This is a genomic window from Thermosynechococcus sp. HY213 (genome assembly GCF_031460975.1).
Taxonomy (GTDB): Bacteria; Cyanobacteriota; Cyanobacteriia; order Thermosynechococcales; family Thermosynechococcaceae; genus Thermosynechococcus.
Window position 1 is genome coordinate 337,066 of record NZ_JAVKVB010000016.1, and the last position, 57,671, is coordinate 394,736.

Annotated in this window: 52 protein-coding genes, 2 pseudogenes and 1 riboswitch (2 of these 55 only partly in view); of the genes and pseudogenes, 25 read left to right on the top strand and 29 right to left on the bottom strand. The window is 53.4% G+C overall.

From position 1 onward, the window contains the following. Positions 1 to 849: the 5' portion of a tRNA (adenosine(37)-N6)-threonylcarbamoyltransferase complex transferase subunit TsaD gene (tsaD, locus tag RHK62_RS11260; protein WP_302678173.1), read on the bottom strand. It extends 213 nt beyond the left edge of the window; only the first 849 of its 1,062 coding nucleotides appear in the window; the start codon lies at positions 847 to 849; its stop codon lies beyond the left edge, outside the window. Positions 850 to 1,064: 215 nt separating this feature from the next. Between tsaD and RHK62_RS11265 the strand changes: the two genes are divergently transcribed. Further along, positions 1,065 to 1,502: an Rrf2 family transcriptional regulator gene (locus RHK62_RS11265; RefSeq protein WP_149818936.1), complete on the top strand. Its 438-nt coding sequence runs from the start codon at positions 1,065 to 1,067 to the stop codon at positions 1,500 to 1,502. Positions 1,503 to 1,565: 63 nt separating this feature from the next. Then, a complete protein-coding gene (cysK, locus tag RHK62_RS11270) occupies positions 1,566 to 2,531 on the top strand; it encodes a cysteine synthase A (protein ID WP_302677758.1) in 966 nt (321 codons plus the stop codon). A gap of 85 nt (positions 2,532 to 2,616) precedes the next feature. On the opposite strand, the pseudogene RHK62_RS11275 reads toward cysK, so the two are convergent. The 3 genes and pseudogenes from RHK62_RS11275 to RHK62_RS11285 form a co-directional block, all read right to left on the bottom strand. Next, positions 2,617 to 2,892, bottom strand: a pseudogene (locus tag RHK62_RS11275) (transposase); the annotation flags it as partial. Positions 2,893 to 2,975: 83 nt separating this feature from the next. Further along, positions 2,976 to 3,281: a hypothetical protein gene (locus RHK62_RS11280; RefSeq protein ID WP_149818940.1), complete on the bottom strand. Its 306-nt coding sequence runs from the start codon at positions 3,279 to 3,281 to the stop codon at positions 2,976 to 2,978. Between the two features lie 91 nt (positions 3,282 to 3,372). Beyond that, positions 3,373 to 4,764 carry a ParA family protein gene (locus RHK62_RS11285; protein WP_310453734.1) on the bottom strand — a complete coding sequence of 464 codons (1,392 nt, stop codon included), beginning with the start codon at positions 4,762 to 4,764 and terminating at the stop codon, positions 3,373 to 3,375. Positions 4,765 to 4,982: 218 nt separating this feature from the next. Between RHK62_RS11285 and rpsB the strand changes: the two genes are divergently transcribed. Further along, the gene (gene rpsB, locus RHK62_RS11290) at positions 4,983 to 5,774 is read left to right on the top strand and encodes a 30S ribosomal protein S2 (protein WP_149818942.1); all 792 of its coding nucleotides are present in this window, start codon (positions 4,983 to 4,985) and stop codon (positions 5,772 to 5,774) included. 17 nt (positions 5,775 to 5,791) lie between these two features. Continuing rightward, entirely contained in the window at positions 5,792 to 6,718 is a 927-nt protein-coding gene (gene tsf / locus RHK62_RS11295) for a translation elongation factor Ts (RefSeq protein WP_206199982.1), read from the top strand. A 5-nt stretch (positions 6,719 to 6,723) separates the two neighbouring features. Here the strand turns inward: tsf and RHK62_RS11300 are convergent, their stop codons facing one another. From RHK62_RS11300 to RHK62_RS11320, 5 genes are read right to left on the bottom strand one after another with little or no spacing between them, the layout of a single operon-like run. Beyond that, on the bottom strand, positions 6,724 to 7,374 hold the full coding sequence (locus tag RHK62_RS11300) for a riboflavin synthase (protein WP_310453735.1): 651 nt from the start codon (positions 7,372 to 7,374) through the stop codon (positions 6,724 to 6,726). 7 nt (positions 7,375 to 7,381) lie between these two features. After that, positions 7,382 to 9,232, bottom strand: coding sequence for a S9 family peptidase (locus tag RHK62_RS11305; RefSeq protein ID WP_310453736.1), 1,851 nt, complete (start codon positions 9,230 to 9,232; stop codon positions 7,382 to 7,384). Next, the gene (gene purF / locus RHK62_RS11310) at positions 9,229 to 10,677 is read right to left on the bottom strand and encodes an amidophosphoribosyltransferase (protein ID WP_206199985.1); all 1,449 of its coding nucleotides are present in this window, start codon (positions 10,675 to 10,677) and stop codon (positions 9,229 to 9,231) included. Before purF ends, RHK62_RS11305 begins: the two co-directional genes overlap by 4 nt. Next, a complete protein-coding gene (gene purL / locus RHK62_RS11315) occupies positions 10,678 to 12,963 on the bottom strand; it encodes a phosphoribosylformylglycinamidine synthase subunit PurL (protein WP_206199986.1) in 2,286 nt (761 codons plus the stop codon). Positions 12,964 to 13,002: 39 nt separating this feature from the next. Next, positions 13,003 to 13,527, bottom strand: a complete 525-nt coding sequence (locus RHK62_RS11320; RefSeq protein ID WP_302677753.1) for a GNAT family N-acetyltransferase — start codon at positions 13,525 to 13,527, stop codon at positions 13,003 to 13,005. A 71-nt stretch (positions 13,528 to 13,598) separates the two neighbouring features. Between RHK62_RS11320 and RHK62_RS11325 the strand changes: the two genes are divergently transcribed. Continuing rightward, positions 13,599 to 14,321: a hypothetical protein gene (locus tag RHK62_RS11325; protein ID WP_302677752.1), complete on the top strand. Its 723-nt coding sequence runs from the start codon at positions 13,599 to 13,601 to the stop codon at positions 14,319 to 14,321. 40 nt (positions 14,322 to 14,361) lie between these two features. Next, positions 14,362 to 16,020 carry a Ppx/GppA phosphatase family protein gene (locus RHK62_RS11330; protein ID WP_302677750.1) on the top strand — a complete coding sequence of 553 codons (1,659 nt, stop codon included), beginning with the start codon at positions 14,362 to 14,364 and terminating at the stop codon, positions 16,018 to 16,020. A 10-nt stretch (positions 16,021 to 16,030) separates the two neighbouring features. Here RHK62_RS11330 and RHK62_RS11335 read toward each other — a convergent pair whose 3' ends face one another. From RHK62_RS11335 to RHK62_RS11360, 6 genes are all read right to left on the bottom strand, one after another. After that, positions 16,031 to 16,966, bottom strand: coding sequence for a branched-chain amino acid ABC transporter permease (locus RHK62_RS11335; RefSeq protein WP_302678176.1), 936 nt, complete (start codon positions 16,964 to 16,966; stop codon positions 16,031 to 16,033). Next, positions 16,967 to 17,350, bottom strand: a complete 384-nt coding sequence (gene gcvH / locus RHK62_RS11340) for a glycine cleavage system protein GcvH (RefSeq protein WP_206199991.1) — start codon at positions 17,348 to 17,350, stop codon at positions 16,967 to 16,969. A 16-nt stretch (positions 17,351 to 17,366) separates the two neighbouring features. Next, positions 17,367 to 17,564, bottom strand: coding sequence for a hypothetical protein (locus tag RHK62_RS11345; protein WP_206199992.1), 198 nt, complete (start codon positions 17,562 to 17,564; stop codon positions 17,367 to 17,369). A gap of 18 nt (positions 17,565 to 17,582) precedes the next feature. Next, positions 17,583 to 18,149: a peptide deformylase gene (gene def, locus RHK62_RS11350; RefSeq protein ID WP_149818965.1), complete on the bottom strand. Its 567-nt coding sequence runs from the start codon at positions 18,147 to 18,149 to the stop codon at positions 17,583 to 17,585. A 72-nt stretch (positions 18,150 to 18,221) separates the two neighbouring features. After that, positions 18,222 to 18,563, bottom strand: coding sequence for a LapA family protein (locus RHK62_RS11355; RefSeq protein WP_149818967.1), 342 nt, complete (start codon positions 18,561 to 18,563; stop codon positions 18,222 to 18,224). A gap of 95 nt (positions 18,564 to 18,658) precedes the next feature. Then, positions 18,659 to 19,024: a hypothetical protein gene (locus RHK62_RS11360; RefSeq protein ID WP_206199993.1), complete on the bottom strand. Its 366-nt coding sequence runs from the start codon at positions 19,022 to 19,024 to the stop codon at positions 18,659 to 18,661. A 78-nt stretch (positions 19,025 to 19,102) separates the two neighbouring features. On the opposite strand from RHK62_RS11360, the gene RHK62_RS11365 reads away from it, so the two are divergent. The 4 genes from RHK62_RS11365 (at position 19,103) to RHK62_RS11380 (ending at position 22,974) form a co-directional block, all read left to right on the top strand. After that, entirely contained in the window at positions 19,103 to 19,930 is an 828-nt protein-coding gene (locus tag RHK62_RS11365) for an aldose epimerase (protein WP_310453737.1), read from the top strand. A 33-nt stretch (positions 19,931 to 19,963) separates the two neighbouring features. Then, positions 19,964 to 21,484 (top strand): anthranilate synthase component I, encoded by a 1,521-nt coding sequence (trpE, locus tag RHK62_RS11370; protein ID WP_302677743.1) that lies wholly within the window; start codon positions 19,964 to 19,966, stop codon positions 21,482 to 21,484. A gap of 166 nt (positions 21,485 to 21,650) precedes the next feature. Further along, the gene (locus tag RHK62_RS11375; RefSeq protein ID WP_206199996.1) at positions 21,651 to 22,268 is read left to right on the top strand and encodes a Crp/Fnr family transcriptional regulator; all 618 of its coding nucleotides are present in this window, start codon (positions 21,651 to 21,653) and stop codon (positions 22,266 to 22,268) included. A 124-nt stretch (positions 22,269 to 22,392) separates the two neighbouring features. Then, a riboswitch (Glutamine riboswitch) is annotated at positions 22,393 to 22,477 on the top strand. Between the two features lie 44 nt (positions 22,478 to 22,521). Then, complete coding sequence (locus tag RHK62_RS11380) at positions 22,522 to 22,974, top strand: DUF4278 domain-containing protein (RefSeq protein WP_206199997.1); 453 nt, start codon at positions 22,522 to 22,524, stop codon at positions 22,972 to 22,974. A gap of 117 nt (positions 22,975 to 23,091) precedes the next feature. On the opposite strand, the gene RHK62_RS11385 is transcribed toward RHK62_RS11380, so the two are convergent. The 3 genes and pseudogenes from RHK62_RS11385 to RHK62_RS11395 form a co-directional block, all read right to left on the bottom strand. Further along, positions 23,092 to 23,640 (bottom strand): hypothetical protein, encoded by a 549-nt coding sequence (locus tag RHK62_RS11385; RefSeq protein WP_302677741.1) that lies wholly within the window; start codon positions 23,638 to 23,640, stop codon positions 23,092 to 23,094. Between the two features lie 551 nt (positions 23,641 to 24,191). Further along, entirely contained in the window at positions 24,192 to 24,326 is a 135-nt protein-coding gene (locus RHK62_RS11390) for an FmdB family zinc ribbon protein (RefSeq protein WP_225901716.1), read from the bottom strand. Between the two features lie 5 nt (positions 24,327 to 24,331). After that, positions 24,332 to 24,448, bottom strand: a pseudogene (locus tag RHK62_RS11395) (acetamidase/formamidase family protein); the annotation flags it as partial. A gap of 130 nt (positions 24,449 to 24,578) precedes the next feature. Here RHK62_RS11395 and RHK62_RS11400 point away from each other — a divergent pair. Beyond that, positions 24,579 to 25,778, top strand: a complete 1,200-nt coding sequence (locus RHK62_RS11400; protein WP_310453738.1) for a DNA double-strand break repair nuclease NurA — start codon at positions 24,579 to 24,581, stop codon at positions 25,776 to 25,778. After that, positions 25,729 to 27,249, top strand: coding sequence for an apolipoprotein N-acyltransferase (gene lnt, locus RHK62_RS11405; RefSeq protein WP_310453739.1), 1,521 nt, complete (start codon positions 25,729 to 25,731; stop codon positions 27,247 to 27,249). The genes RHK62_RS11400 and lnt overlap by 50 nt, the downstream gene beginning before the upstream one ends. On the opposite strand, the gene RHK62_RS11410 is transcribed toward lnt, so the two are convergent. After that, positions 27,212 to 28,039, bottom strand: a complete 828-nt coding sequence (locus tag RHK62_RS11410) for a DUF3598 family protein (RefSeq protein WP_310453740.1) — start codon at positions 28,037 to 28,039, stop codon at positions 27,212 to 27,214. The two genes, lnt and RHK62_RS11410, sit on opposite strands and share 38 nt — an antisense overlap. A gap of 174 nt (positions 28,040 to 28,213) precedes the next feature. Between RHK62_RS11410 and RHK62_RS11415 the strand changes: the two genes are divergently transcribed. The 3 genes from RHK62_RS11415 to RHK62_RS11425 are packed head-to-tail and all read left to right on the top strand — an operon-like array spanning position 28,214 to position 31,670. Continuing rightward, positions 28,214 to 29,080: a response regulator gene (locus tag RHK62_RS11415; RefSeq protein WP_302678181.1), complete on the top strand. Its 867-nt coding sequence runs from the start codon at positions 28,214 to 28,216 to the stop codon at positions 29,078 to 29,080. Continuing rightward, positions 29,077 to 30,324: an FAD-binding oxidoreductase gene (locus RHK62_RS11420; RefSeq protein WP_310453741.1), complete on the top strand. Its 1,248-nt coding sequence runs from the start codon at positions 29,077 to 29,079 to the stop codon at positions 30,322 to 30,324. Before RHK62_RS11415 ends, RHK62_RS11420 begins: the two co-directional genes overlap by 4 nt. Positions 30,325 to 30,344: 20 nt before the next feature. Continuing rightward, on the top strand, positions 30,345 to 31,670 hold the full coding sequence (locus RHK62_RS11425) for a heterodisulfide reductase-related iron-sulfur binding cluster (protein ID WP_310453742.1): 1,326 nt from the start codon (positions 30,345 to 30,347) through the stop codon (positions 31,668 to 31,670). Here RHK62_RS11425 and RHK62_RS11430 read toward each other — a convergent pair. The 3 genes from RHK62_RS11430 to RHK62_RS11440 are packed head-to-tail and all read right to left on the bottom strand — an operon-like array spanning position 31,667 to position 34,264. Then, the gene (locus tag RHK62_RS11430; protein ID WP_206200005.1) at positions 31,667 to 32,101 is read right to left on the bottom strand and encodes a hypothetical protein; all 435 of its coding nucleotides are present in this window, start codon (positions 32,099 to 32,101) and stop codon (positions 31,667 to 31,669) included. The two genes, RHK62_RS11425 and RHK62_RS11430, sit on opposite strands and share 4 nt — an antisense overlap. A gap of 27 nt (positions 32,102 to 32,128) precedes the next feature. Further along, on the bottom strand, positions 32,129 to 32,500 hold the full coding sequence (locus RHK62_RS11435) for a hypothetical protein (RefSeq protein WP_149818994.1): 372 nt from the start codon (positions 32,498 to 32,500) through the stop codon (positions 32,129 to 32,131). A gap of 54 nt (positions 32,501 to 32,554) precedes the next feature. Then, positions 32,555 to 34,264, bottom strand: a complete 1,710-nt coding sequence (locus tag RHK62_RS11440) for an AarF/ABC1/UbiB kinase family protein (RefSeq protein WP_206200006.1) — start codon at positions 34,262 to 34,264, stop codon at positions 32,555 to 32,557. A 357-nt stretch (positions 34,265 to 34,621) separates the two neighbouring features. Here RHK62_RS11440 and RHK62_RS11445 point away from each other — a divergent pair, with 357 nt between their 5' ends. Beyond that, positions 34,622 to 36,547: a DICT sensory domain-containing protein gene (locus RHK62_RS11445; protein ID WP_302678183.1), complete on the top strand. Its 1,926-nt coding sequence runs from the start codon at positions 34,622 to 34,624 to the stop codon at positions 36,545 to 36,547. 48 nt (positions 36,548 to 36,595) lie between these two features. Continuing rightward, positions 36,596 to 37,321 carry a segregation/condensation protein A gene (locus RHK62_RS11450; RefSeq protein WP_302678184.1) on the top strand — a complete coding sequence of 242 codons (726 nt, stop codon included), beginning with the start codon at positions 36,596 to 36,598 and terminating at the stop codon, positions 37,319 to 37,321. Here the strand turns inward: RHK62_RS11450 and RHK62_RS11455 are convergent. After that, positions 37,318 to 38,169 (bottom strand): inositol monophosphatase family protein, encoded by an 852-nt coding sequence (locus RHK62_RS11455; RefSeq protein WP_302677729.1) that lies wholly within the window; start codon positions 38,167 to 38,169, stop codon positions 37,318 to 37,320. The two genes, RHK62_RS11450 and RHK62_RS11455, sit on opposite strands and share 4 nt — an antisense overlap. Before the next feature lie 6 nt (positions 38,170 to 38,175). Next, positions 38,176 to 38,568: a 2Fe-2S iron-sulfur cluster binding domain-containing protein gene (locus RHK62_RS11460; RefSeq protein ID WP_225901556.1), complete on the bottom strand. Its 393-nt coding sequence runs from the start codon at positions 38,566 to 38,568 to the stop codon at positions 38,176 to 38,178. Positions 38,569 to 38,709: 141 nt separating this feature from the next. On the opposite strand from RHK62_RS11460, the gene RHK62_RS11465 reads away from it, so the two are divergent. Together RHK62_RS11465 and RHK62_RS11470 are read left to right on the top strand one after the other, a co-directional pair. After that, positions 38,710 to 39,258: a DUF1269 domain-containing protein gene (locus RHK62_RS11465; protein ID WP_206200010.1), complete on the top strand. Its 549-nt coding sequence runs from the start codon at positions 38,710 to 38,712 to the stop codon at positions 39,256 to 39,258. A gap of 231 nt (positions 39,259 to 39,489) precedes the next feature. Continuing rightward, positions 39,490 to 41,262 carry a hypothetical protein gene (locus RHK62_RS11470; RefSeq protein ID WP_310453743.1) on the top strand — a complete coding sequence of 591 codons (1,773 nt, stop codon included), beginning with the start codon at positions 39,490 to 39,492 and terminating at the stop codon, positions 41,260 to 41,262. A 6-nt stretch (positions 41,263 to 41,268) separates the two neighbouring features. On the opposite strand, the gene RHK62_RS11475 is transcribed toward RHK62_RS11470, so the two are convergent. After that, positions 41,269 to 42,102 (bottom strand): acyl-CoA desaturase, encoded by an 834-nt coding sequence (locus tag RHK62_RS11475; RefSeq protein WP_310453744.1) that lies wholly within the window; start codon positions 42,100 to 42,102, stop codon positions 41,269 to 41,271. Positions 42,103 to 42,803: 701 nt separating this feature from the next. Between RHK62_RS11475 and RHK62_RS11480 the strand changes: the two genes are divergently transcribed. The 4 genes from RHK62_RS11480 to ntcA all read left to right on the top strand — a co-directional run bounded on the left by RHK62_RS11480 (position 42,804) and on the right by ntcA (position 48,057). Next, positions 42,804 to 45,530, top strand: a complete 2,727-nt coding sequence (locus RHK62_RS11480; protein ID WP_310438127.1) for an MGH1-like glycoside hydrolase domain-containing protein — start codon at positions 42,804 to 42,806, stop codon at positions 45,528 to 45,530. A gap of 373 nt (positions 45,531 to 45,903) precedes the next feature. Continuing rightward, positions 45,904 to 46,566: a hypothetical protein gene (locus RHK62_RS11485; protein WP_310453745.1), complete on the top strand. Its 663-nt coding sequence runs from the start codon at positions 45,904 to 45,906 to the stop codon at positions 46,564 to 46,566. Positions 46,567 to 46,572: 6 nt separating this feature from the next. Beyond that, positions 46,573 to 47,217, top strand: coding sequence for a DUF2834 domain-containing protein (locus RHK62_RS11490; protein WP_206200015.1), 645 nt, complete (start codon positions 46,573 to 46,575; stop codon positions 47,215 to 47,217). Between the two features lie 174 nt (positions 47,218 to 47,391). Beyond that, complete coding sequence (gene ntcA / locus RHK62_RS11495; protein WP_190278317.1) at positions 47,392 to 48,057, top strand: global nitrogen regulator NtcA; 666 nt, start codon at positions 47,392 to 47,394, stop codon at positions 48,055 to 48,057. Here ntcA and RHK62_RS11500 read toward each other — a convergent pair. Together RHK62_RS11500 and psb35 are read right to left on the bottom strand one after the other, a co-directional pair. Next, positions 48,054 to 49,670 carry a cyclic peptide export ABC transporter gene (locus RHK62_RS11500; protein ID WP_302678191.1) on the bottom strand — a complete coding sequence of 539 codons (1,617 nt, stop codon included), beginning with the start codon at positions 49,668 to 49,670 and terminating at the stop codon, positions 48,054 to 48,056. The genes ntcA and RHK62_RS11500 overlap by 4 nt on opposite strands. Then, on the bottom strand, positions 49,667 to 49,897 hold the full coding sequence (gene psb35, locus RHK62_RS11505; protein ID WP_315862966.1) for a photosystem II assembly protein Psb35: 231 nt from the start codon (positions 49,895 to 49,897) through the stop codon (positions 49,667 to 49,669). Before psb35 ends, RHK62_RS11500 begins: the two co-directional genes overlap by 4 nt. A 159-nt stretch (positions 49,898 to 50,056) precedes the next feature. Here psb35 and RHK62_RS11510 point away from each other — a divergent pair, with 159 nt between their 5' ends. Both RHK62_RS11510 and hemC read left to right on the top strand, forming a co-directional pair. Beyond that, positions 50,057 to 51,400 carry a TIGR03279 family radical SAM protein gene (locus RHK62_RS11510; RefSeq protein WP_310453746.1) on the top strand — a complete coding sequence of 448 codons (1,344 nt, stop codon included), beginning with the start codon at positions 50,057 to 50,059 and terminating at the stop codon, positions 51,398 to 51,400. Positions 51,401 to 51,464: 64 nt separating this feature from the next. Further along, the gene (gene hemC / locus RHK62_RS11515) at positions 51,465 to 52,427 is read left to right on the top strand and encodes a hydroxymethylbilane synthase (protein ID WP_302678193.1); all 963 of its coding nucleotides are present in this window, start codon (positions 51,465 to 51,467) and stop codon (positions 52,425 to 52,427) included. A 7-nt stretch (positions 52,428 to 52,434) separates the two neighbouring features. Here the strand turns inward: hemC and RHK62_RS11520 are convergent, their stop codons facing one another. Further along, positions 52,435 to 56,646: a CHAT domain-containing protein gene (locus RHK62_RS11520; RefSeq protein WP_310453747.1), complete on the bottom strand. Its 4,212-nt coding sequence runs from the start codon at positions 56,644 to 56,646 to the stop codon at positions 52,435 to 52,437. A gap of 167 nt (positions 56,647 to 56,813) precedes the next feature. Further along, positions 56,814 to 57,671 carry the final stretch of a serine/threonine phosphatase gene (locus RHK62_RS11525; RefSeq protein ID WP_310453748.1) on the bottom strand. Its footprint extends 1,002 nt past the window's final position, so 858 of the gene's 1,860 nt are visible here — the last part of the coding sequence; the start codon falls outside the window, past its right edge; it ends in the stop codon at positions 56,814 to 56,816.

A 57,671-nucleotide genomic window follows, 5' to 3' on the forward strand; every position in this document is an offset into this window, starting at 1 on the left:
TCGCAGTCCAGAATTTGCCGCTACGCCTCCCCCAATGGCGAGGGTTTTGAATCCATGATCCACTGCTGCCGCGATCGCCCGCTTGGTCAAGGCCTGTGCCACCGCCTTCTGAAAACTGGCCGCAAGGTCAGCCACCGGCAATTCATCATGGGTTTGACGCAGCTCCTCCACGAGTCGTGCCACTGCGGTTTTCAGCCCACTAAAACTGGAATCGTAGGGATGCACCTTGCCATCGGGGAGGCGGATATTTCCCTCTGGTAGATCAAAGGCCTCTGGATTGCCCTGCTGCGCCAAGCGATCGAGCACTGGCCCCCCTGGATAGCCCAAGCCCAGTAGGCGTGCTACCTTATCGTAGGCTTCCCCCGCCGCATCATCCCGCGTTTGGCCAAAGAGTTGGTACTCGCCACAGCCATAAACGCCAATGAGACTGGTATGCCCGCCAGACACTAAGAGGCAGAGAAACGGTGGTTCAAGGGTCGGTTCCGCTAAGTAGGAGGCATAGAGGTGGCCTTCAAGGTGGTGAATTCCCAAGAACGGTTTTTGCTGCACAAGGGCAAGGGTTTTTGCCGCCGTAACCCCAATGAGCAGCGACCCCACCAATCCGGGAGCACAGGTGACAGCAATGGCATCAATGGCAGACCAATCACAACCGGCCTCACTCATCGCTGCTGTGATCACGCCGTTAATGTTTTCCAAGTGGGCACGGGAGGCGACTTCCGGTACGACACCGCCAAAGGGTTGATGGGCACGTACTTGGGAGGCAATCACATGACTTTCAATGGCGCGATCGCACACTACGGCTGCTGCCGTTTCATCACAACTGGTTTCAATGGCCAGAATTCTTACCATCGGGCAGACGTGGGCATGAAGCTAGAGCCTCTTTTCAGTCTAGCCGGTTTTTCGAGTGAAGTTGCTGAAGGGCGTTTGCGCAATGCCGTGAATTCTCGAGGTTGCAACCAGCGCTACGGTGAAGATTCTTAAGAATCTCCTAAATCCCGATCAAGAAGTAGGATATACTATGGGTTGGGCAATCTGCTCAATGTCGTGCGTGTGCCAAACGTCTTGTGGAACTGTCTGCCAAAAGTGAGTACGCCCTCTTGGCGCTCTTGGAAATGTCAGCGGCCTATGAACAGGCGGAGCCGCTACAAATTCGCCAAATTGCTGCCCTGCACAACATTCCCGATCGCTATCTGGAGCAACTGATGGCGACCCTACGCCGCAAGGGGCTGATTCGCAGTCAGCGGGGCGCCCGGGGTGGCTACTTGCTGGCAAAAGCACCTTGGCAAATCTCAATTTTGGACGTGCTCAACTGTATCGAGGGGATTGAGTCCAAGCTCGCCCAAAAGCCGCCTGAAAAGGGCGATCTGGAGCGTAGTCTGATCCGTTCAGTGTGGCTAGAGGCCTGCGCAGCAGCCAATGATGTTTTGAAAAAGCATACCCTTCAGGATTTGTGCGATCGGCGGCAGGCTTACCAGCAAGTGGATGTCATGTACTACATCTAGGCTGGGGTTGACATTCATCTAATTTTTCTAAGGTTTTTGTCTTGAATTGGAGATTGATATCCCATGAACATTGCCCCCGATATTACTGCCCTCATTGGTCGGACGCCCCTTGTACGCCTGAACCGCATTCCCCAAGCGGAAGGCTGTGTGGCAGAAATTGTCGTCAAACTAGAGAGCATGAATCCTGCGGCCTCGGTTAAGGATCGCATTGGCCTGAGTATGATTCAGGAGGCAGAAGCAGCGGGTCTCATTACCCCCGGTAAGACGGTTTTGGTGGAACCCACATCGGGCAATACCGGGATTGCCTTAGCAATGGTGGCGGCGGCAAAGGGCTATCGCCTGATTCTCACTATGCCAGAGACCATGAGTGCAGAGCGGCGAGCTATGCTGCGTGCCTATGGAGCAGAGCTGGATTTGACCCCCGGCACAGAGGGGATGAGTGGTGCCATTCGTCGCGCCGAAGAAATTGCTGCCTCCCTTGAAGATGCTTTCATGCTGCAACAATTCAAAAATCCCGCCAATCCCAAGATTCATCGTGAAACCACTGCCCTCGAAATTTGGCAAGATACGGACGGTCAAGTGGATATTTTGGTGGCTGGAGTGGGTACTGGAGGTACGATTACGGGAGTGGCAGAAGTGATCAAAGCCAAGAAGCCCAGCTTTCAGGCGATCGCTGTCGAACCTAGCAATAGTCCTGTCCTTTCAGGAGGCAAACCAGGGCCGCACAAAATTCAAGGTATTGGCGCCGGCTTTGTGCCCCCCGTTCTCAAACGGGAACTTATTGATGAAGTGATTACTGTTTCTGATGATCAAGCGATTTATTTTGGTCGCCGCCTAGCCCGTGAAGAAGGCCTTCTTTCAGGCATTTCCAGTGGGGCTGCCCTTTGCGCTGCCATTCAGGTGGCTCAACGACCCGAAAATGCGGGCAAGTTAATTGTCATGGTGCAGCCGAGCTTTGGTGAACGCTACTTAACCACACCCCTGTTTCAGGATGCACTGCCCTTGGTACCCAGTTACTTGCAACATTAGCCACAAGTGGAGTTCAGTGTCAGGGGTTGTTTTGTGCCAACTAAAACTTGGTTTGTAGGTTGCGGCGATCGCCTAGGGTGGGTCATCAGTTAAGCCAGATAACAGCGGCAGCGAGATATATCGCACCTAAAAAGTTTCGCGCTGTCTTATCGTAACGTGTGGCAATCCCTTGATACGGCTTGAGCCTAGCAAAAAAATTCTCAATCAAGTGCCGAGCTTTGTACAGTTCTTTGTCATAACCACGACGCTGTTTACGACAAGACTTGGGCGGAATGACAGCCGCGCACCCTTTCTCCGCTAGTCGTCTTAGCACCTGCTGCTCATCTGCATCATAGGCTTTGTCCGCCAGTAATGCCTCAGCAAAACACTGCCTCGATGGTCAATCGATCTGATGATACGCCCTAGAACTTCGGCCAATTGGGACTGAGTCACAGCAATTTTCCTCTAAACTCTGTCAAACAGTGTAATTTTGGCCAAGAGTCCTGCCACCATCAAAAACAGTGCCACCAGTAATGCCCACAGGCGATTGTCCGTTGAACTTTGGCGTTTCCCTAGCTCCACTAACTGTTCGCGATTGTTCTGTACTTCTAGGCGAACGGCCTCGATTTTGGCCTCCATGGTGTTGAACTTTTCACGGATTTCTGCTTGCCCCACCTTCACTTCAAGGGTGAGTTCTGTCAACTGCGACTGGATTGCCTTGACGGTTTCCAGAACTTCGGCTAGTTGGGATTGGGTGACAGGCTCGGTCATGACGGCTGCTCAGGGAGGGGTAATTTCATTTTAGGGGAACAAGCAATTTCTGTTTTCAGATTTTTATAAATCTTGTTAGGAAGGTTGTTGGTTAGGGGAGGTCATTGACAGCAGCTAAGGGGCGAAGATAGGTCTGCACCAATGTTTGATAAAAGCCTAAGACGCGCTTATCTTTGAAGACAGCAGGAACACGGGCAAAGGCGGCACGGGAAATAATGGCATATTCAGGAATGGCAAATACGCTTGTGTCATTGGCTTGATACTGTGGCCAAAAGTAGGGAGTGAGGTGGGGAAGTTTCTGGAGAATCCGTTCAATTTCTGCTTGGGCAACAGCCATCGCCTTGTCGGTTGTGGGAGCACCATTAAAGAAAATAGGCAAAGGAAGGGGGCCGCCTTCACGGCGCAAGGTGTGAATTTCATTAAAGAGAAATTGGTGAATCACCTGAGCGGCATTGTTGAGGGAGGAGAGATCGGTGTGGCGGGTGGGAATCAAAACGGCGTCACTGGCATACACGGCGCTCTTACTTAAAAAGAGCCAAGCACTGGGGCAGTCAATGAGGATGTAGTCGTAGCGATCGCGCAAGGGGGCGAGGAGTTCCCGCAGGCGAGTAATGGGTGGATGTTGGGTTTGCATCGCCTGAATAAGAATGCTTTGCAGTTGCGGCGCAGCGGGAATGACATCAAAAATATGGGCAGACTTGATACTGCTGCTGGTGCGGATGCGCAGGTCAAAAGGGCGAATCGTAGCCGTAATCGGCTCATCAGGGTTTTGCAGACAAGCCGCAAGGGTCGTACTGGTGGGGGTTAGCTCAAGGGCGCGGCTGAGATCCCCCTGAGGGTCGCAATCAATAAGCAAGACAGCGGCATCTGCCACAGCAAGGGTGGCGCCCAAGTTAATCGTGGTGGTGGTTTTGCCCACTCCCCCCTTATGGTTATAGAGACAGAGGGTGGTGGCACGGGGGCGCGATCGCAAGCAGGTTTTGAGGTCTTCGATAATGCCCTCAAGGCGATCGCCCGTCAGTTCATAGTTGGGCGTCACTGGATAGACCAAGTGACCATGGCGTTGAAAAAGCTGTAGATGGCGGGCATTCGTGATCAACCCCCAAGCGGTTCCTTGGCAATGGCAACCCCTGAGAAGTTGGCGGAGTTGTTGCAGAGCACGGCTATGATGGGTAGACCCATTCTCAAGGCTCAAGACCACAGTTTGACTGGGGGTATTGCGGGAGCGACGGGCAGGGGGTTTAATCTCCACAATTAAATCGGGGTCAACTTGAGTCTGACAAAAAGGAGGCTGATGTTCGCGGGGAAAACGGGCTGCCACATCGGCAATGCCCATACCTGTGTCAAAAGAGGAGACGCGATCGCGATCGCCAAAGCCCAACACACTCAGGAGCGGTTGCACAAAGTGCTGCTCAATAACGGCTTCAGAGGTTTCGTCACCGTGAATTTGTTGCCATTGCGATCGCAAGCGGGAAATATCCAACGTTCAGCACCATCCAGCCGTCTTGAATCTTTACAGAATAGGTTGGCCACCCCTGAGCGTCAAGATCACGAGGCTACCAAATCACTGTGGATTGAGCTTTCCAACAGCCTTGATCATTGGCTATGATAGTAAATCTGCAAATCTTTCACATTCGTCCCCTTGGGTGTCCTCACCGGATGATGGACGGATGGTTGTTTAACCCATAGGAGTACAACTCAATGGCAGTTCTTAGCCTTGCCCAAATGCTGGAGGCAGGGGTTCACTTTGGCCACCAAGCCCGCCGCTGGAACCCCCGGATGGCACCCTACATCTTCACGGTTCGCAATGGGGTGCACATCATTGACCTCGTGCAAACCGCCCAACTGGTGGATGAAGCCTACAACTACATCCGCAACGCCGCTGAAAAAGGCAAACGCTTTTTGTTTATTGGTACCAAGCGCCAAGCCGCCGGCATTGTCGAACAGGAAGCGCTCCGCTGCGGCAGTTACTACGTCAACCAGCGCTGGCTGGGGGGGATGCTCACCAACTGGAATACCATCAAAACCCGTGTCGATCGCCTCAAAGAATTAGAAAGCATGGAGGAAAATGGCCTCATTGATCTGCGGCCAAAACAGGAGGCTTCAGCCCTGCGGCGAGAACTGGCACGTTTGCAAAAATACCTTGGCGGGATTAAACAGATGCGGCGGCTTCCTGATGTCGCGATTATTGTTGATGTCAAGCGGGAATACAACGCCGTTGCCGAGTGCCACAAATTGGGGATTCCGATCGTGGCGCTGCTGGATACCAACTGCGACCCCAATCAAGTGGATATTCCCATTCCCGCTAACGATGATGCCATCCGTTCGATTAAGCTGATTGTGGGTAAACTAGCCGATGCCATTTACGAAGGCCGCCATGGTCAGTTGGACGAACCAGAAGCGGATCTCGGTGATGAGGACGACGATGGGATGACCGCCAGCGACGATGGTGATGCTGACGCCCTAGATATTCCAGATGATTCTGACGCTTAATCCTTGAGGAACAGATCATGGCAGAGATTTCAGCCAAACTAGTCAAAGAACTGCGGGACAAAACCGGTGCCGGCATGATGGACTGCAAGAAAGCCTTGCAGGAGTCCAACGGCGATATGGAAGCCGCCATTGCTTGGTTGCGGCAAAAGGGTCTAGCCTCTGCGGGCAAAAAAGCCGGGCGCGTCACCAGTGAAGGTCTCGTGGATAGCTACATTCACACTGGCGGGCGCATTGGCGTGCTGGTGGAGGTGAACTGTGAGACCGACTTTGTGGCTCGCAACGAGAAATTCAAAGCCCTTGTCCAAGACATTGCCAAGCAAATTGCCGCTTGCCCCAATGTGGAATTTGTCTCAGTGAATGATATTCCCGCTGAGTACAAGGAAAAAGAACGCCAGATTGCCCTTGGCTCCGATGCTCTCAAGGGGAAACCTCCGGAAGTCAAGGAGAAAATCGTTGCTGGCAAACTAGAGAAAACCCTCAAAGAGCTGTGCCTGCTCAACCAGCCCTTTATCCGCGATCAGTCCAAGACCGTTGAAGAGTTGGTCAAAGAGCACATTGCCGAACTGGGGGAAAATATCCAGATTCGCCGCTTCCAACGCTTTGTCCTCGGTGAGGGGATTGAGAAGCAAGAAACCAACCTTGCTGAAGAGGTGGCTGCCCAAACCCAAGCCATGAGTGCTGCCGCAAAAACGGCCAAAGCACCCCCAGAAGTGGCCGAAACTGCCCCACCTGAAGTGAGTGCCCCTGAACCAGCAGCGGAAACAACACCTGACGAGCCAGCCCCAGAACCTGTCACAGTTTCTGAGCAGACAGTGGAACCAGTGGCTGAGCCTGCTGCCAAAAACCCTGAACCAGTCGCTGAACCTACGGCTGAAAGTAAGGGATTTGGTGCTGCTGCCAAAAAATCTGGTGGCAAGTCTCGGACTGCCAAGAAGAAAAAATAATGATCCTAGGCGTAGCCATGGGCTTGGAGAAAGGCGAGGTCAATTTCGACTGCGGTTGAGGCGTCTTGAGGCTGGAGAAATTTGCGGGTATATTTGCCCAACAGATCCGCCTCTAGGTTCACACCATCGCCAACCCTAAGAAATTGCAACGTCGTTTCTGCGTAGGTATGGGGGATAACAGCAATGCTGAATTCATCCCCTTTTTCATTGCAATGGGCAACGGTGAGGCTAATGCCATTGATGGCAATGCTGCCCTTGGGGATGATGTACGTCGCTACCACTGCAGGGGCAGAGAAGGTGAATTCCCAACTCGTGCCTGTGGGCGCGATCGCTAGCACGCTACCCACACCATCCACATGACCGGTCACAAAATGCCCTCCCACCCTATCCCCAACGCGCAGGGCAGGTTCTAGGTTCACCATTGCGCCTGCTGCCGCTTTGGCCGCCAATGTGGTGCGTTGCAGCGTTTCCGGGGAGACACTGACCGTAAACCCCGTGGCATCAACTGTTTCCACTGTGAGGCAGACCCCATCCACAGCAATACTATCGCCAATGGCCACCTCAGCAAGGAAAGGGGCATCGGTAGCGTTAATTGCCAACTGGGACTCGGAGCGTTGCTGGAGGACACCGATCGCCTGAATAATGCCAGTAAACATTGTTCTTCTAGCCGTTGAGTAAATGCCTTTGATAAAACTTTAATTCTGCCTCAAGGGCGGTGGCGATCGTGCTGCTTTGGCGGAAGCCGTGTCCCTCTTCGGCAAAGGTGTAATATTCTACGGGAATGCTCTTGGCCTGAAGGGCGGCTACCATCTGTTCCGCTTGGCTGGGGGGAACAACGACATCCTTTAGCCCCTGAAAGAAAATCACCGGACAGGTGAGGCGATCCGCATGGTAGAGGGGCGATCGCTGGCGGTAGAGGTCTGCCCCTGCGGGATAGGGGGCAATCAGTTGATCAAAATAATGGGCTTCAAAAGCATGGGTTTCCTTGAGCAGGCTAAGGAGATCACCAATGCCGTAGTAACTTGCTCCCACATGGAAGGTTGTCGTAAACGTCAGGGCACACAGAGTGGTATAGCCCCCAGCACTGCTGCCGCGAATGGCTAAGCGATCGCCATCCACCTTTCCTTGGCGAACTAAATACTCTGCCCCAGCGCTACAGTCCGCCACATCCACCACGCCCCACTGTCCCCGCAGGGCATTGCGATAGGCACGACCATAACCCGTACTGCCACGATAGTTGACATCCAACACCGCAAAGCCGCGACTGGTCCAAAACTGGATGCGCAAATCGAGACCTGTGCCACTGGCTGCCGTTGGCCCGCCATGACTTCTCACGATTAAGGGGGGGCGTGAGTCTGCCGGGGGTTGTACTTGGGGATTTTGGGGCGGGTAGAAAAAGCCGTAGGCGGTTGCGCTGTCACTCGTCGGAAATTCCATCACCTCGGGCTGGGAAATCCACTCCCGTGGCAGAGGAGAAGCAATGGGTTGCAGCGGTGTGGTGGTGCCGTCATCCAGATTGAACTCAACAATATGGGGGGGCAACAGGGGCGAACTGCCAATCAAGGCAACGGCGCGATCGCTCAGGCGAACGAGAGAATGAATCTCAGTGTAGTCCGTCGGGACAGTTTGCCACTCACCCGTGGCTAGGGAGACGACTGCCAGCCGCCATAGGCCGCGATCGCTATAGGTTAACACCACCGTTTCCGGGTTCACCAAAGCATAGGTGGATTGACCAAAGACCCACAGGGGCACACCGGCATCATAACTGGCCTGCCAAACGGGTTCATGGCGGCCATCACGGTAACGATAGAGATTCCACCAGCCAGAGCGATCGCTGATGTAGTAGAGGGTCTCTCCCTGCCATTGGGGTTGCTGCACCGATTCATCGCTGCTGCCAGCAATACGGTAGGGGGTACCAAGGGAGCCGTCGTCATTGAGGGTTGCCCCCCAGAGTTCACAGCCATCCCAAGGCATCTGCGGTGCTGACCATTGCAACCAAACCAAGGTGTTGCCCCCTGGACTCAAGCGTGGCGCCGCATAGAAGCCCGCTCCTTGAACCAGCACTGTCCGTTTTCCCGACAGGTGAATGGCAACAATGGACTGTTGGCTGGAGCCATCGGCAAAATGCGCCTCTTCGACACACAACAGGCGATCGCGCCAAGGATCGACGCAACCATCGGCAAAGCGCGTATTCGCCGCTTGATAGATTAACTGAGGGCTGGGTTCCCCAAGGGCATAGATTCCCTGATCGGCATCATTGACAAAGTAAATCTGATCACCGTGGTACCAGTAGGCACCGCCGCCATACTCATTCACGCGCGATCGCGCACTCCAAGGGGCAGCCAAAAGTTCTTGCCCTTGACGCACCAGCACTACTCGCCCCTTTTCTTGGGGACGCCGCTCTAACCCCACCAAACCTAGGGGAGTGGCGCGCAATTCACTGAGACTGGTGGCCGCAGCACTGACTTCGGCGGCAGAGAGGATCGAAGGCCAGTGACCGTAGTCCAAACTCATTGGGGAATTTGCTCAAGCACCAACTTTTGCCGTTTCACTGGCTCTGGGATGCTAATCGGGTACTTGCCCGTAAAGCAGGCGGAACAAAAGCGATCGCCCGTATCATAAGTGGCGGCAATCATTCCCTGCCAACTGAGATAGCTCAGGGAATCGACACCAATCTGAGCGGCAATCTCAGCCACGGACTTGGTGGCTGCAATCAGTTGATCTTGGGTATCGGTGTCAATGCCATAGAAGCACGGGTGAGTGACCGGCGGCGAGGAAATCCGCATATGTACTTCCACTGCACCGGCATCCCGCAGCGCTTTGACAATTTTGCGGCTAGTGGTGCCCCGCACAATCGAGTCATCCACAATCACCACCCGCTGTCCCATCAGCACATCCCGCAGCGGATTCAGCTTCATGCGAATTCCCGACTCTCGCATCGACTGGGTGGGCTGAATAAACGTCCGCCCCACATAGCGATTTTTAATCAGGCCTTCGGCGTAGGGCACCCCCGTCGCTTGGGAAAAGCCAATGGCAGCAGGGATACCGGAATCCGGTACAGGAATGACGATGTCCGCCTCAGCGGGAGCTTCGCAACCCAACTGCTGTCCCAACCGCTGCCGGTAGCTATAGAGGCTCTCCCCCTGCATCACACTGTCAGGGCGGGCAAAGTAAATCATCTCAAAGATACACAGCTTGCGTTGCGACTCTGCCCATTGCACACTGCCAATCCCGTCGGCACTAATGTGGACGAGTTCCCCAGGCTCCACCTCCCGCACATAGTCCGCACCAATAATATCGAGGGCACAGGTTTCAGAAGCTAGCACGTAATGGGGCGTGGTCTCACCCATGAGGCGGCCAATCATTAAGGGACGAATGCCATGGGCATCTCGCAGGCCAAACAATCCTGCTGGTGTCCCCATCACTAGACTAAAAGCCCCTTGGCACTGTTGAGCAGCGGTAATGATCCCCTCTGACCAAGATTGACCGGTGGCCACGGCTTGGGCGATCGCCCAAGCAATGAGTTCCGAATCTGTGGTACTGGCTAACACCGCCGTAGGGGCATCACAGGCTAGGACTTGTTCGCGCAGAGCGTAGGTATTCACTAAGTTACCGTTGTGGGCTAAGGCCAAAGGCCCAAGGCGAGTGTCCACCACAACGGGTTGCGCATTGACAATGCGACTAGAACCGGTGGTCGAGTAGCGGTTGTGGCCGACAGCCAAATCTCCCACCAGCCCTCCAAGAATCTCTTCGTCAAAGACTTGGGAGACCAAGCCCATATCCTTGTAACAGTGGACGGTGTCACCCGCAAATGTGGCAATTCCCGCCGATTCCTGACCTCGATGTTGCAGGGCATAGAGACCAAAGTAGGCGAGGCGAGCCACATCCGCCCCCGGGGCATAGACCCCAAAGACACCACAGGCTTCTTCCGGCTTATCAGCAAATTGTTGTTCTGTCATTTAGTCCAAATACTTCGGCAGGGGCGATCGCCACGCAAGAGCTAACTCTTCCATCGTAACCTTGATAAGTGGAGAATTGTCACAGGTGTCAATACACAGTTCTGTATGTTCACCATTAACAACCCCTAGGCGTGTCCAAGCATTGGGCAGTTGCGCCTGCACATAGGCTTCCCACACCGTCTGTGCCGCTGGCGGCACCGAAACCAGAATGCGCGCCCCCCCTTCAGCAAACAGCAGCACATCCCACCGCGGATAGGTGCCCGCTGGCAATTGAATCGTTGCCCCCCGTTGGCTGCTGAGACAGCTTTCCGCCAAGGCCACGGCCAAGCCCCCCTCGCTGAGATCGTGGGCACTGGCAACCCACCCCTGCTGAATGCCATAGCGACACACCGCCTGCACTCGCTGCTCTAGGTCTAAATCAATCTGAGGTGGACGCCCCGCCACAAGGCCATGGATCTGGGCAAGGTATTCCGACCCACCGAGGCTCAGGCGCGGATCACTCAAGGGCGTGGTCAGAGGCAACCCCAATAGGTAAATGGCATCTCCGGGCGATCGCCAGCCCTGACCGACAACCCGCTGCAAATCGGGAATCAACCCCACCATCCCCACCACGGGGGTCGGATAAATCGGCTGTGGTTGGCCATTGCGATCAATTGTTTCGTTGTAGAGGGAGACATTGCCACCCGTGACTGGCGTTTGTAGAGCCCGGCAGGCCTCCGCAAGACCGCGGCAGGCATGGGCCAACTGCCAGTAACCTACGGGCGTTTCGGGACTGCCAAAGTTGAGGTTATCGGTGACGGCCAGAGGCTCTGCCCCCACACAACTCAGATTACGAGCGGCTTCGGCCACAGCTGCTTTGCCGCCTTCGTAGGGATCCAGATACACATAGCGGCTGGGGCAATCGACCGTCGCCGCAATCCCTTTGGAGGTGCCCCGCAGGCGAATGACCGCTGCATCAGCATCACCGGGGAAGACGAGGGTGTTGTTTTGCACCTCGTGATCGTACTGACGATAGACCCATGCTTTAGAGGCAATACTGGGGGTGGCGAGAAGAGTGAGCAAAATCTCCGCGGGCGATCGCGCCGGTAGCGCCAATTGATCCACCGACCATTGCCGCGCCTGTTGGACATAGACAGGTGGCTCACTGGGACACTGTCGCTCATAGAGGGGGGTATCTTCGGCAAGGGCACGGGCAGGCACCTCTGCGGCCACCTCGCCCCGGTAAAGCACCCGCACCAGCGGTTCAGCAATGACGCGACCCACAACCACCGCCTGCAAGCCCCAACGATGGAAAATCTCAATCAGTTCGGCTTCCCGCCCTTGCGCCGCCACAAAGAGCATCCGTTCTTGGGATTCCGAAAGGAGAAACTCGTAGGGCACCATCCCCTGTTCCCGTACGGGCACTTTGTCCAAGTCCAGTTCAATACCAACACCGCCTTTGGCAGCCATTTCCGCAGTCGAGCAGGTCAAGCCCGCTGCCCCCATATCTTGGGCGGCCACCACTGCCCCCGTTTGAAAGGCTTCCAGACAGGCTTCAATGAGGCATTTTTCCATGAAGGGATCCCCCACTTGGACGGCGGGGCGATCGCTCATTGATTCATCAGTGAGTTCAGCGCTGGCAAAACTTGCCCCCCCCATGCCATCACGACCCGTTGTAGATCCCACATACAGCACCGGATTGCCAATGCCACTCGCTCCCGATTTAACAATTTCTGGGGTTTCCATGAGGCCTAAGGCCATGGCATTCACCAAGGGATTACCGGCATAGCAAGGGTCAAAATAGACCTCGCCCCCCACCGTGGGCACACCGACACAGTTGCCATAGTGGGCAATACCCGCCACGACTCCTTTCACCAATTGTTGGGTTTTGGCTTCCTTAAGATCGCCAAAGCGCAGGGCGTTCAGCAGGGCAATGGGACGCGCCCCCATCGTAAAAATATCCCGCAGAATCCCCCCCACGCCGGTCGCTGCCCCCTGAAAGGGTTCAATGGCCGAGGGATGATTGTGGGACTCAATCTTAAAAGCAAGGCGCAAGCCATCCCCTAAGTCCACGACGCCGGCATTCTCACCGGGACCGACCAGTACCCGTGCCCCTTGGGTGGGAAACTGCTTGAGCAGGGGACGGGAGTTTTTGTAGCAGCAATGCTCTGACCACATCACCCCAAACATGCCCAATTCCGCGCGGTTGGGATGGCGGCCAAGGCGGCGGACAATTTCGGTGTACTCTTGGGGCTTGAGGCCTTCAGCAGCAATCTCAGCCTCAGTGACGAGGGGGATTTGGCTCATGGCAAAGGATGATTTCGGCTACGTTATTGATTATCGAGCCTAGCGGGAATTGGGGTACCAAAACATCCCCTTAATCCCCTCGGGATCCGGACGAAAACCCAACTGACGGTAAAAGTCGACCACATGGGGATCCGCAAAGAGGGTAATGTTGCTGATGTCCTCGCTGCGCAGTTCTTTGATCATCTGCCGCATTAATTCTTTGCCCAGCCCCCGTCCCTGAAACTCTGGATGCACGACCACATCCCAAATCGTGGCATTAAAGGCGTGATCCGAGGTCGCACGCGAAAAACCAATGAGGCGACGATAGGCACCCCGCTGCTCCCACATCGAGATCACTAAAAAGCTATGCTGAATTGCTTTTTTCACCTTGCGAATGGGGCGGCGCGACCAGCCCACGGCATCACAAAGTTCCTCGAGTTCATAGACATCAATATCTTTTTCTTTGCTGAAAATAATTTGGCTTTCGCTGCCATTGTCCCGCTCTACCTGAGAACCTACACTAGGGGACGTCGTGGTGGCGCTGGCAGTCGGTTGCGAATTGAACAGCGATTTCCAGAAGCTCATGCAAGTATGCTGGAGATGGGGAAACGACCAAGTGTAACCCGGCCTAGGCTATAGTATAGCGACTCTCACCCATGGTTTCCGATTTTCAACTGCGTAACCTTGATGTCCTGAAGCGATTCAACCGCTCCTTTCCGGACTTTTATGAGCAATTTGTTGGTCGGGATGTGCAACTGCAAAACCTGAAACTGGGGTTTCAAATTCATAAGACCAATCAGGCGGTGATTCAGATTGTCCCTGAGGGCGATCGCTCTGTTCTCCACTTTGCCCACCGCAATCACTCTTACCTGCTCAGTGATCTCTTTGGGGTGATGGCCGCCTACAAGCTGACAATTCACAATGTCTCGCTCTATGGCCATGTGCGACCACCGATGCTGGTGTTTGTCAAACTGGTGCTCTCAGAGCAGGGCAAACCCCTGACGAAAAAGCGTAGTGAAAGCGTGCGCCGTGCCCTCCAACAGACCCTCAGTGGTGAATTTGCCGTTGAGGAAATGCTGGCCATGGAGTTTAACCTCAACGAAGGCCTGCCGCAAATTACCACCAGCTTTTATCAGGATCAGGTCTTTCATCTGCCGGCACTGTTGGTGGAGTCCGCGAATCATCCGGCGCTGCTTTACAAGGTAATGCATGCCATTTGGCAAGAGGAATTGCTGGTGGTGAATATCAACTTTATGCTTTGGCAGGGACGGGTGCGACTGTTACTCTATCTGCTGGGACCCAATGGCAGTGTGATTCCCGATTATTTAGGCTCGCGTATTGCTGCCAAGATTAAGGATCATCTAACGGGAAACACTTAGGGTAGGATAGGGGGTGTTTGTCTCCTTTATTACAAGTCCAATGACGGCTGAACAACATCTCCACCTGTGGCGAGCAGTGAATCTCAGCGATCGCATTCTAGCGGCCATTGATGTTGGGACAAACTCAATTCACATGGTGGTGGTGCAAATTCAGCCCAGTTTACCCAGTTTCAAAATCATTGCTGCTGAAAAAGATATGGTGCGGCTGGGGGAACGTTGCCAAATTACGGGGCAACTGACAGAGGAAGCGATGAAGCGGGCGATCGCCACCCTGCGCCGCTGTCGTGAACTGGCCACAGGTCTGAAGGCCGAAGAAATTATTGGCGTGGCCACCAGTGCGGTGCGCGAAGCCCCCAATGGTCGCGAGTTTTTAGAGCGGGTCAAGGAAGAGACCGGCCTGACCATTGATCTGATTTCCGGCGAAGAGGAAGCGCGGCGCATCTACTTGGGCGTGCTCTCGGGGCTAGAGTTCAACGGCAAGCCCCACATCATCATTGACATTGGCGGTGGCTCCACAGAGTTAATCTTGGGGGATGGTCATGAACCCCGCTACCTCAGCAGTACCAAAGTGGGGGCAGTACGCCTGACGGACTTATTTGTCAAAAGCGATCCCATTAGCGATCAGGACTACGCGGCCCTGCGCGCCTATGTACGGGGAATGTTGGATCGTGCCGTTGAAGACCTGCGGCAGCAGCTTGGCCCCCATGAAAAACCGCAATTGGTGGGTACCTCAGGCACGATTGAAAGCCTGATGATGATTCACACCTGCGATCGCCTTGGTGCTTGTCCCCCCTCCCTACGCGGCTATGAACTGACGCTAGGGGACTTAAAGGCACTTGTGGCCAAATTGCGGCGACTCAACTTTAACCAGCGCTGTCAACTCTTGGGGATGTCGGAGCGGCGCGCTGAAATTATTGTTGCAGGGGCAGTGATTCTCGCTGAGGCCATGGAGATGCTTGGTCAAACCAGCCTGATCACCTGCGATCGCGCCCTGCGGGAAGGCATCATTGTGGACTGGATGCTTACCCACGGCCTGATTGAAGACCGCCTCCGCTATCAAAGCTCGGTGCGTCAGCGCAGTACCTACAGTTTGGCGCAAAAGTTCCATGTCAATCTTGCCAGCAGTGAACGGGTGGCCGATTTCGCCCTGACGCTCTTTGATCGCACCCAAGGGATTCTCCACAACTGGACAGAAGCAGAGCGAGAACTCCTCTGGGCAGCAGCGATTCTCCACAATGCCGGTCACTACGTCAGCCATTCTGCCCACCACAAACATTCCTACTACCTTGTGCGCCATGGGGGTCTGCTCGGCTACACCGATACGGAAATCGAGATCATTGCCAACCTCTGTCGCTATCACCGCAAGAGTCCCCCCAAGAAAAAGCATGAAAACTTCCGCCAACTGGTGGGACGGCGAGAACGGCAAATTGTCGAGCAACTGAGTGCGATTCTACGGCTGGCTTCGGCCTTGGATCGGCGACAAATTGGGGCAGTGGATCACATGACCTGTGAGTGGCGCGCTGTACAACGGGAGTTTTGTGTGCAGGTACATCCCGCTGATCCGAGCGATCGCTGTGAACTGGAAATTTGGAGTGTCAACTACAAAAAAGAACCCTTTGAAAGCCAATTTGGCGTCAGTTTGAAGGTGGAATTAGTGCCCGCCAGTAGTACGGCTCTAGCCACAGCAGTCAACTACTAATTCAACAGCCTTAAACTTTTTCCACTGGGGGCTGCCCCAACAGTCCTTGGGGGCGCACAAGCAGCACCAGAAAGAGAATCGCAAAGGCCGCAGCATCCCGAAACCCCGAAGCAGCGGCAGGCACCATTGCCTCCACTAGTCCCAGCAAAAAACCCGCCAACATTGTCCCCGGTAAGCTCCCTAGGCCCCCCAGAACAATCACCGCTAACCCCTTGAGACCAAAGATCACGCCAAACTGCGGCCCCGTAATCCCGACACTCAAGGCGACGAGGGTACCAGCAACGGCAGCCAAAGCACTGCTGACAAAAAACGTCACTTGAATAATGCGATCGCTATCAATGCCCAGTAATGTCGCGGCAGTCGGATTTTCGGCCACCGCTTGCAATCCTTTCCCCATGCGCGTCCCTTTGACCCAATAGGTCAGGGCAATCATCAAAGCCACGGCCACGGCAAAGATGACAAATTGACTAGTGCGCAGGGCAATGTCCCCCAACCGCAGGGTGAGGGGCAATCTCCCCCAGAGTTGATCGGGATAGGTATAGACTTCGGCACCCACCAAATACTGGATCAGGTTGGTGAGGAGAACAGCCGCCCCAAGGCTGGCCACCACGGTCAAGAGGGTATCGGCGCGCTGTTGCCGCAGGGGTCGAAAGACGACCCAATCAATGCCAACCCCCAACAGGCCACAGCCAAGGGCACTGAGAACTAAGGCCAGCGCAAAGGGTAAGGCAACGGGAAGCTGTCCATTGGCCAACAGACCATTAAAGCCAAAGCGTCCCCCTAAGAGGGCATAGGTGAGATAAGCGCCAATGGCAAAAACAGCACCGTGGGCAAAGTTGATGATGCCCAAAATCGAGAAGACAAGGGTATAGCCGAGGGCAAAGATGGCATAAACACTCCCTGTGGCCAATCCATCCACAAGGACTTGCAGGCTGCTTGTTAGCACCTACGCTCCTTCCACAAGGGCACGATAATCCGCTGCTGAGAGGAGTCCCGTAGGGGGGGTACTGACTTGCACCTTCACCAACCACCCCTCCCCATAGGGATCGGCAGCAATTTGCTCTGGGTTGTCAATGACAGCTTGATTGACCTCAATCACGGTTCCGGCGAGGGGTGCATAGAGATCCTCAACGGCCTTGACCGACTCAATGGTGCCAAAGCGTTCGCCGGGTTCTAGGACATCGCCAACGGCAGGCAACTCAACAAAGACAATATCCCCCAGTTGATCGACGGCAAAGGCACTAATGCCGAGGGTGGCTGTATCGCCCTCAAGGCGCAGGTACTCATGGCTGTCGAGATATTGCAGGTCGTCAGGGTAGGTGAGCGTCATAGCAGATTCCAATCCATCAGGGGCGATCGCTGGCACGGGCAAGGCGCACCGCCGTTACAAAGGCTACTAAACCAAGGGGCACACTGAGGAGCAAAATCACGGTAGTTGGAAGGGTTCCCAACTGGGCTTCTCCCGAACTCAGTTCAAAAACACAACCCACCGTGGCGATCGCTGCCACACAGGCACCCAGTAGGTATAGATAACTCTTGGCCACAGACGATGATCCTCAGGGTTAGGCAGCAATGGGACGCACGGCACTGGCGGTAAACCCATGCTCTTTGAGTTCGTGGCGCAGTAGGGCTTGGTTCTCGACGCGATCGACAAACATCACCCCCGTCAGGTGATCAATTTCATGCTGGATCGCCCGCGCCAGTAGCCCACCCGCCATGATGACTTGGGGACGCCCCCACTCATCTTTGTAGGCCACCTCCACCATGGCCGGACGACGCACCTCTAGGTACACCCCCGGAATACTCAGGCAGCCCTCTTGGCAGACTTCAAGGTCTTCACTGAAGTCCTTAATGACCGGGTTAATCATCACCAACGGTTCTGCCTCGGGGTCATCGGGATGAATATCAATGACAAGAATTTGCTTATTGATGCCCACCTGCGGTGCCGCCAAGCCAATGCCATCGGCACTGTACATGGTTTGCAGCATTTTCCGCACAATATCGCGGATACTGTCATCCACTTTGCTGACCCGTTTGGCGGGTTGACGCAGCACGCGATCGCCCAAATAGTGCAATTGCAGGGGCGGATTTTTTAACTTTTTCTTTTCAACAGCCAGAGAGGTAGCCATAGGACACGCCGATTAACACAAAATAACAAAAGTTAATCATTTCCTAGCCTAACGAATTTTCAAGGCTCTCGGCTACTTTTCCGTCGAGGCACTGCTGACACTGGGCAAGAGGCGTTGTTGCTCCTCAAGGGCAGCTTTGTAGCGTTCCACATCCTCCTCAAGGTGGGCAATTTGCTCATCGCGGGCTTCCATTTCCACCCGGATTGTAAAGATGCGCTGCACCTGTACCCAGACGTTAAAGACCCAAGCAAAGACGGCACCAATGCCCATGGCCACGATGAGTTCAATGCACAATGGGGCTTGAATCACTTTCCCTTCAAAGAACTTAATACTTACGGGTTCGGTATTCTGAATACTAAAGAGAACTAAGCCCAAGCCAATGACAAATATCATCAAGAAGTTCAGTTGTCGCATAGGGCATCCTGTAACAAATCTAAGCATAGACAGGGATTGTCGCATCGGGCCTCTTGCCAGCGACCAACAATCTTGGGCTAATCATACCACTGTGGCTAGTCCTCAATCACTGAGTGACTGACTTCTACTGCTTGGACATCAATGGTGCCGGGGGGAGCCAAGCGTTGAAACTGGCGATCGCGCACCATCAGGATTTCGCCACAGGCGGGGCATTGGGTTTGGGTATTCTTCAAACTACTAAATTCAAAGCCACACACTGGGCAAGCCGCCGTCACCAACTTCCAGCGAAACCAAAGTTGTAACCCTGCAAAAAGGAGTACAGGGGTCAACATCAAGATGAAAAACAGCACCAGAAAGGATTGCACTAACCAGCCTAGCCCCAGTAGCCCCAGTAACCAAGTTACCAGCAACACACTGAACCAAAAACGCAGGGTGGGGTTTAGGGTAAATCTTAGGGACATTGGCCTCCCTCCAAGGGCATTGCCGCTATTCTAGCGTAGTCGCGAGTGTATCCTAAAAAGCAGGCGTACTGTCCAGCTATGGTAATGCCCTATACTCTCCACGCCGAACGTACTCGCGTTGAAGTAATTCCAGAGCGCGGTGGCCTGATTAGCCGCTGGCAGTGGCAAGGTCATGAGCTGCTGTACTTGGATCGGGAGCGCTTTGCCAACCCGCAGTTAAGCGTGCGTGGCGGTATTCCCATTCTCTTTCCCATTTGTGGCAATTTGCCCGAGGATACATTTCACCCCAATGGCCAAACCTATCACCTCAAGCAGCATGGCTTTGCACGGGATTTGCCATGGCAGGTGTTAGATCAGCAGGAACATCTCTTGAAGCTGGGATTGCAGGATACGCCAGCCACGCGCCAAGTCTATCCCTTTGCCTTTCATCTGACCTTAACCTACACCCTCGCTGCTGATGCCTTGGCGATCGCCTTTGAGGTGGCTAACCCCGGTGACACCCCCTTGCCCTTTAGCTTTGGCTTGCATCCCTACTTTGCCGTTGCTGACAAGCAGCAATTGCAGTTTGACCTGCCAATCCATGCCATGGTGGATCAGAAAACGCAACAACCCCTCACCTTTAGCGGCACGTTTGACTGGCATGCGGCAGAACTGGATTTGGCCTGTCGTCCCCTCACGGGTCAAGTGGCTCGCGTCTGTGATCTGCAACAACAGTACTGCCTGACGCTGCGCTACGATACAGCGTTTACAACCCTTGTTTTTTGGACGGTTCAGGGCAAACCCTACTACTGTCTAGAACCTTGGACTGCCCCCCGCAATGCCTTGAATACGGGGGTAGATCTCCTGCACGTGCCACCCCAAAAGCACCTCACCCTTGGCGTTGAGATTGCTGTTGCCCCCCTTTAGGGAGAAAATAGAAAGGTTTTCACAGACGCGACCATGTACCCCGATTTTCAGACCTTTTGTCAGCTTGCTGAGCAGGGTAACTTCATCCCCATCTATCAGGAGTGGGTGGCGGATATGGACACGCCCGTATCGGCTTGGTATCGGGTCTGTCGCGATCGCCCCTACAACTTTTTGCTCGAGTCCGTCGAGGGGGGTGAACAATTGGCTCGCTACAGCCTCCTCAGTTGTGATCCGCTCTGGGTACTAGAAACGCGGGGCAACCAAACCACCCAAACCCATCGCGATGGCTCACTCACCACATTTACGGGCAATCCCTTCACAATTTTGGCCAATTGCCTTGCCCCCTATCAACCCGTGAAGCTACCCCAACTGCCGGGGGGCATTGGCGGTCTTTTTGGTTTTTGGGGCTATGAACTGATTCAGTGGATTGAGCCGCGGGTTCCGATTCATCCTGCCACTGAAAAGGATTTGCCGGATGGCGTGTGGATGCAGGTGGATCAAATCCTGATTTTTGATCAGGTGAAGCGGAAAATTTGGGCAGTGGTCTATGCTGATACCCGTGAGACGGACTTGAAAACGGCCTATACCCATGCCAGCGATCGCCTAGAGCGGCTTTTGAGTCAACTGCGAACTCCGATTCCCGCTGCGGCCACCCAGCTGCACTGGCAACCCAGTCGCCAGACCCCTAGTTATACCAGCAACATCACTCCCGAAGCCTTCTGTACCAATGTGGCGCGGGCCAAGGACTACATCCGTGCGGGCGATATTTTCCAAGTCGTTCTCTCCCAACGCCTCAGTGCCACCTACAGCGGCGATCCTTTTGCCCTCTATCGCTCCTTGCGCCTGATTAACCCTTCCCCCTACATGGCCTACTTTCAATTTGGCACGTGGCAGATCATTGGCTCTAGCCCAGAAGTCATGGTCAAAGCCGAACACCATCCTGAAAAACGTGGGTCTCTCCTTGCCACTGTCCGGCCCATTGCCGGTACCCGCAAGCGGGGTCACACCTACGCCGAAGATCAGCAGCTCGCCGCAGAACTCCTTGCCGATACCAAAGAAGTGGCCGAACACGTCATGCTCGTTGATTTGGGGCGCAATGATTTGGGGCGCGTGTGTCGTCAGGGGAGTGTCACCGTCGAGGAGTTTATGGTGATTGAACGCTACTCGCACGTCATGCATATTGTGAGTAATGTTGTCGGCGAACTATTGCCCGATAAAACGGCATGGGATCTGCTCCAAGCTTGTTTTCCGGCTGGAACCGTCAGTGGTGCCCCCAAAATTCGAGCCATGGAAATCATCTATGAATTGGAGGGCTGCCGCCGTGGCCCCTACTCTGGTGCCTATGGTTACTATGACTTTGAAGGTCAACTCAATACCGCGATCGCTATTCGCACGATGGTGGTGCAACTGCTAAGCGACCACCAACACCTCATTCACGTCCAAGCCGGTGCTGGTATTGTTGCGGATTCCGATCCGCAGCGGGAATACGAAGAAACCTTGAACAAAGCTCGCGGTTTATTGGAGGCCATCTCTGTGCTGGGCGGCAAGCCTTAACCAAATGATCAAGGAGCCATCATCTGATTTTTACATTTACCCCTTAGTCTAATAGGCGGTTGTTGCTAACGTTACCCAGAACACAGGCACTGGGAATGTTGGAAAAACCACCCATCTCTCAGGCACACACCTAAGGGCTGGTTCCTTTGCTTGAGGTTCTACTGCCATGGCAAACGTCTCCACCGCTGCAATCACTCCCCCTGTGGATGGACGCTGGCGTTGCCCCTCTCGACTACACACGTTTGGCATGGGGGACAGCATCTGGATGGAGCCAGAGCGCATTTGGCTAGTGAGCCGGGGCGTCGTGCTGTTAAACCTTTTGCACCCCGATGGTGAAGAAGTGGTGGTGGGACTGGCCACACCCGGTACTGCTTTTGGTTTACCCTTGACCAGTTTAACGGCCTACCAAGCCAAGGCACTTTCCAAGGCAGAGTTGATGCTCTTTACACTGGTGGAGGTAGAATCCTCACCCAACTTGACCCAAAGCCTTGTGCGGGGTCTGGCTCGTCGCCTACGGCAAGCGGAAGGTCTTTTAGGAATTACCAGCCATCGCCGGATTGAGGAGCGATTACGCCATTTACTCTTGCTTTTGAAGCAAGAAATTGGTCAACCCCATCCCCTCGGCACTCGCTATAGTGTTCGCCTCACCCACCAGCAACTGGCAACGGCGATTGGCACAAGTCGAGTGACCATCACACGTCTGTTGGGCAAACTCAAAAAGGAGCAGTGGCTCACCTACGATCGCGATCGCCACATTATTCTCACCAACGCCGCTCAGATTTAGGTGATTTAGGTTAGTTCTCCCCTGATCAGGGCACCTCTGGTACAAAAGAGAAGGTTTCTAGTGTAAATTTTTGTAACCACTTGCACTCATAGTGGCAAAACTGTTAAATTAGATACAGAAATAAATCGTTCATCTTTGCTATGAACCACCAAAAAACTTAGGTGAATAGCGAAGACGGAAGTAGGGCAATTGTCCCGAAGGAACGCGCCTCAGCTGACAACAACTAGCCAGTACATCATTTGGGGCGATGATGATGACAACTACACTCACCTATCGCGGCGTTCAATACGACTACGTTCCTCCGGCAGTCCGTACTGAAGCAACCGATGTTGTAGCCAAATATCGGGGTTGGAACTACCACTGCACTCGAGCAGTGAATCCTCCGGCTCAACCTGTGCGGGATTTAATCTATCGCGGTGTGGTCTACCGTACGGGTCAAACGGAAGCTGTGAATACGACAGCAACCACTGCTGCCAACACAGCCAAGGAAGTGAATATGCCAGCGCTTGATCTCAATCAACTTTCGCGGGTCATTCTCACCCATCACCACCAAGTGATCAAAAACCGCGAACAATCCCTCCTCACGCGAATGATTGCCCAAATGGGATTACCTGCGGCCGCAGGTCACTATTGGAACCAAATTCAGGGCAAAATTAAGCCCCATGTCTGGACAAGCTACGATCGCAGTCATGCCACGATGAGCTAGCACAGGGGTGTGATTGTCCTCTCTCAAGACTGATTCGTAACGGCACTCGCATGGGAGTTATCTCTGGTGCGAGTTTTTTATTTCAGCCTAGGGCGTCAAGCAATGGCTGCACTTGGCCTAACTTAGCCATTCAATCTCATTAAGATCAAAATCAAGATCGAGATCGATCTCCGCCAAGTCCTCTGGATCGGCCACCTTCTTCAGGGAGGCAAGGGATTGTTTTGAAGGCTTGCGACTTTGGGGAGTTGGGCGCTTGATATCCGACAGTGTAGCCTTCTCGATGCGCGTCCTTTCTTTGAGGGCATTGGGGTTGACGTATTCTAGGAAGAAGTTTACTGTTTCCTGTTTTACCCAGCCATTGAGGACAGCCAAGGCACCGAAGCGATAGTTCACCTGCCACTGCTCCTTGAGAATTTGTTTTATTTGCTCTTCCGTCAATAAGCCTGCCTTTTTCAGGTAAAAACCAATCGGCCGTTTTGCTTTGTCTTGGATCAGTTTTGGCCACTCTTCTACAAAAAAGTCAATGGTTTTTTGGGGCAACCAACCATGGAGGGCAACAATTTCACCAAAGCGCAAGTTGGTATAAATGCTTTTTTCCATTAAGGCGACTTGGAGTTGGCCTCGTGTAATTAACCCCGCCTTCAGTAGTAATTCACCAATTCTCATGATTGCCCCTACGAGTAGAAAATCATCAACTTTCAACAACAATGGGACATCAATTGGGTACAGCCCCTTTCACAGAGATCGAACATCCTTGCAGCAGCCAACGCCGCTGTAGGACGGGTCACACATTTTTGTGCTTATTGTGTTTAGGCACAATATGTTATGACATATTTCAGAAAAGGGCTGCCGTTTTTTCAAGGACATACATCCGTTACTCTTGACAGTACCTCTCACAATAGCTGAAGTTACGCGAAACTCCTAATTGTAATAAATCTTAATACAGCTCTTTTCAGAGGGATCTCTTCACACGAATTCAGCGTGGCCAGTACAGCTCTTTTAAGAGAAGCTAGATGTTCGGATGTCAGTTTAGCCAAGGCTGAAAAAGCGGCAAAAATGCTCACCTCATCCTGTGTGAGCGGTTAATTAGTGGTTGAGCATCCACGGGCGACCACAGGAGTGCTGCTGAAAGCGGGGAGGCTTGGGTTCTTGGGGCGATCGCTGCACCAGTTCTGGGTCACTCCCCCGCGAGGGTCGGGGTAAGGAAGAAGAGAGATTTACCGCTGGTACGGAAAAATACGTCGGCCAAGCTGCTGACACTCTGGACAAAAGGCGGGTTCACTAGATTGGGCGAGCGATCGCCATTCCTCAAAAATGCCACACGTAGAGCAGCGAAACTCATAAAGGGGCATCTTTCATCACCGGGATTGACTGAAACCACTGCGGGGATCTCTGGATGCCAGCGATTATGCCCCGGCAGTTCTTGCTGATCCATGGGCTTAGTCAAATCCACTTTGAACAGGGTCTTCGGCATAGGGACGGACTCCAACGATTAGCAGTGTGCTCACCTGTAACTCAGTACCCATGAGCAATTATTGAGATGTTGTTTAGATTTAGTATTGGAGCAGGTCTTCAGGACAGCTGTATCTCCAGATACGAAAACAGTGTTGGACTTCGTCAAAGTGGCTGCTCAAATGGGAACGGTGGGTCAAGTGATCCGCCAAGGGGCGATCGCCAGCCAACAAAAACAAGCCCGTGCCCTCGAAGTGTTGACAGCGATGGCAGAAAATTTAGAGCACTATCGCCAAGCCATCCAAGCGTGGGGCGAGTCCTTTCCCTTTAATGCTGCTGAACCCATTGAATCCCTGACGGTGAAGCACGCTGTCCCCCCTGCCCCAAGGTCACACACAATTTTTGCCACCGATGGCTCGCAAATTGCCCCCAGTCACCACGAAATTGCCTATTGCTATTTGATTAATGTGGGACGGGTGGCGATCGCCTACGGTCAAGGGCAACGCCCCCATTTAGATAGTGTGCCGCAGTTGGTTTATGACCCCGATGAATTGGGGCGATCGCGGGGTTGGGGACTCACCATAGAGGATTGGTTACGCTACCGCCGCACTCAAGCGGAAATTCTTGCCCTTGTTGAACTCATTCAAACGCAAAACAAGAAAGCCCCCAGCCTAGCACTCGTGGATGGTTCACTGATTTTCTGGGCGTGGGAATCACTGCCGCCAATGGTGCGTGAGGAATTGTTGACGCCCATTTTAGCTGCTTGGGATGAATTGCGCGCGAAGCGAATTCCCTTGGTGGGCTATGTCAGCGCCTCCCGCAGTCATGAAACGGTGAATTTTCTGCGCTTGGGGGTTTGCCCCTACCCTGAACCCAACTGTGCCCTCCACTGTGGTCAGACAAGTCAGACTGGCATCGAGGCGACTCGCGATCGCCCCCCTTGTCAAGTCTTTGATCCCCTGCGGGATGTGCTCTTCTGGCAAGCACACTTGGCACCGCAACAGTATAGTCCCCTCTGGCGGAGCCGCAGTCGCATTCTGGAACATTACGGTGAACATCAGATCTACGTTGCCTATCTCCACGGTGGCTCGGAAGTGGTGCGTTTGGAAGTTCCTCAATGGGTGGCGCGGGATGCAGACCTGTGGCAACAGGCAGTTGCGTTGACGGCAGCACAAATTGAAAAAGGGCGGGGTTACCCCGTGGCATTAGCAGAAGCCCACAATTTAGCCGTTGTGCGCGGCAGCGATCGCCAACGCTTTTTTGCTTTACTGGAACGGGAACTGATTAAAGCAGGACACTGGCATGTGGCTCCTTCCCCCAAAGAGCAACGCAAACGCCAAAGTATTGCCTAGGTGGCTGCTGTGTGTTGGTTTAGGCATCGCGGGCTGGGGAACGCAGTTGGCGCTACCGCCAGTAAGCGGGTGGTTCTTGGCCTTCATAGGAATTGTGCCCCTGTGGTGGCAGTGTCAGGTTTTATCGCCACTGTGGGCAGCGATCGCCGGCCTGTGTTGGGGACTAGGGTTCTACGGCAGTAGCTTAGTCTGGGTGTGGGATTTGCATCCCCTGACGTGGATTGGCATTGCGCCAGTGCCCAGTTGGTTGATCTCGCGGGGGATTTGGCTCTTCCTAAGTGGTTGGGGCGCCGCCCTCAGTGGGAGTTGGGCCTTTTTGATGGCACGCTATGGGATGCGGCGAGCTGCCCCTTGGCAACTTCTGTGGGGTGTCACCCTTTGGTGTGCCCTTGAAGCCCTCTGGAGCTATTCACCCCTGTGGTGGATTAGTTTATCCCTGACCCAAAGTCCAGCGGGACTCGTTCAACTGGGTCGTCTGGCGGGACCCACCACGATTACGGCAGTCGTGATGACACTGAATGGCTTGGTCACCCTCAGTCTGCGGCGGCACACATGGGCAAAGCGATGGCTCGTTGTTACTCTTTTGGGGGCGATCGCCCTCAATGCTGTTTTAGGCGCTAGGGTCATGGCGGATCAAGGGGAACCCCTACGGGTGGGTTTGATCCAAGGCAATATCCCGACACGGGAAAAGCTCACGCCAGAGGGTATCCGCCGCGCTTGGCAGGACTATCCCCGTGGCTATCGCCAACTGGTGGCTCTAGGGGTTGATGCCGTCTTGACTCCGGAAGGGGCACTGCCGATTTTGTGGCAACCACACCAAGTCAATCCCATCACCAGCGCTGTTCGCGAGGCAGGGGTTCCCCTGTGGTTAGGGACATTCATGGAGACGCTAGGGGGGCATCATCAGGTGCTCCTGACCCTCGATGGGCAGGGGGAGATTTACAGTCGCTACAACAAAGTCAACCTTGTTCTTTTGGGGGAATATATTCCCGATTGGCTGGCGGGGGTAGTACAGCGGTTATCCACGTTGCGATCGCGCCTCCTGCCGGGGAACCCTGATCAGGTCTTTACCACCCCTTGGGGCAAGGCCGTTGTCCTGATTTGCTTTGAATCTGCCTTTTCCCACCGCAGCCGCTGGCAACTGGTTCATGGGGGGCAGTTTATCCTCAGTGTTGCCAACAATGATCCCTACCGTCGCCAACTGATGACCCAGCACCATGGCCATGATGTGTTGCGTGCCGTCGAGGGCGATCGCTGGCTCGTGCGCTCCACGAATACGGGTCTTTCTGCGGTGATTGCGCCTACGGGGGAAACTGTTTGGCTCTCCAATGCTGATGAGTTTGTGATTCATGCGGCAACGATTTTGCGGCGGCAGACCCAGACCCTGTACATCCGCTATGGGGATTGGTTGCTACCCCTCTTGCTGGGGATGCTTAGCTTATCCGTTCTTCGACAACGAGCGTCGCACTGACCCATTCGCCGCGATCGCCATAGGTGCGAATGAGGCGCTGCCGCTGTCCTTCTGCCCACAACCAGCCCACCTCAACAAAGAAGGGGTGACGAAAGGACACTTGCAAGGGGGTTAGGCTAGAGGTGCCATCGGGGAGCAGGACAAGCTGCTTGGGTTGATCCGTATCCGTAAAGAGTAGGCGCGACCCAGCAATTGTGGCCGTTGTTTTCACCTCGTGGTCGAGGGTTTGCAGCCGCTGGTAGAGCCGATCGCCCTCGCGCCAAAGGCTCAGCTGGGTCGGGGTTTCCGTGGGCGATCGCCAGTCGGCATAGACGGTGTAGGCGGTACCGCGCCATTCCCCTAGGAGTTGATCCACGGTTAAGGGAGGACGCTCAACGGCGTTGCTGTGGGCACGAAACTCGCGAATCAGAGTCATGGATTGGAGGTGCTGATTTTTGTCAAAGAGTTGGACAAACCGCAGTCGGCGATCGCCCATGACAAAGCCATACTCCGCACCAAACTCGGCAAAGGGCGCCACCTGCAACGATCCCTTAGAAAAAGCCCCCGTCGGAAAAAACACATTTTGGCGGCCAATGGTGCTGTACTCTTGGACGGTCTCACTCGTAGGGGGCTGGTCAAGGCCATTACCAAAGCGTCGCAGTTCAAAGCGCACCCGTTGACCGTCAGCAGTATCGGCAAGGATCAAAATCGAGGGCACTGACGCTCCCACGTCTCCCGTAGGGCTGACCGCCGTAAAGGAGCCATGCCATTCCCCAAGGTTTTTGCGAAAATTTTCCCAATTTGTTGTCATTGATTATCCTTGATTATCCTTACCGCTGTGTGCCACCATCATCATTAGAAAAATAAAGTATTGGAGATCTTGCCAATTGGGAAGTGGCCGGCGATCGCCGGCGCTCAGAAAAAACTTTGATAGGATGGGGAGTGTCAGGGCGCTGACAAACGATCGCCATTGGGAGACCCGTGCATGACCACCGACCTCTTTGATTCAGGGGCTGGTCGCATTTTAATTGTCGATGATACCCCCGAAAATGTTGAAGTTTTAACCACACTGCTGCAACTGGAAGGCTACGATGTGCGCGGTGCCATTAGTGGCCAAATGGCGCTCATGGGGATTGAGGCCGAACCCCCGGATGTCATTCTCTTGGACATCATGATGCCTGATATGAATGGCTACGAGGTCTGTCAAACCCTGAAGGAGAATCCCAAGACCAAGCATATCCCCATTATTTTCATTAGTGCCCTCGATGATGTCTTTGACAAGGTCAAGGCCTTTGAGATTGGCGGCGCCGACTACATCACCAAACCCTTTCAGCAGGCGGAGGTGCTGGCACGGGTAAAAAATCAGTTGACGATCGCTCTCCTACAGCGGAAGCTGCGGCAAAAAAATGCCCTCTTGCAAAAGCAAAACCAGCAGTTGCAGGAAATTGTCGAGGAGCGGCGCGACTTGGTTGCCTCACTGCAAGCAGCGCAAGAACAGTATCGGCAGATGTTTGAGGAAGCCGTGGTCGGGATTTACCAAAGTTCGCCCGAGGGGGTTTACTTCAAAGTCAACAATGCCTTGGCACGCATCTATGGCTATGCCGATGCTGAAGACTGGCTAGCGGATCTTGAACACCACAACCAGCGACCCTATGTGGATGACAGCAGTTGGCAAAAATTCCAACAACAAATTGAAACTCGTGGCTTTGTGCGCAACTTGGTTTCCAAGGTGTATCGTGCTGACCAAACAATCACCACCATTTGCGAATGCGCCCGCCCGGTCAAAAGTGAGGACGGTCAACTTTTATACTACGAAGGGTTTGTTTTTGAACTGCCCACCCGTAATCCATGAAACGCACACTGAGCGCACTGTTGGGGGATGCAGCGGTTCACTCCCTTGCTGAATTGGGCGATCGCGCCCCCCACCTGCGTCCCTACCTTCCTGAGCGAGCCCTGCTGCTGACTCCCCCCACCCCAGAAGCGGGGGCAGAAGTGATTGCCTGTGCCCGGCGCCAAGGCTGGCGAGTGTTGCCCATTGGAGCAGGCACCAAACTCAATTGGCTCGGGAACACCCCCAAGGCAGATATTTTTCTGCGGACAACGGCGTGGCAGAAGCTCATTGATCATGCGGCTGCCGATATGACCGTCACCACCCAAGTGGGTATTCCCTTTCAGCAGCTCCAGCACCACCTAGCACCCGCAGGACAGTGGATTGCCGCAGATCCCCTCTTTCGAGAAACGGCCACCCTTGGCGGCTGCTTGGCCACCCAAAGCAATGGCAGCCTACGGCAGCGGTATGGGTCATGGCGCGATCAATTGTTGGGGGTGAAGTTCATTCGCAGTGATGGCCAAATCGTCAAAGCGGGAGGGCGGGTGGTCAAAAATGTTGCCGGCTACGACCTGATGAAACTCCTGATCGGCAGCTATGGCACACTGGGGATTCTGACAGAGGTGACGCTGCGGGTGTATCCTCTGCCAGATGCGGTACAAATCTGGCAGTTGCGGGGGGAAGTCTCTGCTTTGGCCAAGGGACTTGAGGTGATTTTGACGAGTTCCCTTGCGCCCGCGCGGTGTGTGTTGCGCCTTGAACCACGGGGGACGCTGCTGTTGGAATTGGAATTCCATACCCTGCGGGAAGTGATTGCTGCGGGTACGTTGGGCGATCGCCTGAGTCAGATTGCCCAGACCCATAATCTGCAACTGGAACCCCAAGCCCCTCTAGGCATTACCCTCAACCCCACCCCCGATCAAGTGACTCTCAAAATTGGTGTGCCTCTAAGCGAAATGTTGCCCGCTCTCACCCAGCTTCAGCAGTTGGCAAGGGAATTGGCCTGCGAGTGCCGAGGCGAAATGAGTGCAGGGGTTGGTTACGCCTATCTCCACGGACAGGAGGAGCATCTCCGTCAACTCATTCTCAGGCTGCGCCAAGGGCTACCACGGGGCTATGTCACCGTCTTAGCCGCCCCCCTGAACCTCAAGCAGCAACTCGATCCTTGGGACTATCGCGGCAACGCCCTTGAATTGATGCGGAATCTTAAGCAACAATTGGATGCAACGGGTGTCTTTGGCACTGGCGTTTTTGTCGGCAATCTCTAGACAAGTTTCAATACTTACGAATGACTGCAACTGATCCTGTGGCTGGCTTTGATGCGCAGTCGCCTCCTGATCCACACCTGATTGATGCCTGTGTCCACTGCGGGTTTTGCCTATCCACCTGTCCTAGCTATCGGGTACTGGGGACGGAAATGGACTCTCCCCGTGGTCGTATCTATCTCATGGATGCCATTCATGAGGAACAGGTGCAACTGGCGGATGTCGTACAGCACTTTGACTCCTGTTTGGGTTGCTTGGCCTGCGTCACCACCTGTCCATCGGGGGTTGAGTACGATAAGTTGATTGCTGCCACGCGGGTTCAAGTGCAGCGCCATTATCAGCGGCCCGTGGGCGATCGCTGGTTGCGGCAGTTGATTTTCCAAACGCTGCCCTATCCCCAACGGCTGCGTGCCCTCCTGTGGCCGCTCTGGCTCTACCAAAAACTCGGCTTGGCCAATCTCGAAAAGCGGCTGGGACTCCTGAAACGGCTCTTGCCCAAGTCCCTTGCGGCCATGTATCAAATGCTACCGCCCCTTTCAGCCAAAACATTTCGCGATCGCTGGCCTGAAGTGGTGCCTGCCCAAGGGAAACAGCGTGGCCGCGTGGGGGTGATTCTGGGCTGTGTCCAACGGCTCTTTTTGCCGGAAGTGAATGAAGCCACGATCTCCGTCTTAAGTGCCAATGGCTTTGAGGTGGTGCTGCCGCCGCAACAGGGATGCTGTGGTGCCCTGCCCCATCATCAAGGGGAAGAGGATCAGGCGCAAACCCTTGCTCGCCAGATGATTAATTGTTTTACTGCCGCTCATGTGGATGCGGTTTTAATCAATGCCTCGGGTTGTGGCCACACCCTCAAGGAATATCATCGCCTTTTGGCTGCCGATCCAGAGTACCGCGATCGCGCCCGTGACTTTGTGCAAAAGGTGGAGGATGTGCAGGTCTTTTTGGTCAAACAGGGCTTGGTGACACCGCTCCACCCCTTGGGCGATCGCCCCTTGGCCTTGGTCTATCAAGATGCCTGCCACATGATCCACGGCCAAAAAATTCGCCTTGAACCGCGGCAACTGCTGCGACAAATTCCCCAAGTGCAACTGCACGAACCCCTCGATGCAGCCCTGTGCTGTGGCAGTGCCGGGGTTTACAACATTCTTCAACCCGATGTCGCAGCGGAATTGGGACGCCAAAAGGTACGCAACCTGCTGAATACTCGCCCTGATGTCATTGTCTCAGCCAATGTGGGCTGCACCGTGCAATTGCGGCAGTATCTCCAAGAGCAGAGTAGCTCCGTGCCCATTTACCACCCGATGCAACTGCTAGACTTGGCGATTCGTGGTGAGCAGCTTCCGTCCTAGGCCATATCCGGGGGAGCACTGAGGATTGCGCGCACTTGAGCTAGTAACCATTCTCGCCCCACTTCCCAGCCTCGTTCGCCATCCGCCTCAAGGATCATCAGGCTATCCACTGGCTCTGCCGCCAACAGTTGAAACAAAAGGGGAATAATTGGCATGGGCACTGGGATCACTTGTTCATCACAGGCCTCTTGAGCCATGGCTTCACTACCGTAGGCGTGGATCACATTTTTTTGCTGGTGGGGGGGCTGCTGTTCCTCAAGGGTAATCACCTGCCACTGACCATCGGGAGTTTGCAGGACGTAGTAAACCGTTTGCCCGTAGCGCTGGGCTTCCTCGTAGAGAATGGGGGCGATCGCCTGTACCGCCGCCACAGTCGCAGGGTCATCGGGGGCGTTGGCAATCAGTTCGTCCACTTGGGTCAGTAAATCCACAACGCCTCCTTTAGGAGTTATAAAAAACTATTCCTTGGCCTCAAGGGCATCGAGATCAAGGGCACGGGAGCCACCCGTACTTAAAATGGTCAGCACTTTCCCCAGTTGATACCACACCAAAAGGGCGGTGGCGATCGTCAGCACAAAGGCAATGACCATACTCAGCCCTGCACCAAAGCCATAGGTCCACAATCCCGCCATCAGGAAGAGCCAGATACCAATGGAAATCCCCAAGTAGGGCAACTGAAGTTGGGGGCCGCGCAATTGACTCAGAACACGGGTGGAACGACTGCGGTTCCATTCTTGGACACTCTGCTTGAGGGTGGCTTCAAAGGCTTTACCACTGGTCAACCCCATAAAAATACCCGCCAGTAGCAAGACAATGGGTGGATCAAACACGGGATACCTAATCCTTCTTGGACACTCAGGAACGTTGATAACCGCTGCCAACCCTTAGCTGGCCACCACCAAGGAATTGCTGTCTTCTTCTTTACCGAGCGTGTGGGAGACAGAGGCCTTGAGGGCTTCCCATGCCACATCAATCAAGAAGAGCGGACGCAGATCAGACTTGACCAAATTCCAAAGGCGTTGCACCTCTTCGGTGTGGAGACGGTCATCTTCGGTTAACGCTAGCACAATTTGCCGCCGCAGGTACTGCCCCTCCTCAGAAAAGAGATACTGCAAGCCCAAGGTGGCGGTTGGCGCGAGGTTAAAGTGCTGATCCTGCCGGGCGATCGCAATTAGGTTTTCCAGGCGTTGCCACTGCAGACGACCATCCTTGAAGAGGACATCCAATAACCGTCGCCGCAGTTGGGGCGATTCTCCTTGCAGCAGACGCCGTGCCACATAGGGATAGCTGACATCAACAATGCGGAAGTTAGGGTTGAGACACAGGGCAATGCCCTCTTGGGTGACTAGAGAGCGAATGATCAGGGCAAACTTAGCGGGAACCCGGAAGGGGTAGGCATACATCAACTCGGAGAAGCGATCGGTGATCACTTTGAAGTTGAATTCCCGCACACTGGAGCCAATCACCTCTTCAAAGACCGACTCAAGGGCAGGGATAATCGGCGTAATATCCGTTTCCGGGGTCAAAAAGCCCAGTTTGACAAAGTCCGTCGCCAAGGCTTGATAGTCCTTGTTCACCAAATGAACGACGGCATCCACCAAAGATTCTTTAGTGCTCTCCTCCAGTTGATCCATCATGCCGAAGTCAATGTAGGCCATACGGCCATCGGGCATGGCGAACAGATTCCCCGGATGCGGATCCGCATGGAAAAAGCCAAATTCCAAGAGTTGCCGCAAACCAGAAATCACGCCAACACGGATCAGCTCATCGGGATTGACGCCCGCCGCCACCATACAATCCGTACGGGTGAGTTTAATGCCATGGATCCACTCCAGCGTAAGCACGTGCTCCGTGGTGTATTCCCAATAGATTTTCGGTACCTTGACCGTGGGATCATCGTGGAAGTTGGCAGCAAATTTCTCGGCATTGCGCCCTTCATTGAGGTAGTCAATTTCCTCGTAGAGCTTGCGGCCAAATTCATCGACAATGTCTCGCAAATCATGGCAGAGGTTAATCGGTAGCCAAGGCTTGACCCACTGCACCAAAAGGCGAATCAAGAAGAGATCGCGGGTAATCACGGGCAAAAGGTTGGGACGCTGCACCTTGACGGCCACTTCTTCACCACTGTGGAGTTTGGCTCGATAGACTTGGCCGAGACTGGCGGCGGCCACCGGTTGGGGTGAGAATTCGGCAAAAATATCCCCTAGGTTTAAGCGCAGATCTCGCTCAATAATGGCAATAGCAATCTCATTGGCAAAGGGGGGCAATTTGTCCTGAAGGAGCGTCAGTTCTTCGAGGTAGTCGGGACAAATCAAATCGGGGCGAGTGGAGAGGGCTTGACCGACTTTAATGAAGGTTGGGCCTAAACGGATTAGGAGTTTGCGCAGTTGCATTGCCCGCAGGGGACGCTGACTTTCCTGTTGCCCTAACCACTTGTCCCACTGCAATAACAGCCAAAATGTTAGGAAAGAGACCGCAATGTTCAGGAACCGCCAGATAACTCGCCAAGGATGTCGCCAGTAGTAGCGGGCGATCGCCTCAGGATCATACCGACGATGACCAGCACTAGGGACAGCAGAAATACGGGCAGTCACAGCTTTTTCACCTTATTCTCTGAAACCCAACTTACTACACCCCTCTTGCTTTGCCATGGGTGTTTCCACGGAGCGCTTTTGGGAACACTGTAAGCAACCATTGCAATGATGAGGATTTTGTTGATCCCCGGTGCTAGAGGAGCTGATCTTTTGAGGTTTGCTTAAATATAGTATAGAAAACTACACATAAGCCCTGCCGATCAATAAAATTCTTAACAAAAGTTTAAGATTGAAGGTTCCAGCAATTCAGCCGTTGGTTGACTTAGGTACAGCCGCTCGAACTGAATTTCAATAGGTTCGCTGGTGCGGATTTGCCGATAATGGTACCGTAGGGCATCTTCTTATTCACACCCTTCCATGGCCAGCAGGATCATTGCCACATCTGTTCTTGAGGAGTTGTTGGCGCGGTTGCCTCGCTTGCGATCGCAACTGTACTTCAAGACATCGCTGACGGCGCTTTCCCATGCAATGGAGGATCAGGTTTTGGCCAATGAGGATGCGCCGATTATTATTGCCTGCTTTCAGCGGGAACGCTTTTATCGCCAAGAAGCCCATCGCTACCGCCGTATTGCCACCAAGTCCCACCACGTTTACGTTTTGGCTGCCCCGGAAACCGAGTTTAAGAACTGCTCGGGAGACTATGAAACGGTTGCCTTTGATCCCGCCGATGCCCTCAGTCAAGAATGGCATTTGACCGTCTTGGGCAAAAATTACAGCACTTGCTTGGTCTGCCGCGAAGTCCAGCGATCGCCTGCCCAGCGCTTGGATGTGTTGCCGCCGATGGATGCGGCGCGTCGTTTTGAGGGCATTTGGACCTTTGATCGGCAGGTGGCAGCGACAACCGCTGAAATCCTCCTCAACCGTATTCGGGAGTACCGCCCTGAACTGAAGGAGAAACTCAAGGAAGGTCTGGCATGGGTTGAGACCTATCGCCAAGTGGCGGGGTGCAATAGTGATCCTGCCCCCTTTGCCGATCGCCTAGTGACCTATCTCCAAGCTGGGCAGTACAAGCAAATCAAGGCCTACCGCCAAATTGCCATTCAAGAGCGCAAGGAACGCCTCACCAATGCAATTACCACGGCGATTCGCAACTCCCTTAATCCCACAGAAATTCTCACTCGTGCGGTGGCAGAACTAGGGGAAGCCCTCAAGGGCGATCGCTGTCTCATTTACCGTTGCCGCAGTACCGATACTCGCGTGCGCATTGAGCACGAGTACACCAGCGGTGCCCTACTGCCATTGCAGTACCAGTATTGGCCCGTGAGTGAACACCCCTACACCCAGCAGGCACTGGCGCATCAGCAGGTGATTCAGGTGGATGACGTAGCCGCCGATCCCCACTACGAGGCGACCCGTTTCAAACCCCTCGAGGCCGCCGGCGTCAAAGCCCTCCTACTGGCACCTGTTCTCTATCAAGGGCGGCTGTTGGGCATTGTTGAACTCCACCGAGGCGAACCGCTGCCGTGGCACGATATGGACGCAGAATTAGTGGAGGCGATCGCCACCCAAGTGGGGGTTGCCCTGATTCAGGCGGAGGCCTACGCAGATCTGGAGGAACTCAACGCGCAACTGGAGGCCTTAGATCGCACCCGCAGTAATCTGATTGCAATTACGGGTCATGAACTGCGCACGCCCCTTTCGACTATTCAAGTCTGCCTCGAAAGTCTAGCGAGTGAACCCGATATGGATTCAGAACTGCGGCAGGTGATGTTGAGTACGGCTCTCGCTGATGCTGAACGCATGCGGAAACTGATTCAGGACTTCCTTACCCTCTCGCAGTTGGAAAGTGGCCGGGTGCAGTGGCGACCAGAACCCCTCCCCCTCCAAGAACTGGTGGATCTAGCCCTCAGTAGTCTGCGCACCCCCAAGGATCAACTACCGACCATTCGCACAGTCTTGCCCAAGGAATTGCCCTTGATCCGAGCAGATGGCGAATGGCTAGTGGAGGTGCTCTCGAAGCTACTCGATAATGCCTGCAAGTTTACGGAACAGTCGGGTCAGGTTTCCATTGCTGCCAAGCCTCGTCCCGATGGTCTATTGGAAGTGACGGTTGCCGATACGGGGCGCGGTATTGAGCCGGATCGCTTGGAAACGATTTTTGATCGCTTTTATCAGGAGGAGGGAGCACTGCGGCGCTCTACGGGTGGGACGGGCTTGGGTCTCGCGATCTGTCGCCAGATCATTACCAATTTGGGGGGGCAAATTTGGGCGGAGTCGGCGGGGCGCGATCGCGGTAGTGAGTTTCACTTTACGATTCCCATTGCTGAGCCTTTTTCTGGATAGGGGCTGCCAAGCCTCCTAAGATAGACAACAACGAGTGGTCAGCCAACCATGAGCCAATCCTTTGCCGATACCGCGATTGACATTTTGATTGACTTGGCTGAGCGGGGGGAAATTGACCCTTGGGATATTCAAGTGATTGAGGTCTTCGATCGCTGTTTGGCGGAGTTGACACGGCGGGGGGAACCCAATCTCAGTGAATCAGGGCAGGCCTTTTTGTATGCAGCGATGCTGGTGCTCCTGAAGAGCGATCGCCTAGTTGCAGTTGCTGAACCGATGCCCGAGGAAACAGAATTCGCAGAACCGCCAGAGATCAGCGAAAACCAGTCCTTTGTGGTCTTGCCCCATGCCCTAGAGCAGCATTTGCATCGTCGCCCCGTGGCTCCCCCCCAACAACGGCGCCGCGTCACCCTTGAGGAATTGATTGCCCACCTGAAAACCATGGCAGTTCAGAACGACCGTGCAAAGGTGCTGCGGCCGCATCAACCGCGGCGGCGTCGCCGTCCCACAACCCTCAAGGCAATTACCCAACTGGCGCACCAAGAAAACCTGACGGAGATAGCTAACGAAGTAGAAAGTCTCCTCGGAGAAATGGCTCCCGAAGGGACATGGCTAGACTTCCAAGAGCTACTGCGGCGCAAACCCGATCCTGTGGGGGTCTTTTGGGCGCTGCTATTCCTCACTGCCCAGTCTAAGGTGGATCTCCAACAAACCAATTTCTATCAACCCCTACAGGTACGGACGTGTTTAGCTGAAGCGATACGCCTAGAGGCCTAACCTCCCTCTGGCAGAAACGAAAAGCCCAAGGGTTTTACCCGCAGGAGTGCCTCACTCAGGGCAGTGTGGAGATACCCATTCGTCGCTAAAATCCGCCCTGATGTCAGTTGAAAAGGGGATTGATCGTAGGCAGTGACGACGCCCCCAGCTTCACGAACCAGAACCACACCAGCCGCTAAGTCCCAAGGGGACAGACCCCGTTCCCAATAACCATCAAGGCGACCACAGGCAATGTAGGCCAAGTCAATGGCTGCCGCGCCACCCCGCCGTACCCCTTGGCTGAGATGGGTCAGGTAGCAAAATTCCGCATAGTTGTTGTCTTCGGTTTCACGGCGATCGTAGGCAAAGCCCGTGACCAAAAGGCTATGACTCAGTTCTGCGGTGGTGGAAACCTGAATGGGCTGGCGATCGCGGGTGGCACCGAGGCCTGTAGCAGCGCGAAACAGTTCGCGATGAAAGGGATCATAGACGACACCAATGTGGGGTTCTCCCTCTACTAAGAGAGCTACTGACACCGCACTAAAAGGGTATTGATGGGCATAGTTGGTGGTGCCATCCAGAGGATCAATCGCCCACAGAAATGGATTATCCTTCAGTCCCAAAAGACCCGATTCCTCCGCGAGCACCGCATGGTCTGGACAATGGCGATGAATGACATCCAGTACCGCTGCTTCTGACTGGCGATCGGCCACCGTGACGAGGTCACCAGAGCGCCCCTTTTCCTCAATCTCACTCAGTTTGCCCCAATAGTGCTGCAGGACAGCGCCCCCCGCCAACGCTGCCTCCGTGGCAATTTCTAAATAGCGCTGCCGCTCACTCGCCGGCAGTGGGCAACTCACAGCTGTCATGGATCACTAGTCCTCATCGAGGGGCAGCCCCAGCTGTACCCGTCCCTTGCCAAAGTAGCGGCCAAATTGCAGCTCATAGACCTCATCTTCATCTTGGGTTTCTACCTCAAGGTCAGAGCGGGCATAGCTGACACACAAGAGGGCATAGCCTTGGGCTTGCAGGGCGGGGGAGAGTCCCATGGCTTCAGGTTGATAGACATGGCCAGAGAGAATGCGCACGGCACAGGTAGTACAGGCACCGTTACGACAGGAAAAGGGCAACTCAAGGCCTTGGCTCTCAGCGTATTGCAGGATATAGCGATCGCTCGGAACAGTAATTGTGTACGTCCGCGTGGGGGGATCCCCCGGCTTGAGGGGACGCACGTGAATGGTCACAGTGTAGGTTTGTGGCGTGCTCATGGTCTCGCTATCTTACCGTGAAAAGGGCTGTCAAAGACCTTGCTTCGTCCCTTAGCTACAATACCGCAATCCCAACCTGCTAATGACAATGCTAGGGTAGGAGCGGTTCTATGACCCACATTCGTAGGGAGACCTAAAGTTATGAGTACCTTAGTGGTCATTGCGTTTGATGATGAGTACAAGGCGAACGAAGTATTAATCCAGCTATTAAAACTCCAGCGTGAGCATCTCATTGACCTTGAGGACGCGGCTGTTGTCGTGCGCACCAAAGATGGCAAGGTTAAAATCAACCAGACTCAGGATTTGACCCTCCAGGGGGCCCTTGGCGGTGGCTTTTGGGGGCTGCTCATTGGTCTATTGTTCTTCAATCCCCTCTTGGGCTGGGCTGCGGGTCTTGTGGCCGGGGCGATTTCCGGCAAATTTACCGATATTGGCATTGACGATAATTTCATCAAGGAATTGGGACAAACCATTGCCCCCGGCAGCTCGGCCATCTTTACGTTGGTGCGTCAAGCCACACCCGACAAAGTCCTTGAGGAAATTGCTCCCTTTGGCGGTAAAGTCCTGCGCACCTCCCTGTCAAAAGAGGATGAAGCCAAGTTGCAAGAAGCCCTTAACCGAGGCAATCTGGCCTCCCAATCGCCTGCCCCGAGCGAAGCGACAACCCCCAGTGAAACGGCGAACAGTTAGTTTGTTGAGTTTGTCTTGGGTCTAGCTCTCGCTCTAAATTGATTAGGATAATTTTGAAAGGCTCGGCCATTCCCTAGGTACAGCCCTTTTCCCAAGGATGGAACCCAGGCAACACTGCGCAAGTGAGTGTCGGGAACATTTCAGTTCCTTAACGCCTAAGAAAAGGGCTGTCACTGGGCATTGTGCTCACAGTTAGGGATGCCAATAGGGAGTGTTGGGGAGTGGGAGACGGTGCAGGATCAAACTAAATCAACCGCAGTGATCGCGATCTTAAAACGCTTTGGTGGGCGATCGCGCCAACTCAATCGTCTAGTCCCCCTTGTCCAAAAGCAGTGGTATGCCTGCTTACCTTGGTTGCAACACTGGCAAGTGGTGGCCAGCCTCTCCCTCCTCACCTCCGTCGGGATTTCCGGGCTATCCCTGTGGCTGCTGCTGCGGCAACCGACGACTCCCGGCAATTGTGATTTTGTCCTTTGGCCTTTGGCATCGGCCTCCTTTCGCCTCTACTGCGCCCAACAAGCGGCGGAGCGACACACCCTTGAAGATTTGCTCCATGCCATTGATCTCATTGATGACTTGCCTCGCGATCATCCCCTTGCCCCTGAGATTAATCGCCGCCTAGAAGCGTGGTCAGATCAGGTTTTGGCCTTGGCAGAGGTAGCCTTTCATGAGGGGCAATTACATCGGGCGATCGCCTTTGCGCGGCGGATTCCTCGGGATGTCCAAGCCTATACCAAAGTGGAAGAACGCATTCAACGCTGGCAGGAAATTTGGCAAGAGGGGGAGAGCATCTACCGACGCGCCGAAGCCGCCTTGAAAAACCTCGAATGGCGAGAAGCTTTTCAAATCTCGCTCCAGTTGCAATTTGTTGCCTGTCGTTATTGGGCACAGGAGCAGTTTGGCGCCTTTAATGAGCGGATTATCCGTGCCCAACGGGAAGATCGGCAGTTGGATGAAGCCCGTGCCCTCATGGCACAGGGGGGAGCCGATAACTTGGCCGCTGCCATTGCAATTGTGCGGCGAATTCCCACCACCAGTGATATTTATCCCGGTGCGCGGCGATTGCTCAATGAGTTGGGTGAACAGTTACTTGCATCAGCAGTGGCGGCTCTGAATCGCTATGACCCCCAAGAGGCAAGGCGCATTGCTGGTTTAATTCCCCGTGATGTCAGGAGTGCCCGCAGCGCTGAGGATGTAGCCAAGCTAGCCGCAGCGGAAGAATTTGCTCAAGCGGGGATGGGACAGGACATTGATCGAGCCATTGCCCAAGCGCGGACGATTACGGCAGAACGCCCCCTCTACTTTGAAGCCCAGCAGGCCATTCGGCGCTGGCAAACAGATTTGCAGGTACTGCGAACCCTCGCAGAAGCGCAAGCCATTGCCCGTGGCGGCACGCTGGATCACCTCTACCTTGCCCTCAACCGCCTCAACATTCCTTTGGCGGACGCGAGTCCCTACCGCCAAGACCAAATCCGCGATCAGCGACGGCTGTGGCAACGTCAAATCGAGATTGCTGAGGATCAACCCCTGATCGATCAGGCCAACGCCCTTGCCCGCCAAGGCACCCCTGAAGCCCTGCTGCAAGCCCGCCAACTCCTTGAGCGAATTCGTCCCCAGCGTGCCCTCTATGAAACGGCTCAAAATCGCCTCAAAGAACTCTTTCCCCCCGTGGCAACGGAAGCAGTGAGCTGGCAGCTTGATCCGGAGATGGCTCGCCTGAATGAAGCCCAGCGCCGTGCTCGAGGGGGGCGCGATCGCGACTTTGCTGCTGCCATTGCCATTGCCCAAGAAATCTCCCCCAACTCCAGTGTCTATGCCACCGCCAACCAGTTGATTGTGCAGTGGGGCAATAATATCTTGGAGCAGGCGCGCTATTGGGTGGGGCGGGACAACCAGCAGGCAATCGCCACCGCCGAACTCATCCCCCCCACGCATCCCCTCTACCCAGAGGCGAGGGAATTGATCCGCATTTGGCAAGAGGCGGAACTCCAGTACCCCTTTTAAGGGCTGTTACTGATTCGTGGGGACTTCCACGAGCCGCACCTTTTGGGCCAGACCAATCGCTTGCAATGCCCGAATCGTGATCCACGTAATATCAAATTCCCACCATTGCAGACCGTGACGTGCCGAATGGGGGTAGGTGTGGTGATTGTTGTGCCAGCCTTCGCCAAACGTCAGCAGGGCAACCCACCAACAATTTGTGGAGCGATCGCCCGATTCAAAGGTGCGGTAGCCAAATTTATGGGTGGCACTATTGACAAACCACGTGAGGTGATACACCAGCACAAGGCGGACAAAGATGCCCCAGACCACAAAGGGCAGTCCCCCCCACAGATACACCAAGACCCCTAAAACCACTTGAATGGGCACAAAGTACTGATTCAAAAAGCGATACACCGGATCAGTGTTAATGTCCTTGGTGAGGCGTTCTACCTCTGCCTTGGCGGGCACTTCTTGGAGCATCCAACCCATGTGCGACCACCAAAACCCCTTTTGGGAATTGTGCTGATCCAGTTCTTGATCGGAGTGGAGGTGGTGATTACGGTGGAGGCCAACCCATTCAATAATTCCACCCTCACAGGCCAAGCTGCCGCAAAAGCCAAAAAAGTATTCCAGCCATTTCGGGCACTGGAAACTGCGATGGGTGATCAGGCGATGCCAGCCTAGGGTGATGCCAAGGCCTCCAGACACCCAATAGAGAACAACACACAACAGCACAGCCGGCCAGGAAAACAGCCCCGGTACCAATGCCAGCAACGCTCCCAAATGCACAATGCCCATAAAAAAAATCACCCCCCAATTGGGACGCAGGGGGCGCGCAGGCAACGAAGAAACAGATGTCATAAAACTCTCGAACACATTGACAAACTCAAAGTGGAGTTGAGCCCTGTAGGCTGCTCCCTTAGAGCAAAGATGGTTACGACTGCTTTTTACCTAGATGCCTAGAGAAATGGCTTCCTAAACAATCTACGTTTAACGAGCAAACAACCAGCCCTTCCTTTCATCATAGCAGAGATTGGAGAAGACTTGACCTCCTCCCCGGCCTGAAAGCCGCAGATTCCTACGACGGGGATGACTGCGCAATCGTTTCGGCGGGTTCTAACCGCTGCTTGTATCTTGCCGGCATGCCCTGCCGTAGGCCACCTTGGGTTTCAGTGGCAATACCATGATTAGGATGCCGCCGCCATCCGCACTATCCTTCGCCGCCGGCATAAATACCGGGGCTTGCCGCGCATCAGGTCAAGCAAAATCTGGGTCGGGTACTACCTCTTTCACGAAGACGCTCAACACTGCGACAACTCCTACTGTAGCAGATTGGATTCTTAGATGTCCCCCTAGTTCAGGAAAGGGCTATATCTGCCCTAGCAGATTACTAAACCTTAATGTTTCCTTTCTTGGAATTTAGGATATTTTGCTTATACTCAAAATCTATGAGCTTAAGCTCTTTATTTCTTTTCATTTTTTTATTTATAAGAGTTTTCGCTTAAGTTCATATAAGTTTGTAAGCCTTTATGGAATTTTTGAGATAACAAGCGAGGTTAAAAATGGTTTCTCCTGTCAATCCTGAACTGGAACGACTCAATCAAGTTCATGGCCAAGCCAACCCTTGGAAATTTTGGGGACCTTACTTGAGCGAGCGGCAGTGGGGCACTGTACGGGAAGACTATTCCACCGACGGCAATGCTTGGGAGTATTTTTCCCATGATCAAGCGCGATCGCGCGCCTACCGTTGGGGTGAAGATGGCCTCGGTGGCATTTGTGATGCACAGCAACGGCTTTGTTTTGCCTTGGCTCTTTGGAATGGCAACGATCCAATTCTCAAGGAACGGCTTTTTGGCTTAACCAACAATGAAGGCAATCATGGGGAGGACGTTAAAGAGTATTACTTTTACCTCGACAGTACGCCCACCCATTCCTACATGAAATACCTCTACAAGTATCCCCAAGCTGCCTATCCCTACATTGATCTGGTGATGACCAACCGCCACCGCAGCCGCTTTGAAATGGAGTATGAACTCTTGGATACAGGGGTCTTTGAGGGCGATCGCTACTTTGATGTCTTCATCGAATATGCCAAAGCGGCTCCCAATGACATTTTGATTCAAATCAGCATTCACAATCGCGGCAACGAAGCTGCCCATTTGCACGTTCTGCCCACCCTCTGGTACCGCAATACGTGGAGTTGGACACCGGACAAGGTTCTCGCCAAACCAGAACTGAAGCAAATGGATGCGACACTGGTGCGGGCACGCCATGGGGAGCTAGGAGAGTATGAATTTGTGAGCGATCGCCCGGTGCCCTTCCTCTTCACCGAGAATGAAACCAACTTTGAGCGGCTCTTTGGCCAGCCCAATGCCTCGCCCTACGTTAAGGATGCCTTTCACCGCTACCTGATCAATGGTGAGCAAAATGCCGTCAACCCCGACAAAGTCGGCACCAAGGTGGCTGCCCACTATCAAGTCACAGTTGCCGCCCAAGGGGTTGAGATCATTCAACTACGCCTAGCATCTGCCAAAAGTAGCCCCCTCAGCTTTGGCAATGCCTTTAGCGATCGCCTCAACCAAGCCCGCACCGAAGCGGATCTCTTCTTTGATCACCTCATCCCCAGTGACTGCACGGCTGATCAGCGCAATGTGGTTCGTCAAGCCTTTGCCGGCATGATGTGGACAAAGCAGTACTACTACTACCCTGTCAAGCAGTGGCTGGAAGATAAAGCGCTGCCCCCCGATGTGGAAGAGCGCATCGTTACCCGCAACAAATCGTGGTTCCACCTTGAAAGCGCCGACATTATCTCCATGCCCGACAAGTGGGAATATCCTTGGTTTGCCGCTTGGGACTTAGCCTTCCACTGCTCGCCCTTAGCTCTGATGGATATCGACTTCGCCAAAGAGCAGCTTAAGCTGATGGTGAATGAACTGTATCTGCACCCCAACGGTCAAATTCCCGCCTACGAATGGAACTTTGGTGATGTGAATCCGCCTGTGCATGGGATTGCCACGTGGCAAATCTATCTCTTGGACAAAGCCATGAAAAAAGGCGAAGGCGATTTGGCTTTCCTTGAGAGTGTCTTCCACAAGCTCATGCTCAACTTTACGTGGTGGGTCAACCGCAAAGATTCCCTCGGCAACAACGTCATGGAGGGTGGCTTCCTTGGTTTAGACAATATTGGCGTCTTTGATCGCAGTGCGCCCCTACCCACAGGTGGTGTTCTTGAGCAGGCGGATGGTACGGCTTGGGTGGCAATGTTTGCCCTCGATATGCTCTCTATGGCGCTGGAGCTAGCACAGCACAATCCCGTTTATGAGGATATTGCCTGCAAATTCTATGAGCACTTCGTTTACATTGCCGGAGCGATGGATCGCATTGGTGTCCAGAAAGATGAACTCTGGGATGACAAAGATGGCTTTTACTATGACCTGCTGCGACTGCCCGATGGTCGTGCCCAGCGCCTGAAGGTACGCTCGATGGTGGGATTGCTGCCCCTGTGTGCCACTGCCATTTTCTCGGAAGAGTTGCTGGACTCCCTACCCACCTTTAGGGAACGCATTGCTGCCTTTAATGCCCGCCACCCTGAGCTTTTGGCCAACATTAACCCCATCGATCGCCCGGGTGTAAAAAAACGGCGGTTGCTCTCGCCCGTCAACGAGGCCAAACTACGGCGGATTCTCACCCGCATGTTGGATGAGAGTGAATTCCTCAGTGACTATGGCATCCGTGCCCTCTCCCGCTACCACTACGATCACCCCTATATTTTCCAACTCGGCCGCGAGGCCTATCGCGTTAGCTATGAACCCGGTGAATCCACCACCGGCCTCTTTGGCGGTAACTCCAACTGGCGTGGCCCCATTTGGATGCCCGTGAATGCCCTTTTGGTGCAAGCCCTCCGCAAAATGTATGGCTATTACGGCAACGAGTTTACGGTGGAATGCCCCACCGGTTCAGGCCGCTGGCTCAACCTCTGGGAGGTCTCGGCAGAAATTGCCCGCCGCTTGGCCAGTATCTTCCTCAAGGATGAATCGGGGCGGCGACCGGTCTATGGTGGCACCGAAAAATTCCAAAGCGATCCCCACTGGCGTGATCTAATTCTGTTTTATGAATACTTCCATGGGGATAATGGCGCAGGACTAGGTGCGAGTCACCAAACCGGCTGGACGGGTCTGATTGCACGGATCATCATGGGACTCAATGTTCTCGACGCCGATGAGGTACTGGAGAAAGGACACTTGGCTGTGGTCTCGAAACGCTTAGCGGAGTTGGTCAGCGCCAGCTAGCATCTGATTAAGGCTGAAGCGTATTGTGATAGGGGGGCGATCGCCCCCTTTTTTCATTTCTCAATAGCGAAATGGGAGAACCGTTGCCGCAGCCGTAAACCTCGGTAACCCGAGCTGATTTGAGAGGGATTGAATTTTTCCAAGGGTTAGTGAATTTCCGTAAAATTACTGGCCATAGGGCACCCTTCATCTCTTAAATTGGTAAAGAGACGAGTGGCCTAGCTTTCGCTTAACACTAGATTTCTACTGCCTTTAGGATGGATTAGTTAAACAGAGCTATTACATTTTGCAACAAAGGCAGCAGACATGTTAAGCTGATTTACAAAAGTTCACATTCCACTCGTGTTCCACATTGGCTTGATTTGAGGTTCAGATGATGTCGCTCACACCCATGACCCGCTATTACATTCGCCGTCTTCTTGCAAAGCGTGCTGAATCCCTTGGGTTGACCGTAAGTGGTGCCGAAAGTGACAGTCAAGCCTTTGCCGATCAATTGGCACGCCTAGAATCCTTGGCGGCAACTAAGTTGGCAGAAATTGATCTCATTGTGCGGATGCACCAAACCCTGAGCCGCAACGGCCAAACCTACAATAGCTACCTCGCCAATCTGGAACAAAAACTCTTTGCCCTCATGGGTCTGGGGGGACAGCCTCGCGAAGAACTGACAGACATTACCCTGCCGCAGCTTGAAGAAACAAAAGGCGCCGCAGCAAAAGTCCTCACCTTGGCGGAAGTGCTAGAACACTTTAACAAAATTGGCGATATCGCCCAGAAATACCTTGGCAAGATGATTGTGGCCAACTATTGGCGGGGGACTCGTCCCTACAGCAGTTGGTTTGCTGACTTTACAGTGACTAATGATGGTCGTGTGGTTTGTCAATCCTACCAGTCCAGCCGCGATGTGTTTCTCAGTGAGGAGCAGCTAGAGCACTTGCAAGGTTGGCTAGAGGCCTTTATCCGCCAGTGCCAGCGAGTGCTGCCGCAATTTACGAAGCAACTGCAAAAAGCGGGGGTACCCGAAACGGTTTTAGCTTAGGGCGGTATGCGGATTTTCTTTGCGGCTCTGTGGCTGGGATTGATTGTCTATAGCTTTGGTTTTGCCCCCCCCGATCAACCGCAAACACTGACACTTATTCAACGGCTAGCAACGGGAGACTGGCAAGGCATTAACCCCCTCATTGTCAGTCTTTTTAATTTGATGGGCGTCTGGCCACTGATTTATACCGCATTACTGGTGGTGGATGGTCAAGAACAGCGATTTCCCGCGTGGCCATTTGCGGCTTTTAGTTTTGGCGTGGGTGCGTTTGCCCTGTTACCTTACTTCATCCTGCGCCAGCCAGCACCGATCTTTAGCGGAGAACTCAATCGGGGGGTACGCCTTTGGGAATCACGGCTCACTGCCGTTGTCATTGGTTTATTGGCTGTGGGCTTTCTTGGCTATGGCTTGGTTGGCGGTAATTGGCCAGACTTTTGGCAGCAGTGGCAAACCAGCCGCTTTATTCATGTGATGAGCCTAGACTTTTGCCTCCTGTCGTTGCTCTTGCCGGTGCTACTAGTGGATGACTGGCAACGGCGAGGACTGGAAAAGTCACCGTGGCGCTGGTGGAGCCTTGTCCCCCTTTTGGGAGCATTAGGGTACTTGCTTTTGCGTCCGCCCTTAATTCTCTCGAAAAAAAGTGTGGCATGATACAAAAAAATGCCCCTGAATTGGTTTTACTAATCTGTCAATGCTGAACTCTTCACCCAGAGCAAGATTCGCTGGCGTTGAGAGAGTTGCATTGTTGGGGGGATATCAATGCCGACAGCACCCTATGCGATCGCCACACCACCAGTTAAACCACCTTGGATTGACACACGACTCATGAATAAAGATCAACCCTTAGCACCCGTCTTTCGCCACATGGCCAGTGGTCTGTTTCCATCCACCACTGAAACTTACGAACGCGGCAAAACCATTTTCTTTCCGGGAGATCCAGCGGAAAAGGTCTATTTTCTCCTCAAGGGGGCAGTGAAGCTCTCACGGGTGTATGAAGCGGGCGAGGAAATTACGGTGGCACTGCTGCGGGAAAATACCGTATTTGGGGTGCTGTCCCTGATTACGGGCACCCGCTCCGATCGCTTTTACCATGCGGTGGCGTTTACGAATGTGGAGCTATTGGCCGTTCCCATCGAACAGGTGGAAAAGGCGATGCACGAGGATCCCGATTTGCCGATGTTTATGATTCAGGGGCTGTCATCGCGGATCCTGCAAACGGAGATGATGATCGAGACCCTTGCCCACCGCGATATGGGATCCCGCTTGGTGAGCTTTTTGCTGATTCTTTGCCGTGATTTTGGGATTCCCACGAGTGCGGGAGTCACTGTGGATTTGAAGCTTTCCCATCAGGCGATCGCCGAGGCCATTGGTTCGACACGGGTAACCGTAACTCGCCTTCTCGGGGAACTTCGGGATCAAAAAATGATCTCAATTCACAAAAAGAAAATCACGGTGCATAACCCCTTGATGCTCAGTCAGCAGTTTACCTAGGTCACGAGTTGGCCATAGTCGAGTTTGATCAGGCGATCGGCCACGTCAAAGTAGCGATCGTCATGGCTAATCACAAACACCGTTTTGCCCTGAGCCTTTAGCTCGGGTAGGAGTTGGCGGTAGAAAATCTCCCGAAACACAGGATCTTGATCCGCTGCCCATTCATCAAAGAGGTAGGCGGGGCGATCGTCGAGATAGGCCATCAACAACCCCAAACGCTTGCGCTCCCCTTGGGAAAGAGATGTCGTAGAGAAGCGGTTACCTTCTAGGCAAACTTTGTGGCTCAAGCGCAATTTTTCGAGGTAACTTGGCACTTCTGCAAGGCGTTCGGGGCACTCAATGCCCAACAGTGACTCAAAAAGATAAAAGTCACTAAAAACAGTGGCAAAGTGTTGGCGATACCATTCGTAGTCCTCAGGCTGCAAACAGTGATCATCCACCCAAATTTCTCCCTGATCGGGAATGTACAGGCCAGTAATAATTTTTGCTAGGGTGGATTTACCGCTGCCATTGCCACCGACAATAAAAAGGAGTTCCCCAGCCTGCACGGTCAAACTCAAAGGGCCGAGGGTAAAGGTCGCAGGTTCATCCTCGTGGCCACTGCGGTACTGATGACAGATCTGCCGCAGAGAGAGGGTTTTCCAGCCAAGGGGAGGGAGTTCGCCTGTATCGTTGAGGTTTTGGTGCGGATCTCCAAGGCTGAGTTGCAAAGATTCCACTTTTTTCAGGGCAACCCTAGCACGGCTAAAGACAGGAATCGCATCAATCAGCTGCTGCATCGGCAGCATGAGGTAAATGATCGTCAGAACATACCCTGAGAGAACTGTGGGTGTGGCTCCTAGCAAATGGGGCAGCGTAAAGAGAAAGAAGCCAATGGTGACAAACAGCAGCAACTGCCCCCAACTGGCAGCAATGGCAAAGACCATGTACCCTAGCTCGTTTTGCTGCCGGGTTTTCTGAGCCGTGGGTTCCAATTCCCGATAAAAGAAGGCCAACCGCCGTTGCCGATTGAGCTTGAGTTCTTTGTTGCCCTCGGTGAGTGTCCGAAAGTGTTGAAAAAGGTGATCCTGTTGCTGCCGTGCCCGCTCTAGGAATTTGCGTGCTCTGCCCGCTAGAAACAAGTAGCTGCCAGTACCAACGACAATCAAGCCCACAAGGGCAAAAAAGAGGGGCGGCGACAACCAACCCATGTAAATCAGGCAGCCAATAACAATGGCAATGGCATTAAAAAGATTGGGCAGGACGGAAAAGGAACGGGAAACGGCATCCACGTCCTCTGTCAGCGTCGCAAGGAGTTGCGGATTGCCAATGGCTTCTAACTGGCGTAGGGGTGAAGCGAGAATCTGGCGGCTGAGGAAGAGGCGCATTTCATAAACCGCCTGTTGGGCAGCCCGCACCAGGAGCACTTGAGAGCTAAAGTGGGTCAGCAGTAGGAGGGTTCCGAGGAGAATAAATCCCCAAGGTAAGAGGCGCTGGAGGGCAGGGGTTTTCTGCAGGGCGGCATTCATCAGGGCAATGAGCGCAGCCGTACTGCCACCGTTGAGAAGTCCAGCGATCGCTGCCGCAACAATCGTCGGCCAAGCTGCCCGTAAAAGAATCCGAAAGAGCTTCACGAATCTGTTGTCTCATCAGGGGTGGGATTGGACTCAGACTCTTCGAGATTCAACTTGGGAATAAAACTGGGGCGATCGGCATTTTCCCAACCGGGGGGACGCTTCGAGTTGTACCATGCAATGAGGCCAATGCTCACGGCCGCCACAAGACCCAGCAGCAATACCCCATAAAAGGGGACAAAGTTACCTGCACCAACGGTAAAGCTAATCCCCAATGACCCCATCATCGTCCTCGTTAACATTTTTTAGAAATATGTAGAACACCACTATATCAACCCTATGGTTGCTTTGAGAATCCTGAGAGTTGGAAGCGGCTGTGCTGCCTAAGGTACAGTACAAGATAAAGAAGTTTTGCTGACTGTCCCCCCTCTTTTCAACAATCAACCATGAGCGATCGCGCCCTTCGCCCGGCTGTTGTGGCTGCTGTGGAACCCGGCTCCATTGCCGCTGAGTTGGGATTTGAACCCGGTGATGCGTTGGTGGCCATTAATGGCGATCGCCCCCGCGATTTGATTGATTATCGGTTTCTCTGTGCCGAGGAATACCTCACCCTAGAAGTGCTAGGGAAAGACGGCCAAACCTATGTTCTCGAAATTGAAAAAGACATTGATCAAGATTTAGGACTGGAGTTTACCACCGCCCTCTTCGATGGGTTGATGCAGTGCAACAATCGCTGCCCCTTTTGTTTTATTGATCAGCAGCCCCCCGGCAAACGGGAAAGCCTCTACGCCAAAGATGACGACTACCGCCTCAGTTTCCTCTACGGCAGCTACATTACCCTGACGAACCTGCTTCCCTCAGAATGGCAGCGCATTGCCCGCTTGCGCCTTTCCCCCCTCTATGTCTCTGTCCATGCCACAGTAGCCAGTGTTCGCCAACGCCTACTGAAAAATCCACGGGCGGGGGAAATTCTGCAACAGATGCGCTGGTTTCAAGAGCAACGGCTGCAACTCCATGCCCAAGTGGTTGTCTGTCCGGGGATTAATGACGGCGAGTGCCTCGAGCAAACACTACGGGATTTAGCCCAGTTCTATGATCCTGAAGAGCCAACCGTGCTTTCAGTGGCAGTGGTGCCGGTGGGGCTGACTCGCTTTCGCCCTGCTGAGGATGAACTGATTCCCGTCACCCCTGATCACGCCCAAGCGGTGATTCAACGGGTACAGGCACTCCAACAGCGGTTTGAACAGCAGTGGCAAACCCCCTTTGCTTGGCTAGCAGATGAATGGTTCTTGATTGCCGGATCGCCCTTACCCCCCGCCGCCCACTATCAGGACTATCCGCAACTCAGTAATGGTGTGGGAACGATTCGCCTGTTTTTAGAAGAGTTTGAGCTTCACGCCCAACAGCTTCCCCAACGCTTACCGCAGCCGCGTCATCTGAGTTGGGTGGTGGGTAATACCGTGGAACAGGCCTTTGCACCCTTGGTGGCTCGCCTTAACCAAATTGAGAACCTGCGCCTTGATCTCTATGCCCTTGCTAGCGACTATTGGGGACAGCAGATGTCCGTGACAGGGCTATTAACCGGCCATGATTTGATCTATCACCTGAAGGGCAAACCCTTGGGCGATCGCCTGCTTCTGCCCAGTCTGATGCTCAAGCACGATGAACCCGTTTTTCTCGATGATGTGTCTTTAGCCACTGTAGAGGAAGCGCTAGGGGTCCCCATTCAAGTGGTCTCTGGTGGCGCGGCAGCGATTATTGCTGCTTGTACTCACCCCGAAAATGCCTGATCTTGCCCCTTGGGATCCCCGCAACCTATAATGGCTGGATGCTGTCCGCTGCACACTCAACCCTATGATTGCCACCTCCTCCCGCCCGGTTCGCATTGGTTCCCGCAAAAGTCAACTGGCGCTTGTGCAAACGGAATGGGTACAGGCGCAGTTACAAGCCCATCATCGCGATCGCGCCTTTGAGGTGGTGACCATGACCACCCAAGGAGACAATATCCTTGATGTCGCCCTTGCCAAAATTGGCGATAAAGGCCTCTTTACCAAAGAGCTAGAACTTTCAATGCTGCGGGGTGAGACCGATTTGGCCGTTCACTCCCTCAAGGACTTACCCACCAAGTTGCCCGCTGGTTTAGTTTTAGGCGCGATTACTGAGCGGGAAGACCCAGCAGATGCCCTTGTTTTAGGTGCAAAATGGACAGGACACACCATTGATACCCTACCTGAAGGCACGGTCATTGGTACTTCGTCACTGCGTCGCTTGGCACAGTTGCGCCACCACTACCCCCATCTCACGTTTAAGGATGTGCGGGGCAATCTAAATACTCGCTTGGCCAAATTAGATGCTGGGGAATACGATGCCTTGATTTTGGCGGTAGCTGGCCTGCGGCGTTTGGGCTTTGGCGATCGCATTAGCCAAGTCTTACCCGCAACAGTGTCCCTCTATGCTGTCGGTCAGGGTGCCTTGGGCATTGAATGCCGCGCCGACGATCCCGACATTTTAGCCTTGGTCAAGACCCTTGAACATCCAGAAACAGCAGCCCGTTGCTTAGCAGAGCGAGCCTTCCTGCGGCAATTGGAAGGGGGCTGTCAAGTGCCCATTGGGGTGCATACGGTGATTGAAAATGGTCAACTCACCCTCACAGGATTGGTCGCCAGTCTCGATGGCCAACGCCTTGTCAAAGACAGTCTTACAGGGGAGCCTGCCAGTGCAGAAGAACTAGGGACGCGCCTTGCTTTGAAGCTGCGGGAACAGGGAGCCTCAGAGATTTTGGAAGAGATTTTTGCTACTGCCCGTCTCGAGCGTTAGTTTATCCCTACCATGGAACCCCTACCATGGTAAAGGCAGCCCAGTAGTAGGGATGATCGAGGGAACGACGACCAGCCCCTTGGTTAACTTCTGGGGGTAACGGAATGCGGCCACGAATTGTTTGCAGTTCATTGTCTTGGATGCGAATATTGCCGCCCAGCATTGCTAGCTGCGCTTGCCGTAGCGCCTCGGCCTTAATGGGTACCGTATTTAACAAATCGTAGAAAGTAGTCATCAGCGCCAACGTCCCCTCATCGCTGACATACCACAAACTGGCCAGCACCGACTTCGCCCCCGCCTGTACCGCCAGACCTGCAAACCCCAGTTCTGCATCCAAATCTCCAACCGCCGTGCGGCAGGCACTGAGGGTCAACAATTCTGCTTGGGGACGGTTAAGCTGTAAGCCTTGGAACTGCAAAAGATTCAATCGCCCATCCCTAAAAGCAATGTAGGAATTTTCTGCAGCCCCCGGTTGAAACTCAGCGTGAGTGGCCAAATGGATCACAGGATAGATTCCTTGACGGCGCTGTTGTCTAAAATTAGCAATTGTAAAGGCCTCATTGAGAAAGGCTTGGCCTCCTCCTAGGTTTTTAACAATCTGCGCCACCTCTAGGGTCGCCATCGGCAAGGGGGACTGATCTGGGAATTCCGATGCCCCCATTGCTAAGATGGGTTCCCGTTGAATACTGCGGTAGCGAATATCTATGAGCCTTATACTGGGAACCAGCGCCGTACTAAATTGCTCTACAAGAAAGTTTTGACCATCATGGAGCGCTGCCAAGGGAAGGCTACGCATACCACTGTCTAGAACAAAGACCAGTGTATCAATGCCCTGGGCATTCAAGTTAGCACGCAAGGGGGCAATCAACCATTGGTAAAGCTGTTGTGCCGCCGGTAGATAAGTACGGGTATTGATCAGGCGTGGATCACGCACCCTGTTAGTCAAAGTATCCACTGTTTTCAATAACTGTTCACGTCCCACGTTCTGTAGGGGTGTATAAAGCGGCCTCCCCTCTGGGGTAACCAAGATGAGATCAAATTGGTCAGGCCGGGCTAGGGTATAAATGACCGCTGGCTTTTTACCTGTTTGCTTGGCAATTTCATTGAGGGCTGCCTGTAAATCCTCAAGGGAGAAATCTTGCCTATCACAAGTACGTTGTAGGTAACTGCTGACTTCTTGACAGCCCCGTAGATCGAGTAACGCCAGCGCACCCTCAATGTTATTGCTAGCTAGGGCAGTCTCGATATCTCTAGTCAAGAGAATTTCAGGGGGAGCGGTAGGTACTTTAAGGGGATCGGAGATGGCTGGTGTAGGGGGTTCTAAGAGAGGATTGATTTTTTCAGAAGGAACGAAGCTCCTATCGGCAAGATTTTTACCTGTATTTTCAAAACGAATATTTCCGACCTCCACAAGACCTAAAAGTGTTGTGGGTACAGGAATAATCGATCCCTCGGCTTGAATTGCTCCTGCAGTTCCATTCCTTTCGGAATTGCCCACTAAAAATGGAGTGGCATTGTTGATAAAGATATTCACTGAGTCACCCCATATCGTGGTAGGTACACCATTGGAAACAAACGTACCCAAGCCACGCAGTGAATTTTGCGCATAAATATCAACACTGCCCGCCCCAGCATTAATCCAGTTGAAAACTAGATTGCCGCCCCTTAGGTTGACATCCCCACCACCAGTCGTCAAATGGCCCAGCGTTAAGTTGCCGCTGGGTATTGTCTGGAGGTTAGTGAATAGATCAGGCAGTGTTAAATCATCATCATCATCCGGAATTGGATCAATCGTACCTCTAGAGGTTGGAATAGGGAAATCACCAGTCCAAGCTAAGAAGTTACCACCGTTGGTGAAGATATCACCCGTCGTAATCGTAGGCGCAAACAGTGTAACATTGCCACCACTGCCAGCTGTATTGATATTACCTATTGTTAAAGCACCCCTGTAGGCAACAGCAGCCAAATCACCGCCGTGAGTCGTAATATTGCCAGTTGTTATGTCAGTTATGGAATCAAGATAAACAAAACCACCGTTGCTGTTGATATTGCCAGTTGAAATACCCCCGCTTCTTGAAAAGACTGCGATCGCTCCGCCTGCACTGATTAGGTTGCCGAGAGTGATGTCATTAAAAGCAACTACGCCGATAGTACCACTACTTTGAGTTACTTGCAAATTACCAGCAGTAATCTTAAGTGCAGAGTCTAGACTAATATCTGAACTAGTGGTGACATTGTTCAGCTGAATATTACTAAGAGCATTGATGCTTAGACTTGCAGTGTTGATTGTTCCTAAAACTACGGTTTGACCTGTTGAGTCAATATTCAAAGAATGATTGCCGTTGATATTGCCATTGAATGTAATATTTTTCCCTGAAAAGCTCGTTGAGTTCAGTAGAGCTGTGTTACCACTGAATTGAATGCTGCCTGCAGATGCATTAACTAAACCTCCAAGGGAAATCGTACCCCCACTACTCTGTAGATTAATACTTCCACCTGATGTACTGAGAACATTGCCACTAGAAGGAAGGAAGATATTGCCACTAGCTTGGAGGGTGATATTGGCGCCATTAGTTTGTATGGGAGCATTGGCACTAATGTTTGCTGCACTGATCTTAATTTGATTATTGAAGGATGATTGATTTTGAATCACTCCCTCTGCTTGTAATACCAAGCTCCCCTGAAGCGAGATGGGGTAGCCGATGATGATATCATTATCAGCCTGTAGCGTGAGTGAGTTTGTCGAGCTGCTGGAAATTGAGGTTTCTACATAGATATTCCCAGTAGTTAGCGCCGTACTGTCTGTTGTTATGACAACGTCTGTGGAATTGAGTGCTGATAACAGCGTTCCTATAGTTAACACAGAAATTGGATAAGAGTTTGATAGTGCTTTAAAGGGCGAAGAGGAAGTAATGTTGACATCATACATGCTGTCAGTGATGTATATGTTTGTCGGATCAAGTAATAATGTTCCTGTGTTACCATTTAGGGCAGTGGTATCGACTGTGCCTTGAAAATCTAGAAACTGTTTGCCAGAAACTTCGACAAAGCCGCCATCTCCCCCAAGCGCACCGCCACGGCTACTGATCTGGCCATAGAAACGTGTGTTGTGCTCTGCCCAATTGATAATTGTGCCCCCGTTACCCTGATGGGTGGCATCAGCATTCAAAAGAGTACCGGCATTAACAAAAAGGTTTTGCGCATTGAAGCTACTGCCTAGCCGGCCAGTTCCTGTTGTTCCCCCTAAATAGTCACCACCAATGAGAATTGTGCCGCCCCCTGTATTACCCGCAGCATTCAGTTGGGCATTAATCAGAGCAATATTACTGCCTTGGCCAGCAATAGTGATTTTACCCCCGGCGCCGGTGGTATGACTCACATCAATCGTGCCGCCAATGACTGCTGTATTTGTGGTTAGGGGAATCTTGGTACTGTCGTGAACCAAATGAATCGTGCCATCTGGATTTTGAATCACGCTATTGACGGCAGGATAGCCATTACCCCCTGTGAGTAACGTCGGGAGATCAATTGGCTGAATAATGCCTGCGGCGGGTAATCGCTCTTTGGGAATCTCTAGACTGAGGAGCATGCCCTCTTGGGAAATGCGCACCAGACCTGATTCAGGTACCGCCACAACATTGACCGTGCCCCCTGCTGCGCCAAGGGTACCTGTATTGATCACCTGATGCGCCATCAGGGTCAGGGATTGACCAGCATTGACCCTAAGATTGCCTTCATTAATTAGGATGCCTCTATTGGCAAATTCAAAGCCAATCGGGGAGCCATTGAGTTGGCTGTAGGTGTTTGAACCATTGAGATCAAAGAGGCCATTGCCAAAGTGAACGCGCTGGGCTGTCGAGGCATGGAATGCCGCTGGTAGATTCAACTGCGCATTCGGACCAAAAACAATACCTGCAGGATTCAGGAGGTAGAGATGACTGTTTCCGCCTGTAACTTGCAGCACGCCGTTGATATAACTAGCACTGCCACCATTGACGCCAGCAAGAATGTTGCGAATTTGCGGGGTAGAAAGAAAGTTGGCGGTTTGCCCCTGCTGGACATTGAAATCACGAAACAGGTGAAAGAGGTTTTGGCCATCGGCAGAACGTTGTCCGCCACCAATGTTGAACTGATGGTTGACGGTTTCTACGGTGGTGCCAGTGGCATTGGGAGCGGGGGTAATTTCAGCAAGGGCGGGTGTACCAAGAAAAGAGGTCAAGCTAGTCAGGATCACCCAGCTGTAGGGCAACACTTTTGTTAAGCATCGAGAATTCATATGACGTTATGTAAAAAACTTGCTAATGAGGATAGTTTTATCCTCAGGGACTATTTTAAGTGCGATCAAGGCAATGTACCACTTGGTAAAGTGTCTGCTGGAGATACTGTCTAAAATAGGGCGTTAAGAACAGAGCGCAATTTGAAGCGGAGGGCGATCGCCGTCAAGTTATCGTGGCCATTGACTTGATTTCCAATATCAATGAGTTTATGAAGCGACTGATTGAGGGGGAGACTAAAATCCAGCATTGGCAGCAAATGGCTAATAATGTGGGTTTCGAGGCAGCGGTTATCGGAAAGGCCATCGGAGCAAAGCAGAATCAGGGTGTCTTCTTCGATGTCCAAGTCTATAACCTCAGGGGCAATGGCTTCATTGCTGCGGGGGCCAAGGGCTTGGGTGAGTTGATAGGCATCGGGACGACCGTAGGCAATTTCAGGCTCTACCCCTTGTTGAATCAGGCGTTGACCGACTTCGTGATCAATGGTGAGTTGTTGCAGTCCTTGGCGTTTGGTGAAGTGGTAAATGCGACTATCACCGACATGGCCAAGGCGTAGGTGGTAGTTATGCAGTAGAGCCATGACAAGCGTGGTCCCCATGCGACCACTGCCGGTTTTCCCTTTTTGATCATTAGTGGCAAAAATGACTTCATTGGCACGGTAAATAGCGTTGCGTACTTCCTCCGCACTCGGCAGTTCTCCCTGCCACGGCCAAGTCTGCTCGAAGTATTCATGAACAGTTTTAGTGGCAAGGGAACTGGCAATTTCACCTTCTGCATGCCCCCCCATGCCGTCACAGAGCACGTATAGTCCCTGAACATCCAACTGCTGCCCCTGGGGGGTGAGACGCACTTGCTGCCGATGATCAATCAGGTAAAAATCCTCGTTGTGGTGGCGATCGCGCCCGGTGTCTGTCTGGGCAGCAACATCCACTTGAACCAGTTGCCGCGGTAAGAGGGCAGTGGGTGCATC

Coding starts and splice junctions, on each gene's coding strand:
- psb35 (WP_315862966.1), bottom strand. CDS start 49,897: ATGATGGGGTCATTGGGGATTAGCTTTACCGTTGGTGCAGGTAACTTT.
- cysK (WP_302677758.1), top strand. CDS start 1,566: ATGAACATTGCCCCCGATATTACTGCCCTCATTGGTCGGACGCCCCTT.
- trpE (WP_302677743.1), top strand. CDS start 19,964: ATGTACCCCGATTTTCAGACCTTTTGTCAGCTTGCTGAGCAGGGTAAC.
- RHK62_RS11445 (WP_302678183.1), top strand. CDS start 34,622: ATGGCCAGCAGGATCATTGCCACATCTGTTCTTGAGGAGTTGTTGGCG.
- RHK62_RS11375 (WP_206199996.1), top strand. CDS start 21,651: ATGGCAAACGTCTCCACCGCTGCAATCACTCCCCCTGTGGATGGACGC.
- purF (WP_206199985.1), bottom strand. CDS start 10,677: ATGACAGAACAACAATTTGCTGATAAGCCGGAAGAAGCCTGTGGTGTC.
- RHK62_RS11380 (WP_206199997.1), top strand. CDS start 22,522: ATGACAACTACACTCACCTATCGCGGCGTTCAATACGACTACGTTCCT.
- RHK62_RS11305 (WP_310453736.1), bottom strand. CDS start 9,232: ATGAGTTTGGACTACGGTCACTGGCCTTCGATCCTCTCTGCCGCCGAA.
- hemC (WP_302678193.1), top strand. CDS start 51,465: ATGATTGCCACCTCCTCCCGCCCGGTTCGCATTGGTTCCCGCAAAAGT.
- RHK62_RS11420 (WP_310453741.1), top strand. CDS start 29,077: ATGAAACGCACACTGAGCGCACTGTTGGGGGATGCAGCGGTTCACTCC.
- RHK62_RS11325 (WP_302677752.1), top strand. CDS start 13,599: ATGGTTTCCGATTTTCAACTGCGTAACCTTGATGTCCTGAAGCGATTC.
- gcvH (WP_206199991.1), bottom strand. CDS start 17,350: ATGACGCTCACCTACCCTGACGACCTGCAATATCTCGACAGCCATGAG.
- RHK62_RS11510 (WP_310453746.1), top strand. CDS start 50,057: ATGAGCGATCGCGCCCTTCGCCCGGCTGTTGTGGCTGCTGTGGAACCC.
- RHK62_RS11485 (WP_310453745.1), top strand. CDS start 45,904: ATGATGTCGCTCACACCCATGACCCGCTATTACATTCGCCGTCTTCTT.
- RHK62_RS11475 (WP_310453744.1), bottom strand. CDS start 42,102: ATGACATCTGTTTCTTCGTTGCCTGCGCGCCCCCTGCGTCCCAATTGG.
- ntcA (WP_190278317.1), top strand. CDS start 47,392: ATGAATAAAGATCAACCCTTAGCACCCGTCTTTCGCCACATGGCCAGT.
- RHK62_RS11280 (WP_149818940.1), bottom strand. CDS start 3,281: ATGACCGAGCCTGTCACCCAATCCCAACTAGCCGAAGTTCTGGAAACC.
- rpsB (WP_149818942.1), top strand. CDS start 4,983: ATGGCAGTTCTTAGCCTTGCCCAAATGCTGGAGGCAGGGGTTCACTTT.
- RHK62_RS11385 (WP_302677741.1), bottom strand. CDS start 23,640: ATGAGAATTGGTGAATTACTACTGAAGGCGGGGTTAATTACACGAGGC.
- RHK62_RS11365 (WP_310453737.1), top strand. CDS start 19,103: ATGGTAATGCCCTATACTCTCCACGCCGAACGTACTCGCGTTGAAGTA.
- RHK62_RS11415 (WP_302678181.1), top strand. CDS start 28,214: ATGACCACCGACCTCTTTGATTCAGGGGCTGGTCGCATTTTAATTGTC.
- RHK62_RS11490 (WP_206200015.1), top strand. CDS start 46,573: ATGCGGATTTTCTTTGCGGCTCTGTGGCTGGGATTGATTGTCTATAGC.
- RHK62_RS11390 (WP_225901716.1), bottom strand. CDS start 24,326: ATGCCCCTTTATGAGTTTCGCTGCTCTACGTGTGGCATTTTTGAGGAA.
- tsf (WP_206199982.1), top strand. CDS start 5,792: ATGGCAGAGATTTCAGCCAAACTAGTCAAAGAACTGCGGGACAAAACC.
- RHK62_RS11460 (WP_225901556.1), bottom strand. CDS start 38,568: ATGAGCACGCCACAAACCTACACTGTGACCATTCACGTGCGTCCCCTC.
- RHK62_RS11330 (WP_302677750.1), top strand. CDS start 14,362: ATGACGGCTGAACAACATCTCCACCTGTGGCGAGCAGTGAATCTCAGC.
- RHK62_RS11450 (WP_302678184.1), top strand. CDS start 36,596: ATGAGCCAATCCTTTGCCGATACCGCGATTGACATTTTGATTGACTTG.
- RHK62_RS11355 (WP_149818967.1), bottom strand. CDS start 18,563: ATGCGACAACTGAACTTCTTGATGATATTTGTCATTGGCTTGGGCTTA.
- RHK62_RS11300 (WP_310453735.1), bottom strand. CDS start 7,374: ATGTTTACTGGCATTATTCAGGCGATCGGTGTCCTCCAGCAACGCTCC.
- RHK62_RS11425 (WP_310453742.1), top strand. CDS start 30,345: ATGACTGCAACTGATCCTGTGGCTGGCTTTGATGCGCAGTCGCCTCCT.
- RHK62_RS11465 (WP_206200010.1), top strand. CDS start 38,710: ATGAGTACCTTAGTGGTCATTGCGTTTGATGATGAGTACAAGGCGAAC.
- RHK62_RS11480 (WP_310438127.1), top strand. CDS start 42,804: ATGGTTTCTCCTGTCAATCCTGAACTGGAACGACTCAATCAAGTTCAT.
- purL (WP_206199986.1), bottom strand. CDS start 12,963: ATGAGCCAAATCCCCCTCGTCACTGAGGCTGAGATTGCTGCTGAAGGC.
- RHK62_RS11455 (WP_302677729.1), bottom strand. CDS start 38,169: ATGACAGCTGTGAGTTGCCCACTGCCGGCGAGTGAGCGGCAGCGCTAT.
- def (WP_149818965.1), bottom strand. CDS start 18,149: ATGGCTACCTCTCTGGCTGTTGAAAAGAAAAAGTTAAAAAATCCGCCC.
- RHK62_RS11360 (WP_206199993.1), bottom strand. CDS start 19,024: ATGTCCCTAAGATTTACCCTAAACCCCACCCTGCGTTTTTGGTTCAGT.
- RHK62_RS11320 (WP_302677753.1), bottom strand. CDS start 13,527: ATGAGCTTCTGGAAATCGCTGTTCAATTCGCAACCGACTGCCAGCGCC.
- RHK62_RS11410 (WP_310453740.1), bottom strand. CDS start 28,039: ATGACAACAAATTGGGAAAATTTTCGCAAAAACCTTGGGGAATGGCAT.
- lnt (WP_310453739.1), top strand. CDS start 25,729: ATGTGGCTCCTTCCCCCAAAGAGCAACGCAAACGCCAAAGTATTGCCT.